The sequence below is a fragment of the Aureimonas sp. Leaf454 genome (assembly GCF_001424685.1).
GTDB lineage: Bacteria > Pseudomonadota > Alphaproteobacteria > Rhizobiales > Rhizobiaceae > Plantimonas.
On the sequence record NZ_LMQT01000020.1, the window covers coordinates 225,430 to 280,665 of the forward strand.

Annotated in this window: 56 protein-coding genes (2 of these 56 cut by a window edge); 21 read left to right on the plus strand and 35 right to left on the minus strand. The window is 68.6% G+C overall.

The window, feature by feature from the left end:
* Together ASG43_RS14540 and ureC are read right to left on the minus strand one after the other, a co-directional pair.
* Positions 1-321: the 5' portion of a DUF29 domain-containing protein gene (locus tag ASG43_RS14540; RefSeq protein WP_056506342.1), read on the minus strand. Its footprint begins 147 nt before the window's first position; only the first 321 of its 468 coding nucleotides appear in the window; it begins with the start codon at positions 319-321; the stop codon falls past the left edge of the window.
* A gap of 28 nt (positions 322-349) precedes the next feature.
* Positions 350-2,062: an urease subunit alpha gene (ureC, locus tag ASG43_RS14545; RefSeq protein WP_056506344.1), complete on the minus strand. Its 1,713-nt coding sequence runs from the start codon at positions 2,060-2,062 to the stop codon at positions 350-352.
* Positions 2,063-2,273: 211 nt separating this feature from the next.
* Between ureC and ASG43_RS14550 the strand changes: the two genes are divergently transcribed.
* Complete coding sequence (locus ASG43_RS14550; RefSeq protein ID WP_056506347.1) at positions 2,274-2,723, plus strand: hypothetical protein; 450 nt, start codon at positions 2,274-2,276, stop codon at positions 2,721-2,723.
* 333 nt (positions 2,724-3,056) lie between these two features.
* The gene (locus ASG43_RS14555; protein ID WP_156386715.1) at positions 3,057-3,734 is read left to right on the plus strand and encodes a hypothetical protein; all 678 of its coding nucleotides are present in this window, start codon (positions 3,057-3,059) and stop codon (positions 3,732-3,734) included.
* A gap of 94 nt (positions 3,735-3,828) precedes the next feature.
* Here the strand turns inward: ASG43_RS14555 and ASG43_RS14560 are convergent, their stop codons facing one another.
* The 3 genes from ASG43_RS14560 to ASG43_RS14570 form a co-directional block, all read right to left on the minus strand.
* Complete coding sequence (locus ASG43_RS14560) at positions 3,829-4,656, minus strand: cyclase family protein (protein ID WP_056506353.1); 828 nt, start codon at positions 4,654-4,656, stop codon at positions 3,829-3,831.
* An 80-nt stretch (positions 4,657-4,736) separates the two neighbouring features.
* Positions 4,737-5,042, minus strand: coding sequence for an urease subunit beta (locus ASG43_RS14565; protein WP_056506356.1), 306 nt, complete (start codon positions 5,040-5,042; stop codon positions 4,737-4,739).
* A 5-nt stretch (positions 5,043-5,047) separates the two neighbouring features.
* Positions 5,048-5,641, minus strand: a complete 594-nt coding sequence (locus ASG43_RS14570) for a HupE/UreJ family protein (RefSeq protein WP_056506759.1) — start codon at positions 5,639-5,641, stop codon at positions 5,048-5,050.
* A gap of 343 nt (positions 5,642-5,984) precedes the next feature.
* Between ASG43_RS14570 and ASG43_RS14575 the strand changes: the two genes are divergently transcribed.
* The gene (locus ASG43_RS14575) at positions 5,985-6,227 is read left to right on the plus strand and encodes a hypothetical protein (protein WP_056506359.1); all 243 of its coding nucleotides are present in this window, start codon (positions 5,985-5,987) and stop codon (positions 6,225-6,227) included.
* Positions 6,228-6,250: 23 nt separating this feature from the next.
* Here ASG43_RS14575 and ASG43_RS14580 read toward each other — a convergent pair whose 3' ends face one another.
* From ASG43_RS14580 to urtA, 7 genes are all read right to left on the minus strand, one after another.
* On the minus strand, positions 6,251-6,553 hold the full coding sequence (locus ASG43_RS14580; protein ID WP_056506362.1) for an urease subunit gamma: 303 nt from the start codon (positions 6,551-6,553) through the stop codon (positions 6,251-6,253).
* A gap of 28 nt (positions 6,554-6,581) precedes the next feature.
* Positions 6,582-7,442, minus strand: coding sequence for an urease accessory protein UreD (locus tag ASG43_RS14585; RefSeq protein ID WP_082490924.1), 861 nt, complete (start codon positions 7,440-7,442; stop codon positions 6,582-6,584).
* A gap of 12 nt (positions 7,443-7,454) precedes the next feature.
* Entirely contained in the window at positions 7,455-8,150 is a 696-nt protein-coding gene (gene urtE / locus ASG43_RS14590) for an urea ABC transporter ATP-binding subunit UrtE (RefSeq protein ID WP_056506364.1), read from the minus strand.
* A gap of 217 nt (positions 8,151-8,367) precedes the next feature.
* Complete coding sequence (gene urtD / locus ASG43_RS14595) at positions 8,368-9,225, minus strand: urea ABC transporter ATP-binding protein UrtD (RefSeq protein WP_082490925.1); 858 nt, start codon at positions 9,223-9,225, stop codon at positions 8,368-8,370.
* A 5-nt stretch (positions 9,226-9,230) separates the two neighbouring features.
* A complete protein-coding gene (gene urtC / locus ASG43_RS14600; protein ID WP_056506367.1) occupies positions 9,231-10,403 on the minus strand; it encodes an urea ABC transporter permease subunit UrtC in 1,173 nt (390 codons plus the stop codon).
* A gap of 56 nt (positions 10,404-10,459) precedes the next feature.
* Positions 10,460-12,082 (minus strand): urea ABC transporter permease subunit UrtB, encoded by a 1,623-nt coding sequence (gene urtB / locus ASG43_RS14605; RefSeq protein ID WP_056506371.1) that lies wholly within the window; start codon positions 12,080-12,082, stop codon positions 10,460-10,462.
* A gap of 216 nt (positions 12,083-12,298) precedes the next feature.
* Positions 12,299-13,564: an urea ABC transporter substrate-binding protein gene (gene urtA, locus ASG43_RS14610; RefSeq protein ID WP_056506768.1), complete on the minus strand. Its 1,266-nt coding sequence runs from the start codon at positions 13,562-13,564 to the stop codon at positions 12,299-12,301.
* Positions 13,565-13,845: 281 nt separating this feature from the next.
* Between urtA and ASG43_RS14615 the strand changes: the two genes are divergently transcribed.
* The 3 genes from ASG43_RS14615 (at position 13,846) to ASG43_RS14625 (ending at position 18,820) form a co-directional block, all read left to right on the plus strand.
* Positions 13,846-17,235: an ATP-binding protein gene (locus ASG43_RS14615; protein ID WP_056506771.1), complete on the plus strand. Its 3,390-nt coding sequence runs from the start codon at positions 13,846-13,848 to the stop codon at positions 17,233-17,235.
* Positions 17,228-18,160 (plus strand): response regulator, encoded by a 933-nt coding sequence (locus ASG43_RS14620; protein WP_056506374.1) that lies wholly within the window; start codon positions 17,228-17,230, stop codon positions 18,158-18,160. Before ASG43_RS14615 ends, ASG43_RS14620 begins: the two co-directional genes overlap by 8 nt.
* 252 nt (positions 18,161-18,412) lie before the next feature.
* The gene (locus ASG43_RS14625; RefSeq protein ID WP_056506377.1) at positions 18,413-18,820 is read left to right on the plus strand and encodes a type II toxin-antitoxin system VapC family toxin; all 408 of its coding nucleotides are present in this window, start codon (positions 18,413-18,415) and stop codon (positions 18,818-18,820) included.
* Between the two features lie 11 nt (positions 18,821-18,831).
* Here the strand turns inward: ASG43_RS14625 and ASG43_RS14630 are convergent, their stop codons facing one another.
* The 6 genes from ASG43_RS14630 to ASG43_RS14655 all read right to left on the minus strand — a co-directional run bounded on the left by ASG43_RS14630 (position 18,832) and on the right by ASG43_RS14655 (position 24,258).
* Positions 18,832-19,050: a hypothetical protein gene (locus ASG43_RS14630; protein ID WP_056506380.1), complete on the minus strand. Its 219-nt coding sequence runs from the start codon at positions 19,048-19,050 to the stop codon at positions 18,832-18,834.
* Between the two features lie 198 nt (positions 19,051-19,248).
* Complete coding sequence (locus tag ASG43_RS14635) at positions 19,249-20,070, minus strand: formylmethanofuran dehydrogenase subunit C (RefSeq protein ID WP_056506382.1); 822 nt, start codon at positions 20,068-20,070, stop codon at positions 19,249-19,251.
* On the minus strand, positions 20,067-20,996 hold the full coding sequence (gene fhcD / locus ASG43_RS14640) for a formylmethanofuran--tetrahydromethanopterin N-formyltransferase (RefSeq protein ID WP_056506385.1): 930 nt from the start codon (positions 20,994-20,996) through the stop codon (positions 20,067-20,069). The genes ASG43_RS14635 and fhcD overlap by 4 nt, the downstream gene beginning before the upstream one ends.
* The gene (locus tag ASG43_RS14645; RefSeq protein ID WP_082490926.1) at positions 20,984-22,621 is read right to left on the minus strand and encodes a formylmethanofuran dehydrogenase subunit A; all 1,638 of its coding nucleotides are present in this window, start codon (positions 22,619-22,621) and stop codon (positions 20,984-20,986) included. The genes fhcD and ASG43_RS14645 overlap by 13 nt, the downstream gene beginning before the upstream one ends.
* A complete protein-coding gene (locus ASG43_RS14650; protein ID WP_056506388.1) occupies positions 22,621-23,769 on the minus strand; it encodes a hypothetical protein in 1,149 nt (382 codons plus the stop codon). Before ASG43_RS14650 ends, ASG43_RS14645 begins: the two co-directional genes overlap by 1 nt.
* Positions 23,770-23,883: 114 nt before the next feature.
* Positions 23,884-24,258 (minus strand): 4a-hydroxytetrahydrobiopterin dehydratase, encoded by a 375-nt coding sequence (locus ASG43_RS14655; RefSeq protein ID WP_056506777.1) that lies wholly within the window; start codon positions 24,256-24,258, stop codon positions 23,884-23,886.
* A gap of 79 nt (positions 24,259-24,337) precedes the next feature.
* On the opposite strand from ASG43_RS14655, the gene ASG43_RS14660 reads away from it, so the two are divergent.
* The 7 genes from ASG43_RS14660 to fae all read left to right on the plus strand — a co-directional run bounded on the left by ASG43_RS14660 (position 24,338) and on the right by fae (position 31,146).
* On the plus strand, positions 24,338-25,309 hold the full coding sequence (locus ASG43_RS14660; RefSeq protein WP_156386716.1) for a beta-ribofuranosylaminobenzene 5'-phosphate synthase family protein: 972 nt from the start codon (positions 24,338-24,340) through the stop codon (positions 25,307-25,309).
* A 223-nt stretch (positions 25,310-25,532) separates the two neighbouring features.
* Entirely contained in the window at positions 25,533-26,435 is a 903-nt protein-coding gene (locus ASG43_RS14665) for an NAD(P)-dependent methylenetetrahydromethanopterin dehydrogenase (RefSeq protein ID WP_056506392.1), read from the plus strand.
* Positions 26,432-27,592: an ATP-grasp domain-containing protein gene (locus ASG43_RS14670; RefSeq protein WP_056506394.1), complete on the plus strand. Its 1,161-nt coding sequence runs from the start codon at positions 26,432-26,434 to the stop codon at positions 27,590-27,592. Before ASG43_RS14665 ends, ASG43_RS14670 begins: the two co-directional genes overlap by 4 nt.
* A complete protein-coding gene (gene mch / locus ASG43_RS14675; RefSeq protein ID WP_056506397.1) occupies positions 27,589-28,584 on the plus strand; it encodes a methenyltetrahydromethanopterin cyclohydrolase in 996 nt (331 codons plus the stop codon). Before ASG43_RS14670 ends, mch begins: the two co-directional genes overlap by 4 nt.
* Entirely contained in the window at positions 28,568-29,530 is a 963-nt protein-coding gene (locus ASG43_RS14680; RefSeq protein ID WP_082490927.1) for a RimK family alpha-L-glutamate ligase, read from the plus strand. The genes mch and ASG43_RS14680 overlap by 17 nt, the downstream gene beginning before the upstream one ends.
* The gene (locus ASG43_RS14685; RefSeq protein ID WP_056506400.1) at positions 29,530-30,384 is read left to right on the plus strand and encodes a triphosphoribosyl-dephospho-CoA synthase; all 855 of its coding nucleotides are present in this window, start codon (positions 29,530-29,532) and stop codon (positions 30,382-30,384) included. The genes ASG43_RS14680 and ASG43_RS14685 overlap by 1 nt, the downstream gene beginning before the upstream one ends.
* A gap of 246 nt (positions 30,385-30,630) precedes the next feature.
* Positions 30,631-31,146: a formaldehyde-activating enzyme gene (fae, locus tag ASG43_RS14690; RefSeq protein ID WP_056506785.1), complete on the plus strand. Its 516-nt coding sequence runs from the start codon at positions 30,631-30,633 to the stop codon at positions 31,144-31,146.
* Positions 31,147-31,362: 216 nt separating this feature from the next.
* On the opposite strand, the gene ASG43_RS14695 is transcribed toward fae, so the two are convergent.
* Complete coding sequence (locus tag ASG43_RS14695) at positions 31,363-32,040, minus strand: HisA/HisF-related TIM barrel protein (RefSeq protein ID WP_056506402.1); 678 nt, start codon at positions 32,038-32,040, stop codon at positions 31,363-31,365.
* Positions 32,041-32,183: 143 nt separating this feature from the next.
* Here ASG43_RS14695 and ASG43_RS14700 point away from each other — a divergent pair, with 143 nt between their 5' ends.
* Positions 32,184-33,209, plus strand: a complete 1,026-nt coding sequence (locus tag ASG43_RS14700) for a hydantoinase/oxoprolinase family protein (RefSeq protein ID WP_056506404.1) — start codon at positions 32,184-32,186, stop codon at positions 33,207-33,209.
* Between the two features lie 44 nt (positions 33,210-33,253).
* Here the strand turns inward: ASG43_RS14700 and ASG43_RS14705 are convergent, their stop codons facing one another.
* From ASG43_RS14705 to ASG43_RS14745, 9 genes are all read right to left on the minus strand, one after another.
* A complete protein-coding gene (locus ASG43_RS14705; protein WP_082490928.1) occupies positions 33,254-34,108 on the minus strand; it encodes a hypothetical protein in 855 nt (284 codons plus the stop codon).
* 65 nt (positions 34,109-34,173) lie between these two features.
* Positions 34,174-35,028, minus strand: a complete 855-nt coding sequence (locus ASG43_RS14710; protein WP_056506407.1) for an ABC transporter permease — start codon at positions 35,026-35,028, stop codon at positions 34,174-34,176.
* Positions 35,025-35,819, minus strand: coding sequence for an ABC transporter ATP-binding protein (locus ASG43_RS14715; RefSeq protein ID WP_244488105.1), 795 nt, complete (start codon positions 35,817-35,819; stop codon positions 35,025-35,027). The genes ASG43_RS14710 and ASG43_RS14715 overlap by 4 nt, the downstream gene beginning before the upstream one ends.
* Before the next feature lie 51 nt (positions 35,820-35,870).
* Complete coding sequence (locus ASG43_RS14720) at positions 35,871-36,488, minus strand: hypothetical protein (RefSeq protein ID WP_056506413.1); 618 nt, start codon at positions 36,486-36,488, stop codon at positions 35,871-35,873.
* A gap of 119 nt (positions 36,489-36,607) precedes the next feature.
* Entirely contained in the window at positions 36,608-37,588 is a 981-nt protein-coding gene (locus ASG43_RS14725; protein WP_056506417.1) for a PQQ-dependent catabolism-associated beta-propeller protein, read from the minus strand.
* Positions 37,589-37,807: 219 nt separating this feature from the next.
* On the minus strand, positions 37,808-38,074 hold the full coding sequence (locus ASG43_RS14730; protein WP_056506421.1) for a hypothetical protein: 267 nt from the start codon (positions 38,072-38,074) through the stop codon (positions 37,808-37,810).
* A 387-nt stretch (positions 38,075-38,461) separates the two neighbouring features.
* Positions 38,462-39,094, minus strand: a complete 633-nt coding sequence (locus tag ASG43_RS14735; protein ID WP_056506424.1) for a response regulator transcription factor — start codon at positions 39,092-39,094, stop codon at positions 38,462-38,464.
* Positions 39,094-40,443: a HAMP domain-containing protein gene (locus ASG43_RS14740; RefSeq protein ID WP_056506427.1), complete on the minus strand. Its 1,350-nt coding sequence runs from the start codon at positions 40,441-40,443 to the stop codon at positions 39,094-39,096. The genes ASG43_RS14735 and ASG43_RS14740 overlap by 1 nt, the downstream gene beginning before the upstream one ends.
* 104 nt (positions 40,444-40,547) lie before the next feature.
* Complete coding sequence (locus tag ASG43_RS14745; protein WP_056506429.1) at positions 40,548-41,810, minus strand: ABC transporter substrate-binding protein; 1,263 nt, start codon at positions 41,808-41,810, stop codon at positions 40,548-40,550.
* Positions 41,811-41,944: 134 nt separating this feature from the next.
* On the opposite strand from ASG43_RS14745, the gene ASG43_RS14750 reads away from it, so the two are divergent.
* The 5 genes from ASG43_RS14750 (at position 41,945) to ASG43_RS14770 (ending at position 46,622) form a co-directional block, all read left to right on the plus strand.
* Positions 41,945-42,466: a DUF3280 domain-containing protein gene (locus ASG43_RS14750; RefSeq protein WP_082490929.1), complete on the plus strand. Its 522-nt coding sequence runs from the start codon at positions 41,945-41,947 to the stop codon at positions 42,464-42,466.
* A complete protein-coding gene (locus ASG43_RS14755) occupies positions 42,463-43,548 on the plus strand; it encodes a (5-formylfuran-3-yl)methyl phosphate synthase (protein WP_056506434.1) in 1,086 nt (361 codons plus the stop codon). The genes ASG43_RS14750 and ASG43_RS14755 overlap by 4 nt, the downstream gene beginning before the upstream one ends.
* Positions 43,549-43,758: 210 nt before the next feature.
* A complete protein-coding gene (locus ASG43_RS14760; RefSeq protein WP_056506436.1) occupies positions 43,759-44,397 on the plus strand; it encodes an amino acid kinase in 639 nt (212 codons plus the stop codon).
* A 125-nt stretch (positions 44,398-44,522) separates the two neighbouring features.
* A complete protein-coding gene (locus tag ASG43_RS14765) occupies positions 44,523-45,953 on the plus strand; it encodes a DUF6513 domain-containing protein (protein WP_056506439.1) in 1,431 nt (476 codons plus the stop codon).
* Positions 45,954-46,052: 99 nt separating this feature from the next.
* Positions 46,053-46,622, plus strand: a complete 570-nt coding sequence (locus tag ASG43_RS14770) for a DUF447 domain-containing protein (protein WP_056506441.1) — start codon at positions 46,053-46,055, stop codon at positions 46,620-46,622.
* A gap of 32 nt (positions 46,623-46,654) precedes the next feature.
* On the opposite strand, the gene ASG43_RS14775 is transcribed toward ASG43_RS14770, so the two are convergent.
* From ASG43_RS14775 to ASG43_RS14790, 4 genes are all read right to left on the minus strand, one after another.
* Positions 46,655-47,215 carry a PQQ-dependent catabolism-associated CXXCW motif protein gene (locus ASG43_RS14775; RefSeq protein WP_056506445.1) on the minus strand — a complete coding sequence of 187 codons (561 nt, stop codon included), beginning with the start codon at positions 47,213-47,215 and terminating at the stop codon, positions 46,655-46,657.
* Between the two features lies 1 nt (position 47,216).
* Positions 47,217-48,071 carry a substrate-binding domain-containing protein gene (locus ASG43_RS14780; RefSeq protein ID WP_056506449.1) on the minus strand — a complete coding sequence of 285 codons (855 nt, stop codon included), beginning with the start codon at positions 48,069-48,071 and terminating at the stop codon, positions 47,217-47,219.
* Between the two features lie 7 nt (positions 48,072-48,078).
* Positions 48,079-48,801 (minus strand): cytochrome c, encoded by a 723-nt coding sequence (locus ASG43_RS22250; RefSeq protein WP_082490953.1) that lies wholly within the window; start codon positions 48,799-48,801, stop codon positions 48,079-48,081.
* Between the two features lie 237 nt (positions 48,802-49,038).
* Positions 49,039-50,883, minus strand: coding sequence for a methanol/ethanol family PQQ-dependent dehydrogenase (locus ASG43_RS14790; protein WP_082490930.1), 1,845 nt, complete (start codon positions 50,881-50,883; stop codon positions 49,039-49,041).
* A 706-nt stretch (positions 50,884-51,589) separates the two neighbouring features.
* Here ASG43_RS14790 and ASG43_RS14795 point away from each other — a divergent pair.
* Complete coding sequence (locus ASG43_RS14795; RefSeq protein WP_056506452.1) at positions 51,590-52,558, plus strand: quinoprotein relay system zinc metallohydrolase 2; 969 nt, start codon at positions 51,590-51,592, stop codon at positions 52,556-52,558.
* Positions 52,559-52,693: 135 nt separating this feature from the next.
* Complete coding sequence (locus ASG43_RS14800; protein WP_082490931.1) at positions 52,694-53,569, plus strand: quinoprotein dehydrogenase-associated SoxYZ-like carrier; 876 nt, start codon at positions 52,694-52,696, stop codon at positions 53,567-53,569.
* 102 nt (positions 53,570-53,671) lie between these two features.
* Here ASG43_RS14800 and ASG43_RS14805 read toward each other — a convergent pair whose 3' ends face one another.
* The 3 genes from ASG43_RS14805 to ASG43_RS14815 all read right to left on the minus strand — a co-directional run.
* Positions 53,672-54,052 carry a hypothetical protein gene (locus ASG43_RS14805; RefSeq protein ID WP_056506455.1) on the minus strand — a complete coding sequence of 127 codons (381 nt, stop codon included), beginning with the start codon at positions 54,050-54,052 and terminating at the stop codon, positions 53,672-53,674.
* Positions 54,053-54,190: 138 nt separating this feature from the next.
* Positions 54,191-55,159 (minus strand): beta-propeller fold lactonase family protein, encoded by a 969-nt coding sequence (locus ASG43_RS14810; protein WP_082490932.1) that lies wholly within the window; start codon positions 55,157-55,159, stop codon positions 54,191-54,193.
* Positions 55,159-55,236 carry the end of an SRPBCC family protein gene (locus tag ASG43_RS14815; protein ID WP_156386717.1) on the minus strand. It continues 471 nt past the right edge of the window, so only the last 78 of its 549 coding nucleotides appear in the window; its start codon lies off the right edge, out of view; the stop codon is at positions 55,159-55,161. The genes ASG43_RS14810 and ASG43_RS14815 overlap by 1 nt, the downstream gene beginning before the upstream one ends.

Here is a 55,236-nt window from a genome sequence, read left to right on the forward strand (position 1 = left end):
GTAGCCGGACAAGCTCGGGCTTTCCGCCATTTCATCTTCGATACGCCGACGCTGTTCGATCAACGTCCCCTTCCAGCTTCGAGATCGACGATGGGATTGATGACGCCATTTGAGAAGATGAACGAGAATGACGAGAAGGCGGCTTCTGATTTCGCTTCTCTGGCTCCGGCCCAAGCTCTCGATCTCCTCGGCGGCATGGTCCCAGTCGATGTCGCCGCGATTGTCGAACGTGGCCCGCACGCGCAGCTTCTCCGCCTGGTCCTGCGTCCAGGCGTAGAAGTCGCGCTCGTAGAGGCTCGTCGTTTTCGCGGACTGTGCCATGGCGGCCAATCTAGATCAGGCCGGCGGCCTAGAACAGGAAATAGCGCTGCGCCATCGGCAGGACCTCGGCGGGTTCGCAAGTGAGGAGTTCGCCGTCGGCGCGCACCTCGTAGGTCTCCGGGTCCACCTCCACCACCGGCATCGCGTCGTTCAGCTTCATCGAGGCCTTGGAAATGCCGCCGCGCGTGTTCTCCACGGCGAGGAACGTCTTCTCGCAGCCGAGCCGGGCCCTGAGATCCGTGCCGAGCGCGGCCTTGGAGACGAAGGTCGCGCCGATCGCGCCGATCGCCTTTCCGAAGGCGCCGAACATCGGCCGGTAATGCACCGGCTGCGGCGTCGGGATGGAGGCGTTGGGATCGCCCATGGGCGCCGCCGCGATCATGCCGCCGAGCAGCACCATGGCCGGCTTCACGCCGAAGAAGGCGGGGTCCCAGACGACGAGATCGGCGCGCTTGCCGACCTCCACCGAGCCGATCTCCTTCGACAGGCCCTGCGCGATCGCCGGGTTGATCGTGTATTTCGCGACGTAGCGCCGGGCGCGCAGATTGTCGTTGTCGCCCATCTCGCCGGCAAGCCGCCCGCGCTGGCGCTTCATCTTGTCGGCGGTCTGCCAGGTGCGGATCACGACCTCGCCGACGCGGCCCATCGCCTGACTGTCCGACGAGATCATCGAGAAGGCGCCGATATCGTGGAGGATGTCCTCCGCCGCGATCGTTTCGCGACGGATGCGGCTTTCGGCAAACGCGATGTCCTCGGGGATCGAGGCGTCGAGATGGTGGCAGACCATCAGCATGTCGAGATGCTCTTCGAGCGTGTTCTTCGTGTAGGGCCGCGTCGGGTTGGTCGAGGACGGCAGCACGTTCGGCAGGCCGCAGACGCGGATGATGTCCGGCGCATGGCCGCCGCCGGCCCCTTCCGTGTGGAAGGCGTGAATCGTCCGGCCCTTCAGCGCCGCGATCGTGTGCTCCACGAAGCCCGACTCGTTCAGCGTGTCCGTGTGGATCATCACCTGCACGTCGTGCTCGTCCGCGACGGAAAGACAGCAGTCGATCGCGGCCGGCGTCGTGCCCCAGTCCTCGTGCAGCTTCAGTGCGGCGGCGCCGGCCAGCACCATCTCCTCGAGCGCGGCGGGCCGCGAGGCGTTGCCCTTGCCCGACAGCGCGAAGTTCATGGGAAAGGCGTCGAGCGACTGGAGCATGCGCGCGAGATGCCAGGGGCCGGGCGTGCAAGTGGTCGCCAACGTCCCGTGTGCCGGCCCGGTGCCGCCGCCGACCATGGTCGTGACGCCGGAATAGAGCGCCTCGTCGATCTGCTGCGGGGCGATGAAATGAATGTGCGCGTCGATGCCGCCCGCGGTGACGATCTTGCCCTCGCCCGCGATCACCTCCGTACCGGGGCCGACGATCACGGAAACGCCCGGCTGCGTATCGGGGTTGCCGGCCTTGCCGATGACGGCGATCCGTCCGTCGCGAAGGCCGATATCGGCCTTGTAGATCCCGGTGTGGTCGAGGATCAGCGCATTGGTGATGACCGTGTCGACCGCGCCCTCGGCCCGGCTTGCCTGGCTCTGGCCCATGCCGTCGCGAATCACCTTGCCGCCGCCGAATTTCACCTCCTCGCCATAGGTCGTGAGATCGCGCTCCACCTCGATGAAGAGTTCGGTGTCGGCGAGTCGCACGCGGTCGCCCGTCGTCGGTCCGAACATGGCGGCATAGGAGGAGCGGGCGATTCGGGCGGCCATCGGCATCTCTCGTTGACGGAGCAGCGAGCGGCCATTCGCTTTGCTGCAGTGCCGCGGATCGGACCGCAAAGCCGAGGGTTTGTCAAAGCGATATGAAGGCCCATCTGAAGGAGACACCATTTCCCGCCGATCGCGCGGACGGCGGCTCGTCCGACGCTCGGGACGACGCCAGGTCGGCGATCGGGCCGGAACAGGAAAGGCAGACCTCACGATGCTTCATCGGATCGGCCCCGCCACGACCGCTCTCCTGGCCTTCGCGGCTCTTGCCGCGACGGCCCTGCCCGCCTCCGCCCAGGCCTTCGGTCCCGGCCCTGCGGGCATTCCCGTCGGCAGTTCCATGGCCGGAGCCCGGATCGGCGGCGCGCCGCCGCCGCAGAACAACCGCCGCATTCCCAATGCGGACGTCTTCGGCGACGAGGCCGAGGAACGTGCCTTCGGCCGCGATTACGACGACAGCTATCTGCGGCCGAAGGTCGGCACCTTTCCACGGGACGGGGTGACGGAACGACGGGCGATCGAGGGACGCTCGTCGCTGAACGGCCTCGGCGCCGGCGTCTTCGCGCGGGAGGGGCCGAGCGCGATCGGAGGAAGCGCCGTGACGCGCCCCTCCTCCAAGGGCCGGGCGAAGATCGTCTTCACCAAGCCGCAGCGCGCGCGCTGAATCTTCGGCTCCGCTTCCCCTTCGCGTCGCGAGATGCCGTTCGTATCGTGAGGTGCCGTTCGCACGAAACAGTGATCCCGAAATGGCATCCCGGCTTTGCCGAAGGAGACCTCGTGCGAAGGGAAGGCCCGGGCGGCCGGGCGGCCCCTGCTGCTGGTCGGCGGGCGTGGTGGACGGCCGCTGCTCCGAAAGGGCCGGCGCGGAAAGGGAACGTCTCCCCGGCGCCGGGAGTTGGGTCGGCATGATGAGCGGGGCGCTGCGGCCCGCCTGCTCGAACCCCGTCCGGACCGGCGCTTGGCCGTTCGCCCGGACGTGCATCAGGGATTGACCGACATGAAGAGGACCATCGCAACCCTCGCCCTCACGCTGGCGCTCGGCGCGGCCACGGCTTTTGCCCAGTCGTCGGGCGGCGGGTCGTCGGGCGGTGGCTCAGCCGGAGGCGGATCGGCGGGCGGCGGCGTTTCGGGCTCCAGCGCCGCATCGGGAACCGGTACGTCGTCCGGCGTCTCCAGCGGCGCCACGTCGGGCACCGCGTCCGGCACCGGACTTGGCGGCACGGGCGTCGGCGGGTCGGCGATGGGCGGAACCGGCCTGAGCGGCACGGCCGGGGCCTCGGCGGGATCCGGCATCGGAGCGGCCGGCGGCGCCAATCCCGGCTCCACGGGCGCCGGCTCCACTGGACTGAGCGGCAATGGCGCGGGCATCTCGTCGAGCGCGCCCGCGATCCTTCCGAACACCGGAACCGGCACGGACACCGAATCGCGCGCCACCGAGGGCTCCAGCGGCATCAACTCCACCAATGTCGACGGAATCGCGCGCAGCGGGGATCCCGGCGCGGCGACCACGCTGGGGGGAGCATCGACGGCCGGCGGTGCCGCCGTCGGACAGTCCGGCGCCGGCACGAACGCCGACTATGACATTCCGCGGCCGAAAATCGCCGTCGACGTGCAGGGCATTCGCCGCGCGCTGGATGCCGACCCCTCCGCCACGCCGAAGCCGAACGGCGACTGAGCGCAGACAAGGCCGGGACTGAGCCTAGATGGAAAAGGGTGCCCCTCGGCACCCTTTTCCACGCGCGGGCTCCACCCTGGCTCGCATTGCGCGATCAGGTCAGCGCAAAGACCCGCGAGGGACCACCGGTGCCGCCGCGATGTTTCGGCGCGCCGACGACGATCGTCGCACCCTTGGCGGGCAGCGCGTCGAGGCCCGCGACGCATTCCAGTCCCCACCGCCCACTGGGCAACCAGGTCTTGTGCCCGACGAAGTCGGGAGACGACCCGAAATCGAGCGACAGCGTGTCGACCGCGATCCCGATGGCCGTCGACTCCTCCATGAGAAGCTTCATCGCTTCGACGTGAAATCCCGGGAAGTGCATGACCTTGGCGTCGTCGGCATTCCTGAACTTCGCTGTCGCGACGTGCTGCGACCAGCCGGAATTCATGGCGACGCAGCAGTTTTCCGGCAACGGGCCATGGGCGGAGATCCAAGCCTTGATGTCGTCGGGGGTCACCTGCGCGTCAGGGCTCGCGGCGGCCTTGTCGCGGATGTCCACCACGACCAGCGGCGCCATCAGCTTTTCCACCGGGATCTCGGCGACGCTCGTCCCATCCGCCGAAAAATGCAGCGGTGCATCCATATGCGTGCCGGTGTGCTCGTCGATGGTGAGGACGAAGAGGTTGTAGCCGTCCTTGTCGATCGCGTATTTCCGCTCCATCGCGAAGCCGGATTGACCGGGATAGGTCGGAAAGTCGGCATGAAGCTCATGGGTGAGATCGGTGATCGTGGAGACCGACACGGGGCTGGTCGCGGCGTTCGCGGGCTTCGCGCTCGCCCCGAGCAGACCGGCGGCACCGGCCGCCGCGCCGAGACCGAAGAGCGACCGTCGACTGAGCATCGAGGTTTTCACCTCGTCGATCACGCAGGCACCACACATGGTCGTTTTCCTTCCGTCGTCGATCGTTGCTTTCGGAGAAAAGGCGCGGCGGAGCGCGCTCCTGCTGGGGAATGGGCGCGTCAGAGCGCGCCCATCACCTGTCCGTTGAACCCGTAGACCGCGCGCTTGCCGCGGAACGGCACGAGCGTCACCTCCCGCGTCTGGCCGGGCTCGAACCGCACCGCCGTTCCCGCCGCGATGTCGAGCCGATGGCCGCGGGCGGCCGAACGATCGAAATCGAGGGCGGGATTAGTTTCGGCGAAATGATAGTGCGAACCGACCTGGACCGGCCGGTCGCCCGTGTTGGACACTTCGAGGACGAGGGTTGGGAGACCGTCGTTGAGGACGATCTCCCCGCCCCGCGTGATCACTTCGCCGGGGATCATGGCGATCAGCCCGCCATCAGGGCGAGGCCGGCAACCGCCGTGCCGAGGCCGAGGCCACGCGCCAGGACCCGGCCGGCCCGAGCGCCGAGACCCGCGCCCGACGACAAGGCGAGGCCGAGGCCGAGGCCGGCGAGGTGGAGAAGCGCCGTCGCGGCGACGAACCCTGCGGCGAAGGACAGGGCACCCGCCGATCCGAGCTCGGCCGCATGGGCATGGCCGTGGAACAGCGCGAAGGCGCCGACGACCGCAGCACCCGCCGCGGCCGGCAGGCGCACGGCGCAGGCGACGAGCAGCCCGAGAACCACGACCGAGGCCGCGATCATCGGCTCCACGAAGGGCAGCGATGCGCCGGACAGGCCGAACGCGAAGCCGAGCGACATCACGGCAACGAAGGCGACCGGCACGGCGAGAACGGCGCGCCCCCCGATCTGGGACGCCCAGAGGCCGACGGCCACCATGGCGAGGATGTGATCGGTGCCGAAGAGCGGATGCGACAGGCCCGCCATGACCGAGCCGTGCGCGGCCGGATCGAGATGGGCGAAGGCCGGCGCTGAGGCGGCGAGAACCGCGGCTGCGGCAAGGGAAAGGCGTTGGATCATCATGTCCTCGATCTGAAAGACGACGGCGTCCCGGTTGGGGTCACGCCGTTCGCAGGTAGCGGAATCGAACGCATGTCATTCGGACCGCCCGGCGAATGACGTCATAGTGAAAGCCCCGTTCGTCCTTGTCAAAGCGCTTAACGGGCAGGAAGGGCTGGAACGAAGTTTTCGTCCAGCTGGTTGAAGACGACAGGCCGGAGAAACACTCCGGACATTCCGATCTGCCAGTCTCGATCTCGAGACGCCCGCCCGCCTCGTCTGCCGTGAGACGGCGCAGCGGCGGACATCGCCGGGACAGACCCGCCCTCCCAACGCCGGGTCATCGACGCAACGGGCCAAGACCATGCCGAAGAAGACGTTCGCCCTTCTCATCGCCGCCCTCGCGGTTTGCGGCTTCGCCGCGCCGGCGGGAACGGGACAGCCGAGCCTCATCCGGCACGTTCACATCAACGGCGTCTCCGGCCCGGCCTACTATTCGGTCGTCGACGGCGGCTACCGCCCCATCCGGCCGGTTCTGGCGGCCTCGGCGAGCGCCGAGCCAATGCGCGTCACGACGGACATCGCGGACGCGACCGGAACGAACTGATCGCCCGGACAATCCCCATCGCCTCAGCGAATCGGCTCGTGCACCGTTACGAGCTTGGTGCCGTCGGGAAAGGTGGCCTCCACCTGAATATCGTGGATCATCTCCGCGATGCCCTCCATGACCTGTGCCCGCGTCACGATATGAGCGCCCGCTTCCATCAGGTCCGCGACCGAACGCCCGTCCCGCGCGCCTTCCACGACGAAGTCGGTGATGAGAGCGATGGCTTCGGGATGGTTCAGGCGCACGCCGCGGGAAAGCCGCTTCCGGGCGACCTCCGCGGCCATGGCGACGAGAAGCTTGTCCTTTTCGCGCGGCGTCAACTGCATGAAGAAGCCTTTCGAGGCGTTGGATCGGTCACGTCGACCATATCCGGGGAAGCGGTCCGTCCGCCAGAGCGGCCAGCACGGGAACGAGGCGGCGCCGCAGCGCCAGACCGCCGGATGCCACGAGCCGCACGATGAGAAGTCCGTCGACGAGACTTGCGCCCCCGGCATCGCCGATCGTCTCGCGCAGGACGCCCATGCGTGTCTCCAACGCGGGTCCCTGGAAGAGGATGGTGGAAAAAGCCCGGCCGCCGCCGAGCGATGCCGCTCGCGCCGCGGTGTCGCACACCCGTCCCGACAGCCGGAGATCGTCGGCCAAGACGAGCCGTCCGTCGCGGCGAATCCGCCAGCGGTCGCGAAACTCGCCCGTCGCCACGGTCTCGCCCATCGTTTCGCGCCCCAGAATGACGCTTTCGCAGAGGAGCACCCGGCTCGAGGCCGACATCTCCACCTCCAGCCGCCGCAGAAGCGCGCCCCCGTCGAACAGGATCGTCTCCTGCGGCACGAAGATGAAACGCGCATCCGGCGCGACGAGCGCCCGCGTTTCCACCGTCGCGGGATCGCCGAGCGACCGGTAGACCCGCTCGCAGGCCTGCGTCGTGACAGTGAGATCGGCGCCGTCGCCCAGGGTGAAACCCTGTGCGAGCCGGTCTCCCCCGGCAAGCCCGCCGCAGGAATTGATGAGGATCGCCTCGGCGGACGTGCCCTCATGAACCGTCGGGAACCGCAGCTTCAGCGCGCCCCCCTGGTGCAGTCGCCGCAGCCGCGTGCGCCCCGCGACGACGCCGACCTCCGCCCGCGCCGCACCGACGGCGCGCTGCATGCGAACCGGGCGGTGGACGGGAGGAGCCGTCGCCACGACGGGGTCGAGATCGGTCACCGGAGCGTTCATCGCCCCCGCCTATCACACCGTCAGATGCTTGCGCACCTCGGGATCGTCGAGCCCCTCCGCCGGACCCTCGAAGACGATCTCGCCGCGATCCATGATGTAGACCTTGTCCGCGAGCTCCCGGCAGAAATCGAGATACTGTTCCACGAGGAGGATCGCGAGCCCCGCTTCGACCTTCAGATAGCGGATCGCCCGCCCGATATCCTTGATGATCGAGGGCTGGATGCCCTCCGTCGGTTCGTCCAGCACGAGAAGCCGGGGCCGCGTCACCAACGCGCGGCCGATCGCCAGCTGCTGCTGCTGCCCGCCCGACAGATCGCCCCCGCGCCGTCCGAGCATCGTCTTCAACACCGGAAACATCTCGAACACATGCGGCGGGATCGTTCGATCCGCGCGCTTCAACGGCGAAAACCCCGTCTGAAGGTTCTCCTTCACCGTCAGGAGCGGAAACACCTCGCGCCCCTGCGGTACGAAGCCGATGCCCTTCCTCGCCCGCGCATAGGGCGCATCCCGCCCCAGCACCTCGCCTCCGAGCGAAATCGTCCCCGACCGGATCGGCTGCTGCCCCACCACCGCCCGCATCAGGCTCGTCTTCCCCACCCCGTTCCGCCCGAGGACGCAGGTGATCTGCCCCTCCTTCGCCTCGATCGAAACACCCCTCAGCGCCTGCGCGGCGCCGTAGTAGAGATCGACATTGGACACGGTCAGCATGCGCGCTCGCCTTGGTTGGTGGAAGGGCCGGGGCTGCCGCCCCGATCCCCGCCCGGGAACGAATTCCCGGACCCTTCTTTCTTTTTGGATCGTCCAGGGGGCCGAGGCCCCTTGGACAATCCAACACGAGAATGGGTTCCAAGGGACTTTCGTCCCTTGGCAGGGGTGCAGGGGACGGCCGTCCCCTGCCTGCTGCGGACCGAGGCCCGCGCCATGCCTACCGTCCGAGGTAGACCTCGACCACGCGGGGGTCGGCGCTGACGGCGTCGAGCGTGCCTTCGGCGAGGACCGAGCCCTCGTGGAGGCAGGTGACCTTGACGTCGAGGGCGCGCACGAAGTGCATGTCGTGCTCGACGACGACGACGGAGCGCGTGCGGGCGATGTCTTTGAGGAGCCGCGCGGTTTCCTCGGTCTCGGCATCGGTCATGCCGGCGACGGGTTCGTCGACCAGCAAGAGTTCGGGGTCCTGGGCCAGCAGCATGCCGATTTCGAGCCACTGCTTCTGGCCGTGGGAGAGGTCGGCGGCCAGCCGATCGCGATGGGTGCCGAGGCGGGTGAGGCCGAAGATCTCGTCGATCTTGGCCGCTTCCTCGGCGCCGTTTCGGTGGAGAAGCGCGGAGAAGACGCCGCGCGAGCCGGCCATGGCGAGGCGCAGATTGTCCTCCACCGTGTGGCTGTCGAAGACGGTCGGCTTCTGGAACTTGCGACCGATCCCCATCGAGGCGATGGCGGCCTCGTCGTGGCGCGTGAGGTCGACGTCGCCCCGGAAGTAGACCTCGCCCGTGTCGGGACGCGTCTTACCCGTGATGATGTCCATCATCGTGGTCTTGCCCGCTCCGTTCGGGCCGATGATGGCGCGCATCTCGCCCTTCTGGATCACCAGGGACAGGCCGTTGATCGCCTTGAACCCGTCGAATGCCTTGGTCACGCCGTCGAGATAGAGGAGCGTCTCGCGGCGCGCGCTGCCCTCCGCTTCGAGCCGGGCGCGCTCCAGGGCGCGCTGGGTGGCGTAGGGGTGCGGCGAGACGAAGGGCTCGGGCGGCAGATGGTCGAGGGAGGTGGCTGACGGGTTCATCAAGGTCACTCCGCGGCCGAGGGCGCGGCGTCGCCCGGCATGGTGGCGGCCTTCGAGGTGCCGACGCCGCGCTCGGCCTGCCGGGCGCGCAGGCGGTCGCGGCCCGAGGCCCAGCCGTGATCGATGGTGCCGACGATGCCGCGCGGCAGGAAGATCGTGACGAAGACGAAGAGCCCGCCGAGAACGAAGAGCCAGTAGTCGGGGGCGGCGGCCGTGAAGACGCTCTTGCCCGTGTTGACGAGAAGCGCGCCGAGAACGGGACCGAGGATCGTTCCGCGCCCGCCGACCGCGGTCCAGACGACGACCTCGATGGAGTTCACGGGCGAGAACTCGCCGGGATTGATGATGCCGACCTGCGGCACGTAGAGCGCGCCCGCGATGCCCGCCATGACCGCCGACAGCGTGAAGGCGAAGAGCTTCACGTGCTCGGCGCGCCAGCCGAGAAAGCGCGTGCGGCTTTCCGCGTCGCGCACCGCGATCATCAGCTTGCCGAGCTTGGAGCGCGTGACGACGCCGGTGACGACGACGCCGAGCGCCAGCGCGAGGCAGGAGGCGACGAAGAGGCCGAGACGCGTTTCCGGCGCCGACAAGGGATAGCCGAGGAGTTCCTTGAAGTCGGTCAGGCCGTTGTTGCCGCCGAATCCCATGTCGTTCTGGAAGAAGGCGAGGAGCAGCGCGTAGGTCAGGGCCTGCGTGATGATCGAGAGATAGACGCCGGTGACGCGGGATCGGAAGGCGAAGTAGCCGAAGACGAAGGCGAGGATGCCGGGCACGAGAACGACCATGACGGCGGCGAACCAGAACTGGTCGAAGCCCTGCCAGAACCAGGGCAGTTCCTTCCAGTTGAGGAAGACCATGAAGTCCGGCAGTTCGGCATTGCCGTATTGGCCCCGGCTGCCGATCTGGCGCATCAGGTACATGCCCATCGCATAGCCGCCGAGCGCGAAGAAGGCGCCGTGTCCGAGCGACAGGATGCCGACATAACCCCAGACGAGATCGAGGCTGAGCGCGAGGAGGGCGTAGCAGAGATACTTGCCGATCAGCGGGACGGCATAGGGCGGAATGTGGAACGCGCTGTCGGCGGGGAGACCGGCTGCCAGAGGCACCAGGATCGCCGCCGCGACGAGGGCGGCCACGACGAACCAGACACGAGGCCCGAGGAATTTGGCGAAGAGCACTTATCGGCTCCTTGTCCTGGAGGAACGACGGGCGAATATGGCGAGGGAGAGGCCGGTCATGCGTCCACGAACCTTCCCTTCTGGGCGAAGAGTCCGCGCGGGCGTTTCTGGATGAAGAGGATGATGAGGACGAGCACCACGATCTTGCCGAGAACCGCGCCGGCATAGGGCTCGAGGAACTTGTTGACGATGCCGAGCGACATGGCGCCCACCAGCGTGCCCCAGAGATTGCCGACGCCCCCGAAGACGACGACCATGAAGCTGTCGATGATGTAGCCCTGGCCGAGATCGGGCGAGACGTTGTCGATCTGGCTGAGCGCGACGCCCGCGATGCCGGCGATGCCCGATCCCAGAGCGAAGGTCATGGCGTCGACGAAGGGCGTGCGGATGCCCATGGCGGAGGCCATCTTCCGGTTCTGCGTGACCGCCCGCATCTTGAGGCCGGCGGACGTGCGGTTCAGCGCGAAGAGGAGCGCTCCGAAGACGGCGAGCGCGAAGAAGATGATCCACATGCGGTTCCAGGTCACCGACATCAGCCCGACCTGGAAGGAACCCGACATCCAGGAGGGATTGCCGACCTCCTGGTTGGTCGCGCCGAAGACGAGGCGCACGGCCTGCTGCAGGATCAGCGAGACGCCGTAGGTCGCGAGCAGCGTTTCCAGTGGGCGTCCGTAGAGGAAGCGGATGAGGCAGCGTTCCATCAGGAGCCCGACGGCGCCCGCGACGAGGAAAGCGAGCGGCAGGGCGATGGCGAGCGAATAATCGAAGAGGAACGGCGCGTGGCTGCGGATCGCCTCCTGCACGACGAAGGTCGTGTAGGCGCCGAGCATGATCATCTCGCCATGCGCCATGTTGATGACGCCCATCACGCCGAAGGTGATGGCAAGGCCGATGGCGGCGAGGAGCAGCACCGAGCCGAGCGAGATGCCGTACCAGACGTTCTGGGCCTGGGTCCAGGCCGCGATCCGGCTCTCGATGGCTTCGGCGGCCTTCGTGGCAGCGGCGACGAGGCCGACATCCTCGCCGGCCCGGATGCCGGAAAGGACGGCCAGCGCCTGTCGGTCGCCGCGCGCCGAGACGAGATCGATGGCCTCGAGCTTCTCGGCGGACGCCCGGTCGGATTTCAGGATCGCGGCGGCGCGCGCCTCGCCGAGCTTGGCCTTGATGTCGGGAACGCTCTCCTCGGCGAGCGCGGCGTCGAGCACGTCGATCTGTTCGGGCGTCGCGGAGGTGAAGAGGTTGAGCGCGGCCGTCCGGCGAACGCCCTCGTCCGGCGAGCGCAGCGTCAGCGAACCCATGGCGTCCGCGACGACGTTGCGCGTGGAGTTCTTGACCTTGACCTTGTCGAGGTCCGCCTTGGCGGCCGTGCCGGCCGGCGCGCCGGTCAGCGCGTCGAAGACGTCCAGCGGATCGCCGCCGCGCGCGATCACCACGGAATTGTCCGCCTTGCGATAGTAGAGCTCGCCCGCCGCCAGCGCGTTCAAGGCGTTCGCCACCTGAAGATCGCCGGTGGCGGCGAGCTTGCGGACGGTCTCCTCGGTTTCGGCAAAGCTCTTCTTGCCGGCGAATTCGGCGATCACCGCCGCGGGGCTGTTCTCCTGCGCGCCGGCCGGGCGGCCGGCCAGAGCGGCGATGGCGATGGCGAGGAGGAGGAGAAGCCGCTTCGCGAATGTCGTCATGGGAGAACCCGATCAGCGAGGGGACGCCGCCGACAAGGGGGCGGCCGGGATGAAACGGGGCGACGCCGGAGGGAAGCGCCGCCCCGAAGGGACGATCCGTGAGGTTTGGGAGCCCGGACGGATCGTCTGGGAGAGGTTCAAACGAGAGCCTTCCTCGCGCGAAGCGTGTAAGGCATGGCGCCTTGCGCAAGCTCGTCGCCTGCGCAAGGCCTCCGATCAGTTGGCCGCGACGCCCGCGCCGCCGCACTTGCCGGTTGCGGTGTTGAAGTTGCCGCAGGACATCGGAGCGCGCCAGTCGGAGAGGAGGGGCTTGGACTCCGGAAGGAAGTCGGACCACTCGTCGCCGAGCACGAGGCCGGGCGTCTCGTAGACGACCTCGAACTGGCCGTCTTCCTGGATCTCGCCGATGAGGACGGGCTTGGTGATGTGGTGGTTGGCGCCCATGGAGGACAGGCCGCCCGTGAGATTGGGCACGGACACGCCGACCATCGCGTCGATGACCTTGTCCGAGTCGGTGGTGCCGGCGGCCTCGACGGCCTTCACCCACATCTGGAAGCCGATATAGTGGGCCTCCATCGGGTCGTTGGTCACGCGCTTGTCGTTCTTGGTGAAGGCCTTCCACTTCGCGATGAACTCGGCATTGGCCGGGTTGTCGACGGACTGGAAGTAGTTCCAGGCGGCGAGATGGCCGACCAGCGGCTTGGTGTCGATGCCGGCGAGCTCTTCCTCGCCCACGGAGAAGGCCATGACCGGGATGTCCTCGGCCGTGATGCCCTGGTTGGCGAGTTCCTTGTAGAACGGCACGTTGGCGTCGCCGTTGACGGTCGACACGACGCCCGTCTTCTTGCCGGCCGAGCCGAATTCCTTGATGGCCGCGACCTCGGTCTGCCAGTCGGAGAAGCCGAAGGGCGTGTAGTTGACCTTGATGTCCTCGGGCTTGACGCCCTTGGCCTGGAGATAGGCTTCGAGGATCTTGTTCGTGGTGCGGGGATAGACGTAGTCGGTGCCTTCCAGCACCCAGCGCTCGACGCCTTCGGCCATCATGTAGTCGACGGCCGGAATCGCCTGCTGGTTCGGAGCGGCGCCCGTGTAGAAGATGTTGCGCGAGGATTCCTCACCCTCGTACTGCACGGGATAGAACACGACGGTGTTCAGTTCCTCGGCCACGGGCAGGATCGATTTGCGCGAGACCGAGGTCCAGCAGCAGAACACGGCCGCGACCTTTTGGGCCGAGACCAGATCGCGCATCTTTTCGGCGAAGAGCGGCCAATCGGAAGCGGGATCGACGACGACGGCTTCCAGCGGCCGGCCGAGGAGACCGCCCTTGGCGTTCTGCTCCTCGATCATCATCAGCATCGCGTCCTTCAGCGTCGTCTCCGAGATCGCCATCGTGCCCGACAGCGAATGGAGGACGCCGACCTTGATCGGCTCGCCCGAGGGCTTGGTCTGCGCCATCGACCCCGTGACGGAGGCCGTGATCATCGCGCCGGCCGCGAGACCCTTCAGCCAGTGTTTGCCCGAGAAGAAACCCATTCGTCTAACCCCCTGTTGAGATCCTGGGGGCGGCGCCATGCTGCACCGCCGTAACGGGACCTTCCGATGAAGGGTTGACGAGCGGTATACGTCGATTGACGTAGCTGGTGCCGAGCTTGCGCCTTGACGCTGCATTCGCAGGCGGGACGCGACATCGTGACGGAGCGGAATGGTTCTTGCTTGTCGCGCGAAAGACGCGCGATGTCGGGCGGCTGATCTGGAAGGATTCGATGGCAGGGCGACAGCGCATTCTTCCCGTTCGCCGGGACTACAATCGCTGGGTCGCCAACCAGACGCTGGAGGATTACGCGCTCCGCTTCACCGCCAAGAGCGCCCGCCGCTGGACCGCCCAGCGCGTCTCGCAGACCGCCATCGGCGCGATTTCCTTTCTGGCGCTCGAAGCGGTCGGGGGTGCGATCACGCTCTCCTTCGGCTTCGTCAACGCATCCCTCGCCATCGTCGTCGTCTCCGCGATCCTGCTCCTGACGGGCATTCCGATCAGCCGCTACGCCGCCAGATACGGCGTCGACATCGATCTCCTCACGCGCGGCGCGGGCTTCGGCTATATCGGCTCGACCATCACCTCGCTGATCTATGCGACCTTCACCTTCATCCTCTTCGCGGTGGAGGCGTCGATCATGACGGCGGCGCTGGAGCTCGCCTTCGGCGTACCGCTCTGGCTCGGCTACATCGTCTCCGCCCTCGCCGTGATTCCGCTCGTCACCCACGGCGTCACCTGGATCAGCCGCTTCCAGATCGCGACCCAGCCGCTCTGGATCGTGCTCAACATCCTCCCCGTCGGCTTCATCCTCTGGAAGGATGCCGGCTCGATCGCGGCCTGGACGGCCTATCCCGGGTTGGACTCGGCCGCGCTCGGCCTTCCCGACGGGTTCGACCTCCTGAAGTTCGGCGCCGCCTCCGCGGTGATCCTCGCCCTGATGCCGCAGATCGGCGAGCAGGTGGACATCCTGCGCTTTCTGCCCGCCAGAAAGGGCAGGCCGGAAGCGTCCTGGCGCTTCGCCTTGCTGGCCGCCGGTCCCGGCTGGATCGTGCTCGGGGCGCCGAAGCTGTTCTTCGGATCGTTCCTGGCCGTGCTGGCGCTGCGCGCCGGCCTGTCGCCCGAACACGCGGTCGAGCCGGCCTACATGTACGATGTCGCCTTCTCCTACGTCCTGCCGTCCCCGACGGCCGCCGCCGTGCTCACCGCCGCCTTCGTCGTGGTCAGCCAGCTGAAGATCAACGTGATGAACGCCTATGCGGGCTCGCTCGCCTGGTCGAACTTCTTCTCCCGCCTGACGCACAGCCATCCCGGCCGCGTCGTGTGGCTGATTTTCAACGTCGCGATCGCGCTTCTTCTGATGGAGCTCGGCATCTACGGCGCGCTGGAGGTGACCTTCGGCCTCTTCGCCAACGTCGCCGTCGCCTGGCTCGGTACGATCGTCGCGGATCTCGCCATCAACAAGCCGCTCGGCCTGTCCCCGCCGGGCATCGAGTTCAAGCGCGCGCATCTCTACGACGTGAACCCGGTCGGCCTCGGCTCGATGAGCCTTGCCGCCCTGGTCTCGCTCACCGCCTTTTCCGGACTTCTCGGCGAGGCGGCGGCGGCCCTGTCGCCCTTCCTGGCGCTGGGCGTCGCGCTCGTGGCGGCGCCCGCCATCGCCTATGCGACGGGGGGCCGCTACTATCTCGCCCGCCGGCCGCGCGCGGAATGGAGCAACCGGACCGAGATCGACTGTTCCATCTGCGAACATGCCTTCGAGCCCGAGGACATGGCCTATTGTCCCGCCTATGCCGGCCCGATCTGCTCGCTCTGCTGCTCGCTCGACGCGCGCTGCGGCGACCTCTGCAAGCCGCACGCCAAGCTCGAGGCGCAGATCGCGAGTGCCGCCCACGCGCTTCTCCCGGCCCGGACCGCGGCGCGCATCGACAGCCGCCTCGGCCATTATCTCGTCAGCTTCGCGCTGCTCGCCGGCATCATCTCGATCGTCCTCGGCCTCATCTACTATCAGGCGACGACGGCGAGCCCGAACGATCGCGAGATCATCGCCAAGGCCTTGTGGGCCGCCTTCTTCATCCTCCTCATCGTCGCCGGCATCGGAACCTGGTTCGTGACGCTCGCCAAGGAAAGCCGGCACGTCGCGGAGGAGGAGACCGCCCGCCAGACGACGCTGCTCCTCAAGGAGATCGAGGCGCACCGACGCACCGACGCCGCGCTCCAGAAGGCCAAGGAGACCGCCGAGGCGGCCTCGCTCGCCAAGAGCCGCTACGTCGTCGGCATGAGTCACGAGCTGCGCACCCCCCTCAACGCCGTCCTCGGCTATGCCCAGCTCCTGGAGCGGGACGAGGCGATTCCGCCGGAGCGGCTTCGCGGCGTGAAGGTGATCCGCCGCTCGGCCGAGCATCTGTCCGGCCTGATCGACGGTCTCCTCGACATCTCGCGCATCGAGACCGGTCGCCTCCAGCTGCAGCGCGGCGAGGTGCGGCTCGCCGACTTCCTGAACCAGATCGTCGACATGTTCCGCCTGCAGGCCGAGGCGCGCGGCCTCGCCTTCACCTATCAGCGCCCGGAGATCCTGCCGGAAATGGTGCGCACCGACGAGAAGCGGCTGCGCCAGATCCTGATCAACCTCCTCTCCAACGCGGTCAAATACACCGAAAGCGGGTCGGTCGGCCTCGAGGTCACCTATCGCAGCCAGATCGCGACGCTCGCCGTCACCGATACCGGGCCGGGCATCGCGCCGGACGAACTCGGCCGCATCTTCGATCCGTTCGAGCGCGGTTCGGCGACGCTGGGAGCGACCTCGGGCCTCGGGCTCGGCCTCACCATCACGCGGCTTCTCTCCAACCTCATGGGCGGCGACGTGACCGTGACGTCGACGCCGGGCGTGGGCAGCCGCTTCGAGGTCCGCGTGATGCTGTCCTCCGTCTCCGGTCCGGCCAAGCCGCGCGCCGGCGCCGCCCCGCCCCGCGGCTACGAGGGAAAGCGGCGCACGATCTTCGTCGTGGACGATGACGAGGTGCATCGCGAACTGATGCTGGAAGTCCTGCGCCCGCTCGGCTTCATCGTCCTCACCGCCGCCGACGGCCCGTCCGCGCTGGACCTCGTCTCCGGCCTTTCGCCCGATCTCTTCCTTCTCGATATCCAGATGCCGGGCATGAACGGCTGGACTCTCGCCCGGCGCTTGCGCGAGATCGGCCAGGACGGCGCGATCCTGATGCTCTCGGCGACCCTCGGCGAGACGCCGGCGACCACCGATGCTGGCGAGCCGTCCCCGCATCCGGCCGCGCAGGGCGCGCTTCCCAAGCCGGTCGACCTGCGCCAGCTCCTGACGCGTGTCGGCGACCTTCTCGCGCTCGACTGGACGCAGGACGGACCGGGACCACTGCCGGAGGCCGCCCGGCCGGCAGCGCCGGGTCCCGTCAAGCCGCCGCCGCCCTCCGATCTCGCCGAGCTTCTGCGGCTCGGCCGCATCGGCTACATCCGGGGGATCGAGGTCAAGCTCGCCGCCCTCGAGGCCGATCCCGGTTTCGCGCCCTTCGCCGAAGCCATGCGCGTCCATGTCCGAGGCTTCGACCTCAAGCGCTACATCGCGGAACTGGAGGCCCTGGCCGATGCCTGATCCCGGCCAGTCTCCCCGCATGTTCCGCGACATCGTCCTCGTCGTCGAGGACTCGCCGGACACGCTGCGCATGCTGACCGAGGCGCTGGAGGGGGCCGGCGCGACCGTGCTCGTCGCTTTGGAAGGGACGCAGGCTCTCTCGATCGCCGCCGAGATCACCCCGGACATCGTTCTGATGGACGCGATGATGCCGGGCATGGACGGGTTCGAGACGACGCGGCGTCTGAAGGCCGATGCCGGCCTCGCCCATGTTCCCGTCATCTTCATGACCGGACTGTCCGAAACCGAGCACGTCGTGAAGGGGCTCGAGGCCGGGGGCGTCGACTACGTGACGAAGCCGATCGTGCCCGACGAGCTTCTGGCGCGCATCCGCGTCCATCTCGCCAATGCCAGGGCCGCCCAGAGCGCCCGCGCCGCCCTCGACACGGCGGGCCGTTTCCTCCTTGCCGCCGATCGCGACGGTCGCGTCCTCTGGTCGACGCCGCAGGCGATCCGCCTCCTCAACGCGGCGCTGGCGACGGAAAACGGCAACTTCGTCCTGCCGGATTCTCTCACGGCCTTCCTGCGCTCGGGGGCCGATGCCGGCCTCGCCGCGCCGACGGCTGCGATCGAGGGCGAGGCGGGACGCCGGCTGTCCCTCGCCTTCCTCGGCAAGGTCGGCGACAACGAGCATCTCTTCCGCCTCACGTCCGAGGAGGAAGGCGGCGAGACGGCGCGGCTCCGGACGAAGTTCCAGCTCACCGCCCGCGAGGCCGAGGTCCTCCTCTGGATCGCGCGCGGCAAGCCCAACCGCGACATCGCCGAGATCCTCTCGCTCAGCCCGCGCACCGTCAACAAGCACCTGGAGACGGTGTTCTCCAAGCTCGGCGTCGAAAACCGGGCATCGGCGGCGATCCTCGCGATCCGGACGCTGGGGGAGGCTTGAGAGGCGTCACAAGCTCGCAAGACAACCCAAGAGTTGCTATGTTCCAACGCTACGAAGGCGGGAGAGCCGCGACAGCCTCGGCCTGAAGGCAGGAGGTTCGGTCGAGATCGGAATCGGTGCCGATGGACGCGCCTATCTCGAGCGCGTGACACCTCAGAAGCCCCTCGATCCCGATCGCTGGGATCGTCTGAGAGGGACTGCCACGACCGGCATGACGACCGACGAGATCATGGCCATAACCCGCGGCGAGGAATGAACACGTTCGTCGACGCGAATGTCTTGCTCGACGTCAGTACGAGCGATCCGATCTGGGAAGAATGGTCGATCGCCAAACTTCGCGAGGAGTCCAACCGCGGGCTCGTCGTGATCAACTCCATCGTCTACGCGGAGTTTTCGGTCGGCTATGACACGATGCGGCAGACCGACGAGCTTTTGGCTGAAATGGGCATCGTCGTCCAACCGATACCGAACAGCGTCTTGTTTTCAGCTGGCAAGGTCTTTCAGCTTTATCGAAGACGCGGTGGAACGCGAACGGGTGTCCTTCCCGACTTCTTCATCGGCGCTCACGCCGAGAGCGCAGGCATGACGCTGCTGACGCGAGACACGCGGCATGATCGCACCTACTTTCCCGGCGTTGCGCTCATCACTCCCGACCAGTAACGACGCGACCCTCAAATCCCCTGCTTGCGGTCTTCCGGCCAGGCGCATTTCCAGCTCTTCACCGTCCATTCCGGATGGTTGCCCGCCCAGTCCGCCACATAGGGGCTGGACAGCATCATGCATTGGGCGAGCGTGCCGCGGCTCTCGTAGTAGAGATGCTCCTCCTTGCAGGTGGTGGGGCTCGAAGCCATGCACACCGACAGGACGAGATCGATCATTGCGCCTTCCATCAGTCGGGTCCTCCCAAGGGTCCGGTCTTGAACGGTGCCCACCGCGCCGACCGGCGGTGACGCCGATCGCGAGACGAAACGTAGCGCTGCATCTGCGACGCGCCCATCACAAAGCCGGGACTGCGGCGCCAGATCGCAGGGACCGGAGCGGCGGCATCCCGATCCGTGCCCCCGGCCCGCCCTTTCCGGTCCCGCCGGTCAGACCGGCAGGAAGACCTCGCCCAGCGAGGACACCGCGGTGTCGCCCGCCAGGCGCCGCATCGGCCGGCCGTCGAGCAGCGCCGGAAAGGCCCGCGCCATCAACCTGAGCACGATGAGGTCCTGCGGGCCGTTGTCGAGGAAGGTCGGCCCGAGCGGCTCCGCGCCGCCGGAGAAGAGGAGCGTGCCCCGTTTCATCAGCGCGCCCGCGCCCGGCCCGGCCCGGCCCTTGCACAGAAGGCTCCCCGCGATCATCCGGCAGCCGGCCTGCGGCCCGCAATCGCCGCCGACGAGGATCGTGCCGCGCCGCATCCGGTCGCCCGCGCGCGCGCCGACCGAGCCGGACACGCGGATCGTGCCGCCCGTCATGCCCGCCGCCTCGCCGAAGCCCGGACCGGCGAGATCGTCGCCGGCATCGCCCGCGATCGAGAGAACGCCGCCGCGCATACCCGACCCCGCGAGGACGCCGACCCCGCCGCCGATCTCGAGCACGCCGTCGGTCATGCGCCGTCCGACATGAATGCCGGCCGGCCCATCGACCCGGATCATGCCCCCGTCGAGCCCTTGGCCGAGCCGGTCGAAGCGCTCCGAACCACCGTCGAAACGGATTTCCGCCGCATCGTCGCCCGTCACCGCGAAAACGTCGCCGACATGAAGCGGGCGGCGCGTCGTGCCGATGACGATCCGCTCGATGTCGCCGATGCCGAGCTTCGCGAGCCGGGACGGCAGCAGCGGCGACAGATCGAGCCGTTCGGCCGCCCTTCCTTCCGATGTGCCCGATCCCGGCGTGCCGCCCTTCAGCGTAAACGTCAGCGCGCTCATGGCAGGAGATCCCGGAGATGGAAGTGGTGCGGGCCGAGATTGCCGCCGTAATTGCCGGCGCTCACCCGCAGACATCCCGCCTCCGGCCCGAGATCGACCACCGCTTTCAGGCCGGCCCGCATCGCATCCGCGACGATGCCCGCGGTCAGCCCGTCGATCACGATCTCCAGCACCGAGCCGATCTCGGCCGTCAGTTGGCTGTTCGTGACGCCCTTCAACGTCGGGCAGTAGGCATCGTTGGTCGAGGCCATCATGCCCTTGTACTTCCCGCCGACCTTGGAGCCCGAGCGCACGACGCCGCCGGGAAACGGCATGATCGCGCCGGAAACCCCATGGATCGCCTCGACGGCCGCCTCCGCGGCCCGCATCGCGCCGGCGGCGTCGCGGGCGAGAAAGAGGAGATTGCCGCCGCCGACGGCCTCCGTCGTTAGCCCCGTCTTCGCCTCGCAGAGGAATTCGCCCTCCATCACCGGCATGCGCCAATAGTGCTGGCCCGCGATCTTCTTGGAGACCTGCCAGCCATCGGCGAAGTAGCGGATGGCATTGCCGAGATCGATCTCCACGGCCCCTTCGAGCCCCCGGAAGCAGGCCGAGGACGGACTGGTCAGGATGCATTGGCCGAGCCGGGTGACGAGTTGCTTCTCCAGCATGTCCGGCGACATGCCGAAGATGAGGATCATCGCGCCCGGCCGCCCGTCCGGCGTCTCGTCCGGCGAGAGCAGCCGGTCGATCCCGGCCTCGCAGCCGCAGGCGATGACGGAGGTGGCGAAGCCCGTCATGGAGCGCGCCGCCTCCAGCACCCACTTCTCGTTCGCCGCCGTCACGACGATGCCCGATCCCGCCATGGGAAAGGCCTCGGCGAAGGTGTCGTCGATCGAAACGCCGTTCAGCACCATTCCGGGCGCCCTCCCGATCACGTCCGCCATGCCACCTCCCCAAACGCATGCCGCGCCCCGACGGCCCCCTCGGACACGCCGAAGAAGCGCGAGGGCAGACCGAAGCGATCCTCGTAGAACCGGTCGAGCCGCTGCGTCATCGAAGCGTCCGTCCGCGTCTGGAGCGAGAGCGTCCGGCCCATGCGCCGGTTCACCACGACCCCGTTCTCCACCACCTTGACGCCGTCCTTGTAGAGCAGCGCCGCACGGCCGAACTGGGCTTCCTTGTCGCCCGAGGCCTCGTAGACCGCGACGTCGGCGACCCGGCCGGGCGCGAGGCTGCCGCGATCGTCGAGGCCGAGGAGCTTGGCCGGCGCCGCCCGCGTCATGATCGCGATCTCGTTCAGCGTGTATTCGCGGTCGAGTTCGGCGAGCCGCGTCGCCTTCACCACCGCTTTCGGCAAAGCGTCCAGCCAGCGCCGGCGCACCTCGCGGTCCATCAGCAGCGCGAAGAGTTCGGGATAGGCCGTGAACGGAGCGCCGTTCGGATGATCGGTCGTGAAGAAGACGCGCCAGGGATCCTCGATCAGGAGGAAGAGCTCGAGCCCGATCGCCCATTGCAGGGCGTTGTAGAAGCTCTTCTCCTTGTATTCGATCGGCACGACGCCGCCGCCATTGCCCTCGCCGTCGACGATGACGCTCTTCTTCGGGCTCGCCGTCGCGCGCCCCGCGAACTGGCGCAGCGCGTCCGAGGAAACCGTCACGGTCTGCCCGAACATGACCTGTCCGATGTCGACCGTCACCTCGGGCCGCGCGTTGACGATCTCGGCGAGCCGCGTTCCCTCGGAGGAGAAGCCGCGCTTGCCGCCGGCGCCGTAGCCGTAGAACTGGATGTGGGCGAAGTGGAGGGGCAGCCCTTCCGCCGCCTCCATCGTCGCCGCGACCGAGTCGGAACCCGTGCCGGGGACGCCCAGATTGTTGCAATGGACATGCAGCGGATGGGGCACGCCGAGCCGGGTCACGGATGCCTGCAGCGCCTTCACGATCGCCCGCGACGAGACGCCGTAATCGGGCACCACGTCGTCGAAGGAGAAGGTGCGCACATTGGCCTTGAAGGCCGCGGAGCCCCCGGCATTGATGGTTTTCACGCCGAGCGCCCGCGTCGCGGAGACGACGTTGGCGACGTAATCGTCGATCGCGGCCTCGCTCTCGCCGTCGCGCAGCATGGAGAGCAGCATGTCGTCATTGCCGAGGACGACGAGCGTGCCCTTGTCGATGATCGGGATGTCGGCGAGTTCGAGATGCGCGTGGAGCGCGGAGGACGGGCTCATCGCCGGTTCGACGACCGTCGTGAACCCCATCTCGGCATAGCGCAGGCCGGTCTCCTCCGTGGTCCAGCCGACCTTGGAGAGCTTGGTGTCGGAGGGTCGCGCGAGATGCGCCTTGTGGAACTCCGGCAGCAGCAGGCGCGCCGTGTTCACATGGCCGCCCGCGATGTGGGAGTGGATGTCGATCGCGCCCGCCATCACGATGCGGCCGGTGCAGTCGACGGTCTCGCCCGGCTCGCCCGCCCCGGGCGCCTCGACGATCCGGCCGTCCTCGATATGGAGATCGCGGACCTCATCGATCCCTTGCGTCGGATCGACGACATGCCCGCCCTTCAGTCGGATCAGCATCAGGCGGCCCTCCCGGCCGAAAGAAGAGGTTCGAGCGCGCCGGCGATGGCGGCCAGGACGTCGCAGGCCTTCGGTGCGTCGGATCTTGCGCCCGCGCCCTCGCCCTCGCCCTCGCCCGAAGCGAAGCTCGCCAGCCGCTCGTCCCAAAGCGCATCGTCCGCGTCCGCGCCGGCCGGCGCGACGTCGAAGGCGACGGCGGCCGATCGCACGGTGTCGGGCGCGGCACCCGCCGAGAGGGAAACGACCGGCACGGCCGATCCCTCGGGTAGGCCGAGCGAAACGCCGGCGCGCGCGTCGACATGCACGGCGAGATCGCATTCGCCGGAGGCGAGAAGGCGTGCGCCGTCGAAGCGGACCGGATCGTGCTCGGCGGACCCGCGCGCGAACCCGACGCGCAAGGGATAGCCGGACAGCCACGTCGCCGCCTCCGCCGTTCCGTGCGCCTCGCCGGGCTCGCCGAGAGCGATCGCGCTCGCGCGGGTCGCGGCGTTGAGCTCGGAAACGAGACCGGTCAGGGATTCGATGGCGATCGCATCGAGGGTTCCCGCCGACCAGACCACGGCGGCGAATCGCGCCGCCGCGAGCCATTGCACGATCTCCACCGCCCGCCCGGCCGATGCTGGCCCGGATGCCGCCGAAGCATCGAAACGCCGTCCGGCAAGGCTCGCGCGCATCAGCCCGACGAAGCCCGCGATCTCTGCGGCCTCGATCGGCACGGCGTCCAGATAGACGCCGGGCAGGACCGCGCCGTCGCCGCCGCCGAGCCAGACCGTGCGCCGCGGCTCGCCCCGGCCGGGGCCGAGATCGGGAGATCCGCGCAGGAGAAAGGCGAGGAGATCCGGCGCCGTTTCCACCGCGTCGCCGCCGACGAGGAGCACGCGGTCGCAGCGCCGGCGAAGCTCCGCGGGCACGCCTCGAAACAGGCCCGTCCGACGGAAGACGTCGAGATTGCGATACAGCGCGGCCGAGCGGGCGTGGTCGATCACGCCGCCCGAAAGAGCCGCGAGGTCCATGGCGGCGCGAAGTCCGGCGACGTCCGTGGCAAGCCCCGTGATGAGCGGCAGACGGCTCGCCGCCAGCCGGTTGGCGGCCGCCGCCACGGCGTCCGCGAAGGGGGCCGGCGCCCCGTCGATCCATGCCTTGCCCAAAACGAAATCGCTTTCTGGCGCCCGGCGTCAGTTAAATCGAATGCGGGCTCCGCGCAAACCCCGTCATCTCGGGATTTACGCGAAGGCCCCGCCATGGTCCGGGCAAAGCGTCTTTCAGCGCTCGTGCTTGATATAGGCGAAGCGCGGATCGTCGGGCGTTCCCGTCAGGGCGCCGCCCTCGGTGCCCGGCTGCCAGGAAACCACCTCCTCGATCTTGCGGGCGAGCTGAAAATCCTTGTCGGTCACGCCCTTGGCGGCATGATTCATGAGGCGGACCTCGACCCAGGCATAGGAGGCGGTGAGATCCGGGTGGTGGAACGCGGCCTCCGCGAGATGGCCGATCGTGTTGATCACCATCAGGGTCCCCTTCCAGGAATGGGTCTTGTAGGTGCGGCGGATCCAGCCGTCCTCCAGGCGCCAGTTCGGCAGCTCGGCTTCGAGCCGCTTCTGGATCTCGGCGTCTTCGTAGGTTCTTTCCTTAACGGCCATCGTGCTGTCCTCTTCTCCCTTGCCCGTCCGCATCCGATCGGAATAATAGGGCACCAGGGCACAGGAAGGCAGGCATTTCGTGGCAGCGAACGTCGTCAGCGTCTCCGCACCCGCGCGGTTGCATCTCGGCTTCCTCGATATGCACGGGGGTCTGGGACGCGTCTTCGGCGGAATCGGCATGGCGCTCGCGGCACCCGCGACGCGCATCCGGATCGAGCCGGCCGACGAGACCAGCGTCGAGGGCCCCGATCGCACGCGCGCCCGCTGGCATCTCGAGGCCATGCGCTCGCGACTGGGCATCGACCAGCTTCACCATCGCCTCGTGATCGAGGAAACGATCCCCCATCATTGTGGGCTCGGCTCGGGCACGCAGCTCGCGCTGGCGGTCGCGGCGGCCCTGCGCACGCTCGAAGGCATGCCGCTCGATCCGGAGGGCGACGCGGCGTTTCTCGGCAGGGGCGCCCGCTCCGGCGTCGGCGCGGGCTTTTTCCTCGAAGGCGGCGTCCTCGTCGACGGCGGTAAGGGCCGGAACGAACTGCCGCCGCCGGTCATCGCCCGCCTGTCCTTTCCCACGGCCTGGCGCGTGGTCCTCGTCTTCGATCCCTCGACGCAAGGGATGCACGGCGGCGCGGAGGCGGAGGCCTTCAAGGCCCTGCCGCCCTTCCCCGAGCGCGACGCGGCCGACATCTGCCGCCTCGTCCTGATGCAGGCCCTTCCCGGTCTCGCCGAGGAGGACATCGTCTCCTTCGGACAGGCCATCGCCGAGATCCAGATCCGCGTCGGCCGGCACTTCCAGCCGGCACAGGGGGGCATCTACGCCTCGCCGAAGGTGGCGGCCGCGATGAAGCGCCTGACCGCGGCCGGCGCGCACGGCGCGGGCCAGAGCTCCTGGGGACCGACGGGCTTCGCCTTCGCCGCGAGCCAGGCCGAGGCGGAAACCTTGGTCGGCGCGCTCGGCGCTCACCGCGAGGGTCTCGACATCCGCATCGTCGAGGGGCGCAACACCGGCGCGAGCGTCGACCGGCACAGCGAGATGGCGCTCACGCGCTGAGGCGATCCGCCGTCGAAGGGGATCGCCGAGAGACGGATCGGGAACGGACCGCTCGACCGGTCCCATGACGCCCTCGAAGGGCCAAGCGCCGGAACAGCCGCGCGCCACCGCCGCCATCGGGCGGCGGATCGACCGATCCTTCGGGGACACCGACCATTGAGCGAAGAAGGCGTCGGCGCGAGACCCTCGAACGGGTCGGCCCGAACGCCGAGGGAGGACGAGCATGCCCAAGAAAATCCTGCACATGTTGACGCCGCACAAGCATGTCAGTCCGTTCGACGCGAACATGGCGGCCGATGCCGGCTACGACCTGATCCTTCCCTACGAGAGCGTCGAGCTGACCGAAGTCGCCGATCTCGTGCAGGACGCGATCTTCTCGCGCCCCCCCGCGCACGGCACGTCGACCACCATCTTCTTCGGCGGCGACGACGCCATTCTCGCGCTCGACATGATCGAGGCGGCCAAGAACGCGCTCGTCGCGCCCTTCGGCGTCCATGTCTTCGCCGATCCGCAGGGCTCCTTCACGACGGCCGCGGCCATGGTCGCCTGCGTCGAGAAGATCCTCGTCGCCAAGAAGGGCGGCGGGCTGGCCGGGCGTCGCATCGCGGTCTTCGGCGCGACCGGCGTCGTCGGCTACTGCTCGGCCGTCATCGCGGCGCTCGAAGGCGCCGAGGTCACCCTCGTCGGCCATAGCGGCGTGCAGCGCGTGCGCGAGCGCGCCGCGCAGATGCGGGTCCGGTTCGGCGTCGAGGTCGATTCGGTCAACGGCAAGACCGATGCCGAGAAGGCCGCCGTTCTCGCCAAGACCGACATCGTCTTCTCCGCCGCCAAGGCGGGCGTGCGCGTCCTGTCGGCCAAGCTCGTCGAGGCCGCGCCGCACCTTCTCGTCGCCGCCGACGTCAACGCCGTGCCGCCCGCCGGCATCGAGGGCGTCGGCGTCTTCGACAACGGCGTCGCGATTGCGGGCAGTCAGACGCTCGGACTCGGCGCGCTCGCCGTCGGCAACGTCAAGTACCAGACCGAGGCCGGCCTCTTCCGGCGCATGCTCGCCGCCGAGGACGAGGTTCTGTCGCTGGACTTCCGCGACGCCTTCAAGCTCGCTCGCTCGCTCGTCCCCGAACTGTGAGCGCCGACCGGGCTGAGGCAGAGGAGACACCCGCCGGGGACCTCCTCATCGCCACCTTTTCCGGCCGGTCGATCGCCGCCTCCGCGCGGCGCGCGCGCTATCGACCGCTGGTCGCGGACCTCTTCGCCGACAACGACCTGCGCGACGTCGCGGCCGACCTGCGGATCGTCAGGGGCGATTTCGTCGACGGGTTCGACGGGGGCGACCTCCTTTCGGCCCTGGAGGACCTCGCCCGCGGACGCGATCCCGTCGGCGTTCTCTGCGGCCCCGGCTTCGAGGACCGGCCGGAGCTGCTCGATGCGATCGCCGAGCGCTGGCGCCTTCTCGGCAACACCGGCGACACCGTCCGCCGGCTGAAGGACCCCCGGAGCTTCGCAGCCCTCTGCGCCGGGCTCGGCATCGCCCATCCCGAGATCCGGATGGAGCCTCCGGCGGGCGGCGCGGCATCCGAATGGCTCGTCAAGCGCGTCGGCGCGGCCGGCGGGCTGCACATCGGCTTTCTCGGAACGCGCGAGCCCGCGCCGGACCGCTACTACCAGCGCCATGTCGAAGGCGCCCGTCGCTCCGCGCTGTTCGTCGCCGCCAACGGCAAGGCTCGGATCCTCGGCTTTTCCGAGCAATGGCCGAGCCCGAGCGAGACCGAACCCTTCCGCTACGGCGGCGCCTGCGGCCCGATCGCGCTCGACCCCGCGACATCCGCCGCCGTCGAACGGGCCATCCGGGGCATCGCGGCCGAGCTGCCCGCCCTAGTCGGCCTCGGCAGCGCCGACTTCATCGTGCCGGATGAAGGCGAGCCCTGGCTGCTCGAGATCAATCCCCGGCCCGGCGCGACGATGGACGTCTTCGAGCGCGACGGAACGCCGGCGCTCGTCGCGGTGCATCTCGATGCCTGCGAGGGGCGCCTGCCCGAAGCGCCGCTCCGCCCCGACGGCGTGCGGGCGGCGGGCTTTGCCTATTGCGACGTCGACACGGTGACGATCGGCGCGGTCGACTGGCCGTCCTTCGTGTCGGACCGTCCCGTGCCGGGAACGACCATCCGGCGCGGCGAGCCGCTGTTCACCCTCAAGGCCGACGGCGCGAGCGCGGACGATGCCATCACCCTGTTCGCCGCGCGCCTCTCCCAGATGAAGACGATGATCGAGGAACCCGAGATATGAACGTCTCCCCCAGCCCGCGCCGCCGTGTCTCGGCCCATCGCCTCTCCGTCAACGGCGGCGCCGGACCGCTCGTCGAACAGCTCGCCTTCGATGCCGACCGGCTCGGCTGCGCCGTGTCGACGGGATCGGCCGGCGAGCGCCTGATCGATGCCGGGGCCTCCGTCATGGGAAGCCTCGAGGCCGGCCGCCTCCTCGCGGAGATCTGCCTCGGCGGGCTCGGCGAGGTCCAGATCGAGGCCGGAAGCGGCCTTCGCCATCATCCCTTCGCGCTGACGGTGCGCACCTCGCAGCCCGTGATCGCCTGCCTCGGCAGCCAATATGCCGGCTGGCAGCTGACCAGCGAGGACGGCGGCGGCTATTTTTCGATGGGATCCGGACCGGCCCGCGCTCTCGCCGGCAAGGAAGCGGTGCTCGACGACATCGCCTATGCCGATCGCGCCTCGGAAGCCTTCCTGGTCCTGGAAACCGGCAGCCCCCCGCCGGAGGAGCTGGTGCGGCGGATCGCGGAGGATTGCGGCGTCGCGCCGAGCGATCTCACCATCCTCTACGCGCCGACGCAGAGCCTCGCCGGCACGGTCCAGATCGTCGCCCGCGTCGTCGAGGTCGCGCTGCACAAGGCGCATGTCCTTCATTTCGACCTGTCGCGCATCGTGTCGGGCATGGGCAACGCGCCGTTGCCGCCGCCCCATCCCGACTTCGTCACCGCCATGGGCCGCACCAACGACGCGGTGATCTACGGCGGACGCATCCTTCTCCACGTCACCGGGCCGGCCTCAGACGCGCGCGATCTCGCCGAAGCCCTACCGAGCCGCAATTCCAAGGATTACGGAACGCCCTTCGGCGAAATCTTCCGCGCCTACGAAGGCGACTTCTACAAGATCGACGCCAACCTCTTCAGCCCGGCCGAGGTCGCCGTCGTCGCGCTGGAGACCGGCGAGACCTTCCGCGCCGGCGGCATCGTCGAGAAGCTGGTCGATGCCTCCTTCGGCTGACCGCTCCCTCGCGGACGCCGCCGGCCTCGCCCCTCGCATCCTCCTCGTGACGGCCGCCCTCGACCGTCACGCGCGGGAGATGCTGGCGTCGCTGCGCGCCGCGGGGGCTCTTCCCAAGGCCGTCAAGCTTTCGGAGATCGCCCATGACAGCGGATCGGCCTCGGGCTTGCGCATTCCCGGCTTCGGCGAGGACCTGCCGGATGCGGTCTGCGTGCGCACGATGGACGGCGGCAGCTTCGAGCAGGTGACGCGGCGCCTCGGCATCCTCCATGCGCTCGGCCGCCGGGGCGTCCTCGTGTCCAACAACGCGCCCTCGATCGAGCTCTGCGTCGACAAGTCCGCGACGAGCTACCGCCTCGCCGAGGCCGGCCTTCCCAGCCCGCGGAGCTTCGTCGTGGAGACCCGCGAGGCGGCCCTCGCGATCCTGGCCGCGGAGGGCGGGCCCCTCGTCCTGAAGCCGCTCTTTGGCGCGCAGGGCAAAGGCCTCCTCCTCGTGCGCGAGCCGGACGACCTTCCGGACGAGGCGACCGTCGCCGGCGTCTACTATCTCCAGCGCTTCGCCGGCCGGCTGAGCGAGGGCACCTACAGCGACATGCGCATCCTCGTCTCGGCGGGGCGCGCCGTCGCCGGCATGGTGCGTCGGTCCACCGGCTGGATCACCAACATCAAGCAGGGCGCCGAGGGCCTGCCGATGCCGCAGGACCCGGAGCTCGAACGCCTCGCCGAGCGCGCGGCGGCCGCCGTCGGCGCCGATTTCTGCGGCGTCGACCTCCTTCGCGATCCCTCCGGCGCGGCCCAGGTGATCGAGGTCAATTCCATGCCGGCCTGGACCGGCCTCGCGGCGGCGACCGGTCTCGACATCCCCGCCATCCGCGCCCGCGATCTCCTGGCCGCACTGGCCGCGCGCCGCCGGCCGGACGCGCCGCGTCTGGCCTGGGCGGGATGATGGCCGGACTTGCCGAGGGCACGATCGCCGCTCTCTACGTCGCCGCCTGCGAGGCCGAGCTCGACGCGCTGAAGCCGGGCAATGTCCACCGCATCGCCGGTGGACATCGGATGGAGGTGGCGGCCTTCGAGACGAGCGCGCGCGTCTCGGCACCCCATGTCGCCGCGGCCGGACGACGGCTCGGGGCCCGCGTCCTCGGCGCGGTGCGGGCGACCCGCGGCGCCGTCGGCGAGAACACCAATCTCGGCATCCTCCTTCTCTCGGCTCCCCTCGCCATGGCCGCCGAGCGCGGCGGCGACCTCCGGCGGTCCCTGGAGGCCGTTCTCGCCGGTCTCGACGGGACGGATGCGGCGGACGTGTTTTCGGCCATCGCTCTGGCCGCGCCCGGCGGTCTCGGCACGCGGGGCGAGGCGGACGTGCGCAGTCCGCCGTCGATCGGCCTCCTCGACGCCATGCGAATCGCCGCGCCGGGCGACCGCATCGCCCGCGCCTATACGGACGCGTTCGAGGATGTCTTCGCCGTGGGGCTGCCGAATCTCATCGAAACGCCCGAGCCGCCGCCGGCGTCCACGACCCGATGTTTTCTCGCCTTTGCCCGGCGCTTTCCCGACAGCCACGTCGCGCGCAAATACGGGCTCGAAACCGCCGAACGCCTGCGCCACCGCTTCGAGATCCTCAGCAAGCAGTTGAAAGTCATCACCAATCCAGACGCTCGGCAAGCCGCGCTGCTCGACCTCGATTGCGCCCTGAAGGCCGAAGGCGTCAATCCCGGCACGAGCGCCGATTTCACCGTCGCCAGCATTTTCGCCATGGGACTTTCATCCGGCTTGAAGAATAACGAGGCGGGTGGTTGACTGCGCCGCGTCGAGAGGCCGACAAGCCCTCGTCCGCTATCTGGCCAACCGGTCCTTCGGGATGCCGCGAACAAGGATAGCCGAGCGTCGAATCGAGGGGCGTCCGGTCCCCGTTACGAAAAAGCTCCGGCGACATCGCCGGGGGAAGAGGTTCCGATCGAAGGCCGCACCGGAGGGATGGCGGCCGACGAAGGGTTCGGCGCAACGCCAACGAGTTTGGACGAAACACTTAGGAGGAACATGGCCATGGCGATCATCAACAAGGTAATGGTGGGCGAGTCTCTCGTGGGAGACGGCAACGAGGTCGCCCACATCGATCTCATCATCGGACCGCGCGGCAGCGCCGCCGAAACCGCTTTCTGCAACTCGCTGACGAACAACAAGGACGGCTTCACGTCGCTCCTGGCCGTCGTCGCGCCGAACCTGCCCTGCAAGCCGAACACCCTCATGTTCAACAAGGTGACCATCAAGGGCGCCAAGCAGGCCGTGCAGATGTTCGGACCCGCCCAGACGGGCGTCGCGCGCGCCGTCGCCGATTGCGTCGAGCAGGGCATCATCCCGGCCGCCGAAGCCGACGACCTCTTCATCTGCGTCGGCGTCTTCATCCACTGGGAAGCCGAGGACGACGCGAAGATCCGCGAGTACAACTATCAGGCCACCAAGGAGTCGATCGAGCGCGCCATCAAGGGCACGCCGACCGCTGCCGAAGTCGTCGCCAAGAAGGGTTCGGCAACGCACCCCTTCGGTGGACCCACGACCTAGACAAGACACCATCCCGAAGCAGAACAGCCGGCGATGAAGGCCGGACTGCTCCGGCGATTGGCTGCCATTTTCGGATTCCAGTAGGCCGCACGTCTCCTCCGGGAGAAGGCCCTGGAAGGGGACAAGACGGGAAAAGGGGCCTTGCGGCCCCTTTTTTCATGAGAGATCGCCGGCGGTCCCGCCGCGGAGCCACCGCCGGCCTGCCCTGCCGGCCGTTCAGCCGCGCAACCGTCCGTCATGCAGCGCCGAGGCCACCAGCACGCCCGAAATCCCCTCGGCATCGAGACGGGTCACGTCCTCCGGGCCGCGCACGCCGCCGGCCGCGAAGATCTGGCGTCCCGGCCCCGCCAACCGCTTCACCTCGGCAAGCCGGGCAAGATCCGGTCCCGCCCCGCTGCCGACCTGGGCGAGCGTCATCGCGATGACGCGGTCTGGCCAGATCTCGGGGCGCGCAAGAAGGCCGGCGGGCCCGACGAAGGCATCGCCGCGATAGTCGAGCGACAGCACCACGCGCGGCTCCTCCGCCAGGGCGTCGAGCTCATCGACGGCGCGCAGCGTCTCGCTGCCGATCACGGCGACGGTCTGCGGGCGAGCCAGAAGCGCGCGCGCCCCTTGCGCATCGGCGACGCCGGCATCGACCCAGAACTCCGTCGCGGGGAAGGCGGCCGACAGCCGATCCAGCACGCCGTGCTGCACGGCGCCGCCTTCGATTGCGTCGAGATCGGCGATGTAGAAGGCCCGGAACGGCCCGAGGCCCTGCAGCCCCTCGGCCACCGCCACGGGATCGGCGGTGTCGGAGAGGGGCGTCACGATGGGCCGGTAGTTCGCGCGGTCGCCGAGATGGCCGCGCACGACGAGGCCGCCCATCAGGTCGAGCACCGGAATGATCTGCATCGAAGCCCCGCTGCGTCCGGTTGGTTTTGCAGACCGGTGGCTTTATAGAACGGGGATGGAGCGGGCCTTGCCCGCAACGGACGAAAAGCGGGAATCCCCGATCATGACGAAGACGCCGGCTCATTCATGACGAAGACCCTGGCATGACGAAGACCCTGGGATGGGATGTCGGCGGCGCGCATCTGAAGGCGGCCCTCTGCGAAGGCGGCGAGATCGTCAAGGTCTGGCAGGAGCCGACGCCGATCTGGCGGGGCCTGGACCATCTCTCGTCCGCGCTGGACAGCATTCTCGCCAAGTCCGGACCGGTGGAGCGCCACGCCGTGACGATGACGGGGGAGCTCGCCGACATCTTCCCGCACCGGCAGGCCGGGGTCGAGGCCCTGGCCGGCATCCTCTCCGCCCGCCTCGGCGAAACGCTGCGCTTCCATGCCGGCGACCGCGGCTTCGTCGATGCCGGGGGTGTTCCGGAGCACTGGTCCCGCATCGCCTCCGCCAATTGGCACGCGACCGCCTCGCTCGTCGCCGCGCGGATGGAGGAGGCGCTGCTCATCGACATGGGCTCGACGACGACCGACATCGTGCCCGTGCGCGACGGCGCGGTGACCTTCGCCGGCTTCACCGATGCCGAGCGGCTCGGCGCCGGTGAACTCGTCTACCAGGGCTACACGCGCACCGCCCTGATGGCGGTCGCGAGCCATGTGCCGAACGAGGGCCGCGTCACGCCGATCATGGCCGAATTCTTCGCCACCATGGCCGACGTCCAGCGCATTCTCGGCGTCCTCGACGAGGCGGACGACCAGCATCCGACCGCCGACGGCCAACCGAAGACGGCCGAGGCCTCGCGGGCGCGGCTGGCGCGCATGATCGGACGCGACGCCTTCGACGCGCCGCCGGGCACGCTGGAGCGCACGGCCGAAGCCTTCGCGGAGGCCCAGATCCGCCGCGTCCACGACGCCGCGCTCCTCGTCGCCTCGCGCGGCATGCTCGGCGGAAATGCGCCGGTCGTCGTCGCCGGCGCCGGCCGACCGGTGCTGCGCCGCCTCGCGGCACGCCTCGATCGCGGCGTGGTCGATTTCGCCGACATCATCGAGTGCCGCTCGGCCCTGCGCGACGACGTCGGCCGCGCCGCGCCCGCCGTGGCGCTGGCGATCCTCGGGGCGGAGGCCTGACGAACCCTGCACGCCCCCCAGGGGGCGTCAGGGCGTCGTGCCCGTCACAGCGTCGTGCCGATCGCCCGTCCCAAGGCGAAGAGGCGCTGCTCGATCAGCGTCGGCACCTCGCAGACATAGGTCAGCGAACGTCGGCGCTCCTCGAAGATGCGGGTGTCCCAGAGCAGCGCTTCCTGCGCCTCGGCGGCCTTCTGCGCATCGCCGCCGGATCGAAGGGCGCTCAGCGCCGCGATGTTCTCGCGCAGCTTGGCGGCGAGATCCTGCTGCTTGGCGCCATAGCGCTCGATCCCGCGCATGATCTCCGAGCGCTCCGCGTTGAGGCGGGCGAAGAGATCGGCGAAGATCGCGGTCGCCGCTTCCCCCCGCGTCTCCTGCGGTAGAGCCTTCACGAACTCGACCGCCTTCGCCTCGGCTTCGGACAGGGGAACCCGGCGCTGCGAGAGCGTCGCCACGAGCTCGCGCATGGCGTCGGTGCGCGGGGCGGCGGTGGCCCCGGCGAGGTCGGGACCCGACCAGACCTGCCGCTCGTCCACGTGATCGATCCGGCGCTGGATGCAGGGCCATTCATGTGCGGACGTGCCGCCCGCGCCGAGCCGCGTGGTGGAGGCGCCGCCCGGGATGAGAAAGGTCTGCGTCGGAGCCGCTGCGCCCGTCGAGGCGCCGAGCGCCGGGGCGGGCGATGCCGTCGGCGCCGGAGCCGGTGACGGAGCCGGTGTCGGAGCCGAAGCGGGCGGCGCAGGCGGAGCACCGGCCGGCTTTGCGCCGGTCGGCGCGGGACCGGGCAGCACGAAACCCTGTGGAATGTCGCGCGGAGCGGGCGCCTGCGCGTGCGCCGGCCCGGATGCGGCGGCCAGAAGAAGCGCCGCCAGGATCGCGGAGCCCCGGATACGAATCGTCATCGAGAACGCCCTCCCAAGAGCCTGTCGTTCCGGCCGCGCCCGATGTCGAGCGCGCCCGGCGAGCCTCATCCCCGCTTGCGGTTGATCAGCCCGCGCGAGGGATCGTAGGCCAGGATCGCGCCGCCCAGGAACAGGGCCGTACAGCCGAGAACGACGGCGAGCGCGGTGAGGTTCATCTGCCCGTAAAGCGCGAAGCGGATCAGCTCCACGGCATGGGTGAACGGGTTCACGAGGCAGATCTGATAGAGGAGCGGCGAGGATTCCTGCACGCGCCAGAGCGGATAGAGGGCCGAGGACGCGAAGTACATCGGGAAGATCACGAAGTTCATGACGCCCGCGAAGTTCTCCAGCTGCTGGATCAGCGAGGACAGGAGCATGCCGAGCCCGCCGAGCATCAGCCCGGAGAGAACCAGCGCCGGCAGCACGTAGAGATAGCCCATGACCGGCGGCTTCACGTCCCAGAACCAGGCGATGGCGAAGAAGACGTAGACCTGCACGATCGACACCGCGACGCCCGCCGAGAGCTTGGAGACGATCAGGAACCAGCGCGGCATCGGGCTGACGAGCAGCGTCTTCATCGAGCCCGTTTCGCGGTCGTAGACCATGGAGAGCGAGGACTGCATGCCGTTGAAGAGCTGGATCATGCCGATCAGCCCCGGCGTGATGTAGACCTCGTAGAGGATGTAGGTCTGGTAGGGCGGCACGATCGAGACGCCGAGCACCTGCCGGAAGCCCGCCGCGAAGATGAAGAGCCAGAGCAGCGGGCGCACCAGCGCCGAGACGAAGCGCTCGCGCTGGTGCAGGAAGCGCAGGGCTTCGCGCCAGACGATGCCGGAAAAGCAGGTGGCATATTGCCGGGCCGTGAAGCCCTCGCGCGGGAGAGGCGCGGGGGAGGTCGCAGGCGTCGCGATCGTGCTCATGGCAGGGCCTCCGGATGCGGCTCGCGCAGGAGACCGGTGAGCGAGGCGAAGGCGTCGCGGATCGAGACCGCGTCCTGGCGCGCGACGATCTCCGGCACGGAGCCCTCGGCCAGGACCCGTCCCTTGTGGAGCACGACGACGCGGTCGCCCTCCTCGATCTCGTCGATGAGATGGGTCGCCCAGAGGACGCTGACGCCCTCCTGCCGAACGAGGCGGCGAACCTCCGCCACGATCTCGGCGCGCGAGCCGATGTCGAGCCCGACGGTCGGCTCGTCGAGGAGGATCAGCCGGGGACCGTGCATGAAGGCGCGTACGATCTCGACGCGGCGCAGCTGGCCGCCCGACAGGTGCCGCGCCTTTTCGCCGAGCCGGTCGAACAGGTCGCTGCCCTCGAGGATCTCGGCCGTCCGGCGCTTGGCCTCGCCCCGCGACAGGCCATGCAGGGCCGCGTGATAGGAGAGGTTCTGGCGGATCGAGAGGTCGAGATCGAGGGTTCTGGCCTGAAACACGACGCCGAGCCGACGCAGCGCCTCGCCCGGCGCCTCCGACAACGAGCGGCCGAGAATGCGGATCTCGCCCGCGCGCACGTCGAAAAGCCGGGTGATCAACGAGAAGAGCGTCGACTTGCCCGCCCCGTTCGGCCCGAGCAGCGCGGTGAAGGAGCCTTGCGGCACCTGGAAGGAGACGTCGTCCAGCGCCCGGCGCGCGCCGTAGGCGTGGCTGACATGGGCGACGTCCAGCGCCGGAACGGCGACTTCCGCCGCCGTCCGCGCCCTGTCGAGCTCGTTCAATCTCGCATCATCCAAACGAAGCCCCTCCCAAAGGCTCCGGCGGCGGAACCGTCAGGGAACGACCGTGATCGTGCCCTTCATGTCCTGCGCGCCCTCCAGGCCTTCGATGTACCATGTGAAGTTGCCGGGGCGAACCGTGTTGAATTGAACCTGGATCGTGCCCTTGGCGTCATATTCGAGCCAGGCCGGCGGACCGGCCATGTGAAGTTCGAGATCGCTGATGACGATCTGGTTGAACCAGACGTTTCGGAAGAACTCGGGCGCGTGGAGCTTGTATTCGAGGCTGCCCGCCGAGGAGATCTTCCAGCGATAGGCCTGGCCGGCCCGCAGGACGAAGTGCTTGCGGTTGACGGAGAAGTCCTTGTCGGCCGAGCCGAGGACGAGGTCGGGAATGTCCTGGCTGGACTTCGACAGGGCGGGCAGGCCGAGTTGCTCGGCGTTCATCGCGCTCGCCGGCATGCCGGCCATCGGAGCCTCGGCCGGCGCCATGGGCGAGGCGGTCGTGTCCGCCGGGGCTGCAGCGGCGCCCGCCGTGGCAGCGCCCGCCGCGTCGTCGTCGTCGTCGTCGTCGTCCGCCGCCTGCGCGACGATGACGTCCTTCGCCACGGCATTCGCCACCGGCGCGAAGGCGAGGCTCGTCGCCATCAGCGACAACCAGAATGCTCTCATTTCATGTCCTCCCGTATGCGGATGTGATCGCGGCAGCGGGCCTCCACCCGCTCCGCATGGCCCAAACGGCCGTCGTCATGTCCCGGTGGAAACCGGCCCTGCCAGTTCGCTGGCCCCGGTCAGTTGACTGGAACGTCCGCCACCGCGACGCCCCAGGGCTGCTGCCCCACCTGCACCGACTTGATCACCTCGTCGTCCGCGACGTTCACGATCGAGATGTCGTTGGAGATACCATTGGTGGAGAAGAGGTGCGAGCCGTCCGGCGAGAAGACGAGCTGCCAGACGCGCTGGCCGACAAGAAGATAGTCGAGGACCTCGTAGGTCTTGCCGTCGACCACCGCGACGCGGTTGGCCGGTCCGAGCGCCACATAGGCCTTGGACCCGTCCGCCGTCAGGCGAACGCCGACCGGCTGGATCGTCTCGGAGGAGAGGCCGGGGATCTCGAACGTGACCTTGTGCTTGATTTCCTTGGTCGCGTTGTCGATCACGCTGACCGTGCCGCCGATCTCGGCCGAGACCCAGATCTCCGAGGAGTCCTGCTTGTATTCGGCAAAGCGCGGCCGCGAATCGACGAGCACGTTGGAGACGATCTGCTGGCTCTCCTTGTCGATGAAATGCGCCATGTTCGTCGTTTCCGACGTGTTCACGATCGTGTTTCCGTCCGGCGAGATGCCCATGCCCTCGGGCTCCACGCCGACCGGGATCTCGACGACGCGAGCCCCGGTGCCCAGATCGATCACGGTGACGAGATTGTCGTCCTCGTTGGCGACGTACATGCGTGTCCCGTCGGGCGAGACGACCATCAGTTCCGGGTCCGGCCCGGACGGCAGCGTTCCGACCTTGGCGTAGGTCTTGGTGTCGTAGACCTCGATCGTGTCGTCGTCGCTGGCGCAGACATAGACCTTCGTCCCGTCCGGGCTCGTCACGATGCCGCGCGGCCGCTGCCCGACCTTGATCGTGTGGATGACCTCGAAGCTCGTTCCATCGAGCACGGTGACGTCGTTGCCCTTCTCGTTGGACACGAAGATCTTGTAGGCGAAGGCGGGGCCGGCCGACATCAGGACGGTTCCGGCCAGCGCCGCTGCGATCAGGTTCCTCATCGTTCCTCCCGGTGGACGCCGCCGGTCCGGCAGCGCCTCTTGGTCATGTCGAGCATTCGGACCCGCCTCCTCGCGGCTCCGAAACCAGAAGCCATCGCAAATGGCTTTCGGTGTTCTGTTTGCGAATGTCTTAAACCGCTGACGCAGCTGAGACATTCGCAATTCTTTCGATGGTCGGACGCGTCAGCGTCTTCGACCGTTGATATGCCACGTCGCGTCTCACTCGTCGCTGGTCATGACAGTGATCTTGTAGTCCCCGTTCAGCTTGATGTCGTACTGCCCGATCTCGCATTGCGCATCATCGATCTCGAAAAGACTCGCACTTTCCTTCTCGATCTCCTCGGCCTTGCAGCCGACCTTGGCGATGGCCTCGGAAACCTTCGCGGCCTCGTCCGCGGACGCCATCGTGGCGGATTCCTGCGCGGACGCCGTGGCGACGCCGAGCGCGAGGGAGGCCGAAAGGATCAAGCTGGAGAGCGTCTTCATGGCATCGACCTCGTCGGAAATGCCCCGTGATCGGGCGGTTGCACGGCAGGGGCGACCAGGCGACCCAACGGGAGGCGGACGATGCGAGCAGGGCTCGACATCCGCGGATCAGGCGTCGCTCCGGCGGTGCCCGGCCGAACGACGCAGACAGGCTCGCCCCATGGAGAGCCGTGGCCGGCCGGCCTCGCTCGCGTTGGGAGCGCAGGAGGCCGGCCGAAATGCCCGCGAGGCGGATCATCCGGCACCGGTCGTCTTGGGAACCGAGCGGAGCGGCGAAGCCGACCTCGACATAGGGCTACCCCGCCCTGCCCCGTCCCGCCATGGGAGAACTTCCCGTCATGCGCCGAACGGCGAAGGCGCACGCCCCTATCCGCGTTCGAGATCGCGTCAGAGATCGCCGCGGTCGATCAGCCGTCCGCCCCGCGTTTCCACCGCGAAGCGGATGAGGTCGGAGGTGCGCTCGACGCCGAGCTTCTCCTTGATGCGGGTCGAGGTGTTGGCGATCGTCTTGTAGGCGACGCCGAGACCCTCGGCGATGTCGGACAGGCTCTGCCCCTCGCCCAGCATGTGCAGGATCTCGAGCTCGCGCGTCGAGAGCTTGCGCGCGGGCGCCGGGGCCTCGGCCGCATCGCCGCCGCTCGTCTCGGCGTCGACATGGGCTTCGCCCTTCATCGCCTTGCGGATGGCGAGGATCAGCTCGTCCGATGGCGCGCTCTTCGAGACATAGCCGAGCGCGCCCGCCCGCTGCGCCGAATGGGCGTAGACGAGGTCGGAATACATGGAGAAGACGACGATCCGCGCATCGGGATCGTCCGCCCGGAGCCGCCGGATCACCTCCAGCCCGCTCCCGCCCTTCAGGTTGATGTCGAGGACGACGACGTCGGGCCGCTCCCGGCGGAAGGCCGCGAGCGCCTCGAACGGCGTCTCCGCCTCGTAGACGGCGTCCGCCGGCAGGACGGCCAGAAGCCGCCTGACGCCCTCGCGCACGATCACATGGTCGTCGACGACGAGAACGCGCATCACTCGGCCGCCTCCCGCCGTGCCTCGGCCGCGGCGAGCGGCACCTCGCCGAAGATGCTGACGCCGGCGGGTATCCCCGTCTCGGTCACCGAGAAGCGCCCGCCGAGCCCCTCCACCCGCTCGCGCATGCCGATCAGCCCGTAGCCGCCGCGTTCGCCCTCCGGCCGCGAAAAGCCGCCGCCGTCGTCGCTCACGCGAAAGGAGATCGCGTCGCCCCCGTCGGCGACGCGGATTGCGACGTGCCGGGGATGGCCGTGGCGCAACGCGTTGTTCACCGCCTCGCGCACGGCGCGGACGACCAGCGCCTCGACGGCGGCGCCCGGATCGCAGTCCTCGACCGAAAGCGTGAAGGCGATGGCGGGATGGCGGGCCCGCGCCGCGTCCACCAGATGCTCCAGCGTCTCCACGAGGCCGAGGCCGGGCAGGATGCCCGGGCGAAGCTGGCCGAGGATCTTGCGCACCTGCAGCCGCGCGTGGCCGGCCGCCTGCCGGATCGCCTCGGTGCGGTCCACGATCTCGGACGGGTCCGCGCCGGCTTCGGCCAGACGCCGGATGCTCGCGGCATCGACGTCGACGGCGAAGAGGAACGGGCCGACATCGTCGTGGAGATCGCGGGCGAGCTCCGCGCGCTCCTCGTCGGCGAGGCGCGACAGCTGCTCGGCGAGCCGCTGTCGATCGCGCGCCAGCCCGTCCAGCCGCTCGGCCATGGCGTTGACGCCGCGCGCGAGCCGCGCCACCTCCGGCGGGCCCTCGACGGCGAGCCGGATGCGCGTGTCGCCCTGTCCGATCCGGTGGAAGGCGCTGGAGAGACCACCGAGCGGGCGCAGCGCCCGGCGCACCACGAGAAGGCCGAGCACGGCCGTCAGAACGGCGAAGACGAGGAGAAGGGCGAGGTCGAGCGCGAGCCCGCCCCAGATCTCCGCCACCTCGTTCGCCGGCATCACGACCACCATGGCCGCGACGATGGGCGCGGAACGGACCGTCATCGGGAGAATCGTCGTCGTCTGCGCCGGCGACAGGAGGGCGACGAAGAAGCCCGGCACCGACCGGTCGGGTTCGGCGAGCGCCGATTGCGCGCGCACCTGTCCGAAGGCGTCGATCATCAGGATGCGCACGTGCCGGTCCCCGTTGAAGGTCGAGACGAGCGAGGCGATGTCGGCCTCCGGATTGCGCGAGGCCGGCAGCGCCGCGATCAGCCGCGTCACGGCGTTCACCGCGACGCCGCGCGCGGCCTCGAGTTCGGCCCGGACCTCCTCCCCGGCCTTCACGTAGCCGAGCGCGGCGCCGAGGAGGAGCACCGCCACCATGGCGCCGGCGAGCGTGAGGGCGAGCCTTGCGAACAGCGACACGGGCGAGCGGTGCTTCCTGGCGAAACCGATCCCGGTCTTCTCCGCGAAGACGGGACCGCGGGGAGAAAAGGCCCCGGTGAAAGGTCTGGTTGGGGGTGCCGGCGTCAGAAGGCGCAGCGCGTCTCCGGCCGATCCGTGCCCAGCGTATCCAATTCCGAGGCCTGGTGCAAAAAGCCTTCCTGCGGCGAGGCCGAGACGACGGAGGTCTCGTTGCCGAGGATCACCGGCTGGCGCAGCTGCCAGTTCCAGTCGCGGAAGGTCAGGCGCTGCCCCTTGAAGGCGGCGACGGTGAAGTCCTTGCCCTTGATGAAGGCGTCGATGACGGCGGGATCGACCGATTGCGTGCGCGAGGCGGCCTCGCCGAGAATGCGGATCGCGGTCCAGACCTGCATGTCCTTAGCCTGCATGCGCCGGCCGGACGCCTTCTCGAAGCGGTTCTGGATCTGCGCCCCGCCCCATTGCTCGCTCGCGGGATGCCAGGAGGCCGGCACGAGCCCGGCCGTTCCCGCCACCGGGCGCGGGACCCAGGTGCGCCACGGGATGTAGGAGCCGAAGACCTCGCTCTCGTCCGCCACGAGCACGACATCGTGATCCGGCAGGCCCTGCATGAAAACCGGGATCTGGCGCTGGACCAGCGCCTGGCCGGAATCGGTCGCCCGCGCGCCGCCCTTGTCCTCGAAGATCCGCTCCTCGAGAATGGTGCCGCCGAACTTCTTGGCCGAGGTCTTCATCGCTTCCGCGAAGAGCTTGTCGCCCTCGTGGCTGCCGGTGATCAGCACCCAGTTCCGCCACTGCTTCCACATGAGATATTGCGCGAGCCCGTCGGTCAGCATCGAGCGCGAGGGCGCGGTGTGCAGAAGATTCGCCCGGCAACTCTCCTCGCGCAGCGAATCGTCCGTCGATCCCGCGTTGAAGACGAGCGCGCCCGTTCCCTTCATGGCGTCGGCGACCTTCAGCGTATCGGCCGCGGACAGGTCGGTCACGATATAGTGCACGCCCGCGGCCGACATCGCCTCCACGGCCGGCATCACGTCCTCGCCCGGCTTCAGCGTCGCCACGTCGAGCGCGAAGGATTGGCCCATGAAGGAGCCGGTCGTGTTGTTGTCCGCGATGGCGACATTGGCGCCGGCGATGCCGATATCGGGCGGCGGAATGTCGAGGACGGAGAGCGCCAGCGTGCGCTCGTAGGTCCGGATGAAGCCGACCTTGACCACCGCCATCGCCTTGGCGGCGGGCGGGGTGGCCGTGGCCGGCGCTGCCGCAGCGGGGGCCGGCGCGGCCGGGGTTTCCTGCGCGGCGGCGGGCCCGAGAAGCGCGATGGCGAAGAGCGCACCGGACAGCGGCCCGGCCAGGCGGGTGAGGGTCATGACGTTCCTCCCGTTTCCGCTCCGACCCGACGACGTCGGACACCGGACGGATTTTTCTTGGTCCCTTCCGGCGTCGGCGCTAGATCAGCCGAGCGGGCGCCGAGGGCCTTTGGCCGAGGAGGAGCAAAAACCCCATGCGAGTTCAAGCCGGAACTATTCCCGTTTTTCTTCTGTGTCTTGCAGCGCTTCCCGCGACAGCGGCGGAGAAGACGGTGGCGGTGTTCGATTTCGAGCTGATCGACACCAGCCTCGAAGGCGAGGTGAAGGGCGTCGACCCCCGCCAGACCGAGCGCCTGACGCTGCTCGCGCCGAAGCTTCGCGCCGACATCGAGGCCGAGCCGAAGCTCTCCATCGTCGAGATCGCGCCGGTCGCCGAAGCCGCGAAGGGACAGGTGCTCAACAAATGCGAGCGCTGCGCCCTCGATCTCGGCCGGGACCTCAAGGCCGACATCGTCGTGACCGGCACGGTGCAGAAGGTCTCGAACCTCATTCTCAACGTGAACGCCTACGGGCACGAGGTCGCGACCGGCAAGCTGGTGGCGCAGGGAAGCGCCGACATACGCGGCAACAACGACGAGATGTGGATGCGCGGCGTCACCGCGCTGTGGCGCAACACGCTGAAGAAGCAGTTCGAGGCCGTCGAGGCCGCCCCTTGAACACGTCCCTTCCGGCGGGTCCGACCGGTCTTCTCGCCAGCGTCACCGGCCCCGACGAGGCCGAGATCGCCCTCGCCGGCGGCGCCGACATCATCGATCTGAAGGACCCCGCCAAAGGGGCGCTCGGCGCGGTCGCGCCGGACGTCCTCGTCGCCACGCTCGCCCGCATCGCGGGCCGGCGGCCCGTTTCCGCGGTGGCGGGCGACCTTCCGATGGAGCCGGACGCCGTCTGCGCCGCCGTCGCGCTGCGTCGCTCCGCCGACCATGTGAAGATCGGACTCTTCCCCGCCTCCGCCGCAGACCGCCGCGCCGTTGTGGCGGCGCTGTCGCAGGAGGCCGCCCGCACCTCGCTGATCGCCGTCTTCTTCGCCGATGGCGATCCCGATTTCTCGCTGCTCGCCGACCTCAAGGCGGCCGGCTTCTCCGGCGCGATGATCGACACGATGAACAAGGGCTCCGGCGGGCTCCTGAAGCACCTGCCGACCGCCGAGATCGCCGCCTTCGTCGAATCCTGCCGGACCTTCGACCTCATCAGCGGGTTGGCGGGCTCGTTGGAGCCGCCCGACGTGCCGCGCCTCGCCGTCCTACGCCCGCACTATCTCGGCTTTCGCGGCGCATTGACGACCGGGGGTCGCGCCGGCCCCATCGATCCCCTCGCCGTCGCCGCCATGCGGGCCCTCATCGACGCGGAACAGGACCGACGCGTCGCCCCGGACAACGCTCCGACGGATCGGATCTTCGTGCGCGACATGGTGGTCGAGATGGAGATCGGCGCCTACGGCTTCGAGCGCGGCCAGCGCCAGAGCGTCCGCTTCACCGTCGAAGGCGACGTTGTTCGAACCGCCAGCCGCGACGACCGGATGGTCAGCGTCTACTCCTACGACATCATCATGGACGCCGTCCGGCGGCTCGTCGCCCGAGGCCATACCGATCTCGTGGAGACGCTCGCTGAGGATCTGGCCGAGATGCTGCTCGCCGATCCGCGATTGCGCCGGGTTCTCGTGCGCGTGGAGAAGTTGCAGCTGGGTCCCGCGGCCGTCGGCATCGAAATCCGTCGGCCGGACGCCGGGAGCCGCCTCTGACCACACTGGCAAGCATCCGCAATACTGTCATCATTGCGTCATGAGGTGCGCCCCTCGTGTGCGGTGCAGCATAGATTTCCAAGTCCTGCTCGGAACTTAGGTCGATTTTAGACCCTTGCCCCATTGTCGCCGCAACAGGGCGGGGCTTTAGTCTGCGACGGGTCGGCCCGCTTCCGGGTCGATGGTCAACATCGGTGAAGGGCACAATCGATGGACGAAATTCTGGTCGTCAAGCTGGGGGGCAGCTGCGCCTCCTCACCCGATTTCAACCGCTGGCTTCAGGCGATCGAGAAGGCGACCCGGCCGATCGTGCTCGTCCCGGGCGGCGGCCCCTTCGCCAACACGGTGCGTCGCTACCAGCCGCGCCTCGGCTACGACGATGCGGCCGCCCACCACATGGCGATCCTCGCGATGGAGCAGTTCGGCTGGGCGCTGGTCAGTCTCGGGCAGCGCCTCGTTCCCGCCGCCTCGCGCGAGGCGGTGAAGGCGGCGCTGGCGGAGGGCCGGATCCCGGTCTGGATGCCGGCGGCGACCGCCCTCGCCGCTCCTGAGATCGCGCAGGACTGGACCGTCACCTCCGACAGCCTCGCCGCCTGGCTCGCCGCCTCGCTGCCGGGCGCTTCGCTTCTTCTGGTCAAGCAGATCGACGTGCCGGCCGACGTCACGCTGGAGGCGCTCGCCGGGGCCGAGATCGTCGATCCGTCCTTCCTCGCCATGCTGCACCCCGACACCACGGTCTCGGTCGCGGGCCCCGCCGATCTCGTCCTCGCCGGCCACCAGTTCGCGGACGGCGCCGTGCCCGGCCACGCCATCGCGGCCGAACGGCGCATGGCGGTGGCGGCGGAATAGAAGGCTCGCTCCGGGGCTTCGCATCGCGGCGCCTCCCGTGCTAACGCATGGGACCGGCGCCGGGGGCGCCCGCGACCCGTCGAAGCCCTGCCGGGTCGGCCCTTTCCCCATCCGCATGGACCGAAATGGCGGGCGAGACGCTTCTATTCCTCACCGGACGTCTGGCCCTGCCGCGCCTCGAGCGCGTTCTGCAGGGGCTCGGCCGCACCAACTTCGACTGGGCGATCGAGGACATCGGCGTCAAGGTCGCCGCCCTCATGACCGGCGAGATCATCGAGCGGCGTTTGACGCGCCCGGTCGCGGCGACCCGCGTCGTCGTGCCGGGCCGCTGCCGCGCGGACCTCGACAGGCTCTCTGCGAGCTTCGGCGTGCCCTTCACGCGGGGGCCGGACGAACTGGCGGACCTTCCTGCCTATCTCGGCCGCAAGGGCGCTCCGCCCGATCTGTCGCGCCACGATATGAAGATCTTCGCCGAGATCGTCGACGCCTCCGCGCTGACCATCGAGGATCTCGCCGCCCGCGCCGGATCGCTGCGCGCTGCGGGCGCCGACGTCATCGACCTCGGCTGCCTGCCGGACACGCCGTTTCCCCATCTGGAGGAGGCCATCGCGGAGCTGAAGCGTCTCGGCCTTTGCGTCAGCGTGGATTCCGCCGATCGGGGCGAACTCGCCAGAGCCACCCGCGCCGGCGCCGACTATCTCCTCAGCCTCACGGAGGAGACGCTGGACATCGCGCGCGAGGGCGAAGCGGTGCCGGTGCTCGTGCCCGCCATCCCCCACGACATGGCCTCGCTCGACCGGGCCATTGCGCGGGCCGAGGCGGAGGGCATCCGCTTCCTCGCGGACCCGATCCTCGACCCCATCCATTTCGGCTTCTCCGCCTCGCTCGCGCGCTACCACGCCCTGCGCGAGCGCCATCCCGGCGTCGAGATGCTGATGGGCACGGGCAACCTCACCGAACTGACCGATGCCGACACGTCCGGCATCACGGCCATGCTGCTCGGCATCTGCTCGGAACTGTCGATCCGCAATCTCCTCGTCGTCCATGTCAGCCCGCACACCAGGCGCACCGTCGAGGAGCACGATGCGGCCCGCCGCCTGATGTTCGCGGCGCGGGCCGACGGAGCCCTGCCCCGCGGCTACGGCGCGGGCCTCCTCCAGATCCACGACACCAGCCCCTTCGCCGCGACGCCGGACGAGCTCGCCGCCCAGCAGGGCGCGATCCGCGACCGCAACTGGCGCATCGAGACCGCCGAGGACGGTATCCATCTCTACAACCGCGACGCTCATCACGTGGCGCGCGACGCGTTCGAGCTCTTCCCGCACATCGCCGTGGACGGCGATGTCGGTCACGCCTTCTATCTCGGCGCGGAGCTTCAGAAGGCCGAGATCGCCTGGCGCCTCGGCAAGCGCTACGCCCAGGACGCGCCGCTCGATTTCGGCGTCGCCGCGCCGATCCCCGAAACCGATCGCACGCGGCTCGAAGCTGCCGGCCACACGCTGAAGCCGAAGACGGCGGACGTGCGGCCGGACAGGGACGACCCCGGCGGCGCGTGACGACCGGCGACGGTGCCCCGGACGTGGGGCGTTCCCCGGCGGCGAGCGGCGGTCCCGGTGCCGCGCCTCGGGGGCGAACCGCAGACTGAAAGGACTGACATGCCGTATATTCGCGAGACGATCCTGACGACGGCCGATGCCGAGGGCCGCGTCCACATCGCTCCCCTCGGCATCATCGCCGAGGGCGGGGACTGGGTCGTCGCGCCCTTCCGGCCGTCGAAGACGCTCGACAACCTCGCCGCCACCGGCATCGCCGTCGCCAATCTGACGGACGATCCTCTGATTTTCGCCGGCTGCCTCACCGGCCGCAAGGATTGGCCGCTCGTCGCAATCGAAGGCTCGCCCGTGCCGCGTCTCGCCGCCGCCCTCTCGCACGACGTCCTCGTCGTCGAAAGCGTCGCGGAGGACGAGATCCGGCCGCGCTTCCGCTGCCGCGTCTCCACGTCCGGCCAGCACGCGCCCTTCACCGGCATGAACCGCGCGCGCGCGGCGATCGTCGAAGCGGCCATCCTCGTCAGCCGGCTTCACATGCTCCCCGCCGAGAAGATCGAAGCCGAGATCGCCTATCTCAACATCGCGATCGAAAAGACCGCCGGAGATGCCGAACGCCAGGCCTGGTACTGGTTGATGGAGCGCGTCATCGCGCATCTCGCCTCACTGGAGGCGTAACGGACGCGGCTGCGACGCGCGTCGGGACAGCGCTACTCGTCCGGCCGCGGCTCCGGCTCCCGCGGCTCCAGCGGCAGGCCGGCCTCGGCCCAACCGTCCGTGCCGTCGGGATACCAGTGGACGGCGGTATAGCCCTCGCCGATCGCGCGCTTGGCCGCGTTCCAGCTCATCCAGCAGTCGCGAAGGCAGTAGAAGACGAGCGCCCGGCTTTTGTCGCCCTTTGTCGCCCGGACCAGCCCGTCACGGAAATAGGCCTTCATCACGGGCGCGAGCTCGCCATAGCCCGTGTCCACGAGCCAGATCGAACCCGGAATGTCGGATCTCGGCTTCGGTCGCCAGACCGTGCCCTCCGGCAGTCCTTGCGGCTTCGGCGCCCGCGGCAGCGTATCGACGAAGATGGCCGCCTTCTCCTCGAAAAGCCGCCGGGCGGAGGGCGTGTCGACCACCGAGGCTCCGGCCAGGGTGTCCGGCGTGGGCGAGCGGTAGTCGTCCAGGCGATAGGCGGCCGGCTCCGGAATGCCATCGGCCGCCGTCGCCGCCATCGTCGATGCCGACAGAAGCGCGATCGCGAGCCAGGCGGCACCCCGCCGCATCTCAGCCCCCGTGCTTGGGCGCGATCGGCTGATTCGCCTCGTCGAGAAGCGGAATGCCGAAGGACAGGAGGATCTCGTTGATCTCATCCTGGTTCTCGCGGATCACGGTGTTCAGCCGGCGCTTCCACTCCTGATCGGAGGGCCGCACGCCCATCGTGATGCGGAAGATCATGGCCGGGCCGCCCTTGGGCTCCTTGACCAGCGGCGTCACGGTGTAGTCCTTGCCGGACTCGCGGGCATAGTAGCCGGCCATCGGCCCCCAGAGCACGGCCGCGTCGATCTCGCCCTTGCCGAGGTCCGCGATCATCGCCTGCGCGGAATTCTCGATCCGCGTGTCCACCATCAGCTGGTAGCCCTTCGCCCGGCCCATCAGTCCGGCCCGAGCGAGATAGGTGCCGGGCGGCGTGCCGGCAACGACGCCGATCCTCTTGCCCTTCAATCGCGGGTCCTCCAGCACGTCGACCCCGTCGAGGTCGCCGCCCTTCGGCACGATCAGCGCATAGGCCGTGCGATAGTAGGCATTGGTGTTCTGCACGAGCTCGTCGCCTTGCGGGTAGCTCATGATGACGTCGCAATTGTTGGCCCCGAGCGTCATGCGCACGAAGCCCGTCGCCTGCGGAAAGAAGCTGTAGGAGACGGACGTGCGCTCGAGCTTGCCCGCCAGGAACTTGGCGAGCGCGTTCTCGAACCCCTCCTCCTTCTCGTTGGAGAAGGGGAGATTGGACGGGTCTGCGCAGACGCGCAGAACGTTCGGATCGACGAGTTCGATCGAACCGCCGAACTCGCGGTCCTGCGCGGCAGCCGGAGCCAGGGCGGAGACGACCGCGGCGAACGCGAGGACGAGGCGGCGGATCATCACCGGATCAGAACCCGAGGCACGCGTTCTCGGCGGCCTGCGCTTCCTTGTTGACCGCCGGCTTCTTCGGCTCGCCGCGCGGAACGGCACCGTCGGCGCGTCCGCGCAGATAGACGTAGATACCGTCGAGGAAGCACATCACGTTGAGGTCTTCGCCCCAGGCCGGCATGATCGAGTTGACCGGATGCCACTTGTTCTGCTGGCCGTTCACGATGATGCCCGTGAAGTCGTAGTAGTTGATGCGCGTCAGCGATTCCGTGAGATTGGGCGCGAAGGACGAGCCCATGCCGTCCGGGCCGTGGCACTGCATGCAGTTGGCCATGAACTTCTTGTAGCCGCGCCAGGTGTAGTAGTCGAAGGTCCCGTCCGCATTCTTGGCATAGATGGGATTGCCGGCGGAATCGACGAACTTTCCGCCTTCGCCGGGCGTCGCTTCAGCGCCGCTGGTCATTGTGTCCGCCGATTGCTTGGCGCCATTCGCCGCCGGTGCGGCCGGTGCGGCCGGAGCGGCGGCGGTCGCGGCGGGTGCTGCTGCCGGAGCCGCCGGTGCGGCGGCGGCCGGAGCGGCCGGTGCAGCAGCGGCCGGAGCCGGCGCGGGCGCCGCCGGCGCGGCGCTGGCGGCCGGAGCGGCCGGAACGACGGTGGCGGGCGTTCCCGCATCTTGCGCGAGCGCGAGGCCGCAGACGGACACGGCGAGAAGGCTGGCGAGAGAGAGAACGCTACGGGTCATCGAAACCTCATTCTGATCCGGATCGGCCACACGAGCGGTTCCATGCCTCCGATCCCACCCGTCGAGGCGACGTGTCATGGATGGGAATCGCGGGTCCGCGAGGTGCAGCATCAAGGAATCCCGGCGACAGCAACGGCCGATCGCCGGGCTCCGGGAGAAAACGTTCGGGAAGTTCGTGCAGCTTCCCGTAGAAACGAAAACGGCTCCGCCCTTTCGAGGCGGAGCCGTTCAGTCGACTTACTTCGAGGCCGTCTGGTTCGGAACCGTGAAGACCGTCAGCTGACCGCCGAGAGCGGTGTACTTCGACAGGGCGGCGTAGCCGCCGACCGCGCCGAGACCGGCATTCGGGTCGGTCAGGCCGGCCGCGAGGCCGATGCCGGCCCAGCCGCCGATGCCCGACAGCACCGCGACATACTGCTGGCCGCTGTTCTCGTAGGTCATCACGTTGGCGATGATGCCGGACGGGGTCTTGAACTTGTACAGTTCCTCGCCCGTCGTCGCGTCGACCGCCTTCAGGTAGCCTTCGAGCGTGCCGTAGAACACGACGTCGCCAGCCGTTGCGAGCGCACCGGACCACACCGAGAACTGCTCGGGCAGCGACCAGACGATCTCACCCTTGCCCGCGTCCCAGGCGATGAAGTTGCCCATGCCGCCATGGCTGTTCGGAGCCGGATACATCGAGAGCGTGGCTCCGACATAGGGCTGGCCGGCCGTGTAGGCGACGCGGAAGGGCTCGTAGTCCATGCAGACGTGGTTGGTCGGTACGTAGAACAGCTTGGTCTTCGGCGAGAAGGCCGCAGGCTGCTGATCCTTCGTGCCGAGAGCCGCCGGGCAGATGCCCGTCGAGTTCACGTCTTCGCCGTTCTGTTCGGTCGAGTACTGGGCGACGACCTGCGGCCGGCCGTACTGGTCCGAGTTCTTGTCCATGACGACTTCCGTCGCCCAGTTCACGGCCGGATCGTACTTCTTGGCGACGAGCAGTTCGCCCGTGGCGCGATCCATCGTGTAGGCGAAGCCGTTGCGGTCGAAATGGGCGAGGACCTTGCGGTTCTGGCCGTCGACGTCGATGTCCGCAAGGATCATCTCGTTGATGCCGTCGAAGTCCCACTCGTCGTGCGGGGTCATCTGGTAGACCCACTTCGCCATGCCGGTATCGGCATCACGCGCGAAGATGGTCATGGACCACTTGTTGTCGCCGGGGCGCTGCGAGGGGTTCCAGGTCGAGGGGTTGCCCGAACCGTAGTAGATGAGGTTCAGCTCGGGATCGTAGGAATACCAGCCCCAGGTGGTGCCGCCGCCGATCTTCCACTGATCGCCTTCCCAGCTCTTCAGCGAGCTGTCGGGACCGACCGGCTTGCCGAGGGCCGTGGTGTTCTGCGGATCCATCAGCATTTCGGCATCGGGACCGGTGGAATAGGCGCGCCAGGCCTGCTTGCCGTCCTTGATGTTGTAGGCCGTCACCGACCCGCGAACGCCGAACTCGCCGCCGGAAATGCCGATCAGCACCTTGTCCTTGAAGACCATCGGCGCTGCGGTGCCGGTCTCGCCCTTGGACGGGTCGCCGTTCTTGGTGGTCCAGATGACCTCGCCCGTGTCGGCCTTCAGCGCGACGACGGTGGTGTCGGCCTGGTGAAGGACGATGGTCCCGGCCGCGCCGCCCTCGCCGGGCGCATAGGCGACGCCACGGTTGACCGTGTCGCAGCACATGACCGGAATGACGTTCGGATCCTGGGTCGGCTCATACTTCCACTTGATGGCGCCGTCGTTCTTCAGGTCGAGCGCGTAGACGATGTTCGGGAAGGGCGTGTGCACGTACATCGTGTCGCCGATCACGAGCGGATTGCCCTCGTGGCCGCGAAGAACACCGGTCGAGAAGGTCCAGGCGGGGACCATGTCCTTGACGTTCGTCTTGTTGATCTTCTCGAGAGTCGAATAGCGCGTGTTCGCGTAGTCGCCGGTCGGCATCGTCCAGTCGGCGGCATTCTTCGCCATCGTGGCGAGCGCATCGTTGGCCGATGCGGCTGAACCCAGCCCTAGGAGCAGCGTGCAGCCAAGTGCGGCTTTCGTCAGTGTCTTCAACATCGTTTCCTCCCAAGAACCGTGTCAGGTCGGTATCGCGAGCAAAATCGCCCACGTGTTACCGTTCGATCTCATTTGGGGAAGGTTCCCGGCAGCGTGTCACAACCGCCAATAGGGGTCTTGGTGGGCACCGTTGATATCGCCCTACCGTGGCCTTCGAGATTCGCGGGTGCTCCCAACACCTGCGACCTTGAAGCCGGAAACCATGGTGCAAGCTAGGCCGGGATCTCGAACGACGCAAGCTGTCCGGGACGGAAATAATATATGCACCGCAGCAAAACGCGCGTGCAATGCAGCAAGAAGGTCATTTCTACAGGTTTCCCTTTATGATATCTTAAGATCATCTTCCAATGCGGTCGGGCTTGAACGGCAGGCATCAAGACGGAACTCGTCGCATCGACGTGGAAGCGCTGTATACTATGTCGCATGAAATGAATTGGATGAGCCAAGACGCCGCGAGGGATGTCCCGGCGACGTGGATCTTCTTGTACCGGAGGAGGTGTGGCGCCGAACATCGCCCGGCGTCAGCAACGAAACGACTTGTCGTCACGTTCGTCGCGCCGGCGCGACCCGATGACGGAACCGCTTCTTCGGCGCACGAGGCGCTGACATCCTCGTTATCTCGGCGCGAGACGATCGCATCTCATCATAAAGTATCAGTCGGCCTGAACGCTTCGCTCGGCTGAAACAGAACCCTGGAGTCCGCTTCATGATTCGGCGCCGCGATATCCTGGGCGTTCTCGCAACGCTCCCCCTCCCGATGTCGGCCCTCCCCGGCTCGGCGCTTGCGCAGTCGGCCGGTGCGGCGGCGGCGACGCCGACCGAAACGACGTTCGTCGAGGTCGCCGAGGGCGTTCATGTGCGCGTTGGTCCCGTGGAGGAGATGACGCCGCACAACCGGGGCGGCGTCGCCAATCTCGGCTTCGTCGTCGGGCGCGAAGCGGTCGCCGCGATCGATTCGGGCGGCAACCCCGCCGAAGGCGCCGCGATGATCGCGGCGATTCGCCGCGTCACGGATCGCCCGATCCGCCATCTCGTCGCGACCCACATGCATCCCGACCACATTTTCGGCAATCAGGCCTTCAAGGCGATCGGCGCGGAGATCGTCGGCCATCATCGACTGGCCGCGGCGCTCGGCGCGCGCGCCGAGAGCTACGCGATGTCGATGACGGCCGAGATCGGCGCGGCCGCGATGGCGGGCCTCGTCGTCACCCTTCCCGACACGGGGGTCGCCGACGAGCGCGTGCTCGATCTCGGCGGCCGGACATTGCGCCTGAAGGCCTGGGACACCGCCCACACCGACAACGACCTCACCGCTTTCGACGAGACATCCGGCCTTCTCTTCGCTGGCGATCTGGTCTTTCTCGATCATCTCCCGGTGATCGACGGCAGCTTGAAAGGCTGGCTCGCGCAGGTGCCGGCGCTGAAAGCGGTGCCGGCCCGCGCGGTCGTGCCCGGCCACGGCCCCGCCACGGCGCCCTGGCCGACGGCGATCGACCGGCAGACGGCCTATCTCGAAGCCCTCGCGCGCGACATCCGACAGGCGCTCGCCGAAGGACGGACCCTGGCCGAGACGGTCGGCACGGCCGCGCAGGACGAGGCGCGGAGCTGGAAGCTCGCCGACGCCTATGCCGAGCGGAACGCCACGGCCGCTTTCGCCGAGCTCGAATGGGAGTGACCCGTCCAGGGCGAAACCCTGCCGAAGCGGCCGGACGCCCGCCGCCGAAGTTGATCGGGCCTCGCCTTGAGATTTGACGACGCACGGCTCACACTCTGGCCAAATGGGCGCTTCAGACCCAACCGGGAGACGAACATGGCAGCGATCGCGCGCAATTCCCGTTCTCATCGCGTGGAGGAAGCCGGCCCGGCGCGTTGGGCTGCTCTCTTCGGCGCCTCGCTCCTGACCGTCTCGCTCTTCGTCGCGCCGGCCTCTGCCGCGTCGCCGACGCCGGAGGAAGCAGCGGCCGCGGCCGATTCGGCCTGGCCGGGCCTCGTCAGCGACGTCTTCGACGACCGGCCGATGCAGGACGGCACCGGCGTTGTCTCGCTGGAAGCGCCGATGCGGGCCGCCGATCCCGCGGTCGTGCCGGTCAAGCTGACATTCGCCCCGGAGAAGAAGATCCGCAAGGTCACGCTCGTCATCGACGAGAACCCATCGCCGGTCGCCGCCACCTTCACCATCGGGGCGGCTTCGGGCCTGACGGAGATCGAGACCCGCGTCCGCGTCAACGCCTATACCGACATCCACGCCGTCGCGGAGGCCGAGGACGGCACGCTCTACATGGTCAAGCGCTTCGTGAAGGCGGCGGGCGGCTGCGCTGCGCCGGCCGCCAAGGATGCCGCCGCGGCGGCGAAGTCCATGGGCGAGATGCGGCTGAAGCGCTTCGCGGCGGAGGCCGGAGCGAACGGCGCGCGGGACACGGCGCAGCTGATGATCCGCCATCCCAACAATTCCGGCCTGCAGAAGGACCAGGTGACGCTTCTCTACATCCCCGCGCACTTCGTCTCGGATCTCACCGTGACGCGCGGCGCGGATCTGGTCTTCGCCATGAGCGGCGGGATCTCCATTTCGGAGGACCCGAACTTCCGCTTCGATTACGATCCGAAGGGCGACGAGCCCTTCACGGCCAAGGCGGTCGACACCGAGGGCAAGGTCTTCGAGAAGACCTTCGCCGGCAGCGATTCCTGAAGCGAGGCGCCGGCCTCGCCGCGCCGCGGGGTCGCTCGACCGTCGGTCACGCGCATCGAGGCCCGTGGGATCGGAACCGCGGGCTTGCCGATACGCCGGGCCTCACTCGAAGCAGCGGATTTCCGCCTCCGCCTGTGCGCGGCGGAGATCGCCGATGGCGTTCTTCGACTCGACGCCCGTCTTGAAGAGAACGCCCTTCTCGCCCGTGACCTGTCCCATCGACAGGAAGGTCGACGCCTCGACATAGCGCTCGTAGGGCACGACCGAGGCGACGACGTCGAAGGAGCAGGAGCAGCGCTCCAGCGATTGCGGGGTGTTGCCGTTGGCCTGCATGCAGCCGAACACGTAATCGGCCGTGGCCGTGGTCGGATAGTCGTTCGGCGCGGCCGCCGTCCCGGCGGCGATCTGGGCGAGCGCCGGCGCGGCCCCGCCCGCCGCCGACCCCAGTGAAAGCGCAATCAAAAGCACGGCATATCTCGTCATGGCAGCGTCCTCCGAAAGGTCTGGAGCGTCGTGCCGCCGTTCGGCCGCGCGAGACGCTCGATTCTGTCGATCCGCTTCGCTGGGCTTTCGATGGCCCGGCCGGATGCCCGTGGCAGAAGTCAGGTCGCGAGCCGCTCGTCAGGGCCGCGACGCGATGAACCGGCCGAAGGCGCGCGGCCCGTCGCCGACCTCCACCGTCGCGACGGCTTTCAGCGTTCTGGCATCGATCTTGGTCAGGATGTTGTCGAACCAGCTGGCGACATAGACGAAGTCTCCGCCCGTCCCCGCCTCGATCCCTTCGGGATATTCCCCGACCGGAATCGTTTCGATCGCGGACCGGCTCTTCGCATCGAAGACGCTGACCGTGCCGCCATATTGATCGGTGACGAAGACCCGCCCTCCGGTTTCGGCGCTCGCATAGGGCCGCTGGCCGACCGGCGCCGAGCCGATCACCGTGCCCGCCTTCCAATCGACGACGCTGACATCGTCCGAGCCGACATTGGCCGTGTAGACGCGCGTTCCGTCGGGCGAGAAGCTGACGCCGAAGGGCCGTGTTCCCACCTTGATCGTTCGCGAGACGGCCAGCGTCGCCACGTCGATCACCGAGATCTGGTCGGAGTCGCGATCCGCCGTCACGACGGTCGAGCCATCCGGAGAAACGGCGACCCCGGAGGGCGATTGCCCGACGCCGACGCGGGCGATGATCACGCCCGCCACCGGATCGATCACGAACAGCTGGTGCTCGAACCAGTCCGCGACATAGACGGGCGCGCCGGACGGATGGACCGCGATCCCGAGTGGCCCGCCCGACAGAGTCATGCGCTTCAGGACCGTGCGCGTCTGCGTGTCGATCACCGCGAGGGACTTGGCTTCGGGGCTCGTGACATAGACGCGGGCGCCATCGGCGGAAACGGCGACGCCCGCAGGCTTGCCCCCGATCGGGATCGTCGCCTCGACCGTCATCGTTTCGAGATCGACGACCGAGAGATCGTCGCTCGACTGGTTCGTGACGAAGGCGACGTCGCGCGCCGCCGCCGCGCCGCCGGGCGCGCAGAGCAGCGGGAGCCCCGCGGCGAGCGCCCACGCGGCTCGGCGCAAGCGCGTCATCAGCTGCCCGATTCCACCGCCGTCTTCAGCCCGCCGAGGCCGGACAGCGTGAAGGCGGTGACCGCCTTGATCGCGGC

Excerpts from the sequence above, each read along its gene's own strand:
- ASG43_RS14745 (WP_056506429.1), bottom strand. The coding sequence starts at position 41,810 with ATGACCCTCACCCGCCTGGCCGGGCCGCTGTCCGGTGCGCTCTTCGCC.
- ureC (WP_056506344.1), bottom strand. The coding sequence starts at position 2,062 with ATGGCCGCCCGAATCGCCCGCTCCTCCTATGCCGCCATGTTCGGACCG.
- ASG43_RS14765 (WP_056506439.1), top strand. The coding sequence starts at position 44,523 with ATGGCGGGCGAGACGCTTCTATTCCTCACCGGACGTCTGGCCCTGCCG.
- ASG43_RS14645 (WP_082490926.1), bottom strand. The coding sequence starts at position 22,621 with ATGCTGATCCGACTGAAGGGCGGGCATGTCGTCGATCCGACGCAAGGG.
- ASG43_RS14580 (WP_056506362.1), bottom strand. The coding sequence starts at position 6,553 with ATGCAGTTGACGCCGCGCGAAAAGGACAAGCTTCTCGTCGCCATGGCC.
- ASG43_RS14750 (WP_082490929.1), top strand. The coding sequence starts at position 41,945 with ATGCGAGTTCAAGCCGGAACTATTCCCGTTTTTCTTCTGTGTCTTGCA.
- ASG43_RS14730 (WP_056506421.1), bottom strand. The coding sequence starts at position 38,074 with ATGAAGACGCTCTCCAGCTTGATCCTTTCGGCCTCCCTCGCGCTCGGC.
- ASG43_RS14625 (WP_056506377.1), top strand. The coding sequence starts at position 18,413 with ATGAACACGTTCGTCGACGCGAATGTCTTGCTCGACGTCAGTACGAGC.
- urtA (WP_056506768.1), bottom strand. The coding sequence starts at position 13,564 with ATGATCACGGCCTCCGTCACGGGGTCGATGGCGCAGACCAAGCCCTCG.
- ASG43_RS14700 (WP_056506404.1), top strand. The coding sequence starts at position 32,184 with ATGACGAAGACCCTGGGATGGGATGTCGGCGGCGCGCATCTGAAGGCG.
- ASG43_RS14760 (WP_056506436.1), top strand. The coding sequence starts at position 43,759 with ATGGACGAAATTCTGGTCGTCAAGCTGGGGGGCAGCTGCGCCTCCTCA.
- ASG43_RS14805 (WP_056506455.1), bottom strand. The coding sequence starts at position 54,052 with ATGACGAGATATGCCGTGCTTTTGATTGCGCTTTCACTGGGGTCGGCG.
- ASG43_RS14615 (WP_056506771.1), top strand. The coding sequence starts at position 13,846 with ATGGCAGGGCGACAGCGCATTCTTCCCGTTCGCCGGGACTACAATCGC.
- ASG43_RS14680 (WP_082490927.1), top strand. The coding sequence starts at position 28,568 with ATGCCTCCTTCGGCTGACCGCTCCCTCGCGGACGCCGCCGGCCTCGCC.
- urtD (WP_082490925.1), bottom strand. The coding sequence starts at position 9,225 with ATGAACCCGTCAGCCACCTCCCTCGACCATCTGCCGCCCGAGCCCTTC.
- ASG43_RS14685 (WP_056506400.1), top strand. The coding sequence starts at position 29,530 with ATGGCCGGACTTGCCGAGGGCACGATCGCCGCTCTCTACGTCGCCGCC.
- ASG43_RS14790 (WP_082490930.1), bottom strand. The coding sequence starts at position 50,883 with ATGTTGAAGACACTGACGAAAGCCGCACTTGGCTGCACGCTGCTCCTA.
- fhcD (WP_056506385.1), bottom strand. The coding sequence starts at position 20,996 with ATGGCGGACGTGATCGGGAGGGCGCCCGGAATGGTGCTGAACGGCGTT.
- ASG43_RS14575 (WP_056506359.1), top strand. The coding sequence starts at position 5,985 with ATGCCGAAGAAGACGTTCGCCCTTCTCATCGCCGCCCTCGCGGTTTGC.
- ASG43_RS14635 (WP_056506382.1), bottom strand. The coding sequence starts at position 20,070 with ATGAGCGCGCTGACGTTTACGCTGAAGGGCGGCACGCCGGGATCGGGC.
- ASG43_RS14585 (WP_082490924.1), bottom strand. The coding sequence starts at position 7,442 with ATGAACGCTCCGGTGACCGATCTCGACCCCGTCGTGGCGACGGCTCCT.
- ASG43_RS14620 (WP_056506374.1), top strand. The coding sequence starts at position 17,228 with ATGCCTGATCCCGGCCAGTCTCCCCGCATGTTCCGCGACATCGTCCTC.
- ASG43_RS14710 (WP_056506407.1), bottom strand. The coding sequence starts at position 35,028 with ATGAGCACGATCGCGACGCCTGCGACCTCCCCCGCGCCTCTCCCGCGC.
- ASG43_RS14705 (WP_082490928.1), bottom strand. The coding sequence starts at position 34,108 with ATGACGATTCGTATCCGGGGCTCCGCGATCCTGGCGGCGCTTCTTCTG.
- urtE (WP_056506364.1), bottom strand. The coding sequence starts at position 8,150 with ATGCTGACCGTGTCCAATGTCGATCTCTACTACGGCGCCGCGCAGGCG.
- mch (WP_056506397.1), top strand. The coding sequence starts at position 27,589 with ATGAACGTCTCCCCCAGCCCGCGCCGCCGTGTCTCGGCCCATCGCCTC.
- ASG43_RS14655 (WP_056506777.1), bottom strand. The coding sequence starts at position 24,258 with ATGGCCGTTAAGGAAAGAACCTACGAAGACGCCGAGATCCAGAAGCGG.
- ASG43_RS14560 (WP_056506353.1), bottom strand. The coding sequence starts at position 4,656 with ATGTGTGGTGCCTGCGTGATCGACGAGGTGAAAACCTCGATGCTCAGT.
- ASG43_RS14810 (WP_082490932.1), bottom strand. The coding sequence starts at position 55,159 with ATGACGCGCTTGCGCCGAGCCGCGTGGGCGCTCGCCGCGGGGCTCCCG.
- ASG43_RS14795 (WP_056506452.1), top strand. The coding sequence starts at position 51,590 with ATGATTCGGCGCCGCGATATCCTGGGCGTTCTCGCAACGCTCCCCCTC.
- ASG43_RS14780 (WP_056506449.1), bottom strand. The coding sequence starts at position 48,071 with ATGATCCGCCGCCTCGTCCTCGCGTTCGCCGCGGTCGTCTCCGCCCTG.
- ASG43_RS14565 (WP_056506356.1), bottom strand. The coding sequence starts at position 5,042 with ATGATCCCCGGCGAAGTGATCACGCGGGGCGGGGAGATCGTCCTCAAC.
- urtB (WP_056506371.1), bottom strand. The coding sequence starts at position 12,082 with ATGACGACATTCGCGAAGCGGCTTCTCCTCCTCCTCGCCATCGCCATC.
- ASG43_RS14630 (WP_056506380.1), bottom strand. The coding sequence starts at position 19,050 with ATGGAAGGCGCAATGATCGATCTCGTCCTGTCGGTGTGCATGGCTTCG.
- ASG43_RS14555 (WP_156386715.1), top strand. The coding sequence starts at position 3,057 with ATGAAGAGGACCATCGCAACCCTCGCCCTCACGCTGGCGCTCGGCGCG.
- ASG43_RS22250 (WP_082490953.1), bottom strand. The coding sequence starts at position 48,801 with ATGACCCGTAGCGTTCTCTCTCTCGCCAGCCTTCTCGCCGTGTCCGTC.
- ASG43_RS14695 (WP_056506402.1), bottom strand. The coding sequence starts at position 32,040 with ATGCAGATCATTCCGGTGCTCGACCTGATGGGCGGCCTCGTCGTGCGC.
- ASG43_RS14550 (WP_056506347.1), top strand. The coding sequence starts at position 2,274 with ATGCTTCATCGGATCGGCCCCGCCACGACCGCTCTCCTGGCCTTCGCG.
- ASG43_RS14800 (WP_082490931.1), top strand. The coding sequence starts at position 52,694 with ATGGCAGCGATCGCGCGCAATTCCCGTTCTCATCGCGTGGAGGAAGCC.
- fae (WP_056506785.1), top strand. The coding sequence starts at position 30,631 with ATGGCGATCATCAACAAGGTAATGGTGGGCGAGTCTCTCGTGGGAGAC.
- ASG43_RS14770 (WP_056506441.1), top strand. The coding sequence starts at position 46,053 with ATGCCGTATATTCGCGAGACGATCCTGACGACGGCCGATGCCGAGGGC.
- ASG43_RS14720 (WP_056506413.1), bottom strand. The coding sequence starts at position 36,488 with ATGAGAGCATTCTGGTTGTCGCTGATGGCGACGAGCCTCGCCTTCGCG.
- ASG43_RS14735 (WP_056506424.1), bottom strand. The coding sequence starts at position 39,094 with ATGCGCGTTCTCGTCGTCGACGACCATGTGATCGTGCGCGAGGGCGTC.
- ASG43_RS14665 (WP_056506392.1), top strand. The coding sequence starts at position 25,533 with ATGCCCAAGAAAATCCTGCACATGTTGACGCCGCACAAGCATGTCAGT.
- ASG43_RS14570 (WP_056506759.1), bottom strand. The coding sequence starts at position 5,641 with ATGATCCAACGCCTTTCCCTTGCCGCAGCCGCGGTTCTCGCCGCCTCA.
- ASG43_RS14775 (WP_056506445.1), bottom strand. The coding sequence starts at position 47,215 with ATGCGGCGGGGTGCCGCCTGGCTCGCGATCGCGCTTCTGTCGGCATCG.
- ASG43_RS14725 (WP_056506417.1), bottom strand. The coding sequence starts at position 37,588 with ATGAGGAACCTGATCGCAGCGGCGCTGGCCGGAACCGTCCTGATGTCG.